Annotated in this window: 53 protein-coding genes (2 of these 53 only partly in view); 26 read left to right on the top strand and 27 right to left on the bottom strand. The window is 67.9% G+C overall.

What is annotated here, in order from left to right; genetic code table 11:
• The 3 genes in view from GBZ48_RS09600 to GBZ48_RS09590 are tightly spaced (at most 34 nt apart) and all read right to left on the bottom strand, a layout consistent with a single transcriptional unit that may run on beyond the window.
• A protein-coding gene (locus tag GBZ48_RS09600) for an ABC transporter ATP-binding protein (protein ID WP_174470834.1) crosses the window boundary here: on the bottom strand, positions 1-521 show its 5' portion. Its footprint begins 244 nt before the window's first position; only the first 521 of its 765 coding nucleotides appear in the window; its start codon is at positions 519-521; its stop codon lies off the left edge, out of view.
• Positions 522-555: 34 nt separating this feature from the next.
• Positions 556-1,533, bottom strand: coding sequence for a YVTN family beta-propeller repeat protein (locus GBZ48_RS09595; protein ID WP_174470833.1), 978 nt, complete (start codon positions 1,531-1,533; stop codon positions 556-558).
• Complete coding sequence (locus GBZ48_RS09590; protein WP_174470832.1) at positions 1,530-2,750, bottom strand: ABC transporter substrate-binding protein; 1,221 nt, start codon at positions 2,748-2,750, stop codon at positions 1,530-1,532. The genes GBZ48_RS09595 and GBZ48_RS09590 overlap by 4 nt, the downstream gene beginning before the upstream one ends.
• A gap of 246 nt (positions 2,751-2,996) precedes the next feature.
• Between GBZ48_RS09590 and GBZ48_RS09585 the strand changes: the two genes are divergently transcribed.
• From GBZ48_RS09585 to GBZ48_RS09560, 6 genes are all read left to right on the top strand, one after another.
• Positions 2,997-3,872 (top strand): transporter substrate-binding domain-containing protein, encoded by an 876-nt coding sequence (locus GBZ48_RS09585; RefSeq protein ID WP_174470831.1) that lies wholly within the window; start codon positions 2,997-2,999, stop codon positions 3,870-3,872.
• Between the two features lie 45 nt (positions 3,873-3,917).
• Positions 3,918-4,772, top strand: a complete 855-nt coding sequence (locus tag GBZ48_RS09580) for a quinoprotein dehydrogenase-associated SoxYZ-like carrier (RefSeq protein ID WP_174470830.1) — start codon at positions 3,918-3,920, stop codon at positions 4,770-4,772.
• Entirely contained in the window at positions 4,769-5,722 is a 954-nt protein-coding gene (locus GBZ48_RS09575; RefSeq protein ID WP_174470829.1) for a quinoprotein relay system zinc metallohydrolase 1, read from the top strand. The genes GBZ48_RS09580 and GBZ48_RS09575 overlap by 4 nt, the downstream gene beginning before the upstream one ends.
• Before the next feature lie 238 nt (positions 5,723-5,960).
• A complete protein-coding gene (locus tag GBZ48_RS09570; protein WP_174470828.1) occupies positions 5,961-7,730 on the top strand; it encodes a methanol/ethanol family PQQ-dependent dehydrogenase in 1,770 nt (589 codons plus the stop codon).
• A gap of 205 nt (positions 7,731-7,935) precedes the next feature.
• Positions 7,936-8,364, top strand: a complete 429-nt coding sequence (gene pedF, locus GBZ48_RS09565; RefSeq protein ID WP_199235244.1) for a cytochrome c-550 PedF — start codon at positions 7,936-7,938, stop codon at positions 8,362-8,364.
• A gap of 57 nt (positions 8,365-8,421) precedes the next feature.
• Complete coding sequence (locus GBZ48_RS09560) at positions 8,422-8,880, top strand: cache domain-containing protein (protein ID WP_174470827.1); 459 nt, start codon at positions 8,422-8,424, stop codon at positions 8,878-8,880.
• A 118-nt stretch (positions 8,881-8,998) separates the two neighbouring features.
• On the opposite strand, the gene GBZ48_RS09555 is transcribed toward GBZ48_RS09560, so the two are convergent.
• Positions 8,999-10,795 (bottom strand): tetratricopeptide repeat protein, encoded by a 1,797-nt coding sequence (locus GBZ48_RS09555; RefSeq protein ID WP_174470826.1) that lies wholly within the window; start codon positions 10,793-10,795, stop codon positions 8,999-9,001.
• A gap of 190 nt (positions 10,796-10,985) precedes the next feature.
• Between GBZ48_RS09555 and GBZ48_RS09550 the strand changes: the two genes are divergently transcribed.
• From GBZ48_RS09550 to GBZ48_RS09535, 4 genes are all read left to right on the top strand, one after another.
• The gene (locus GBZ48_RS09550) at positions 10,986-12,011 is read left to right on the top strand and encodes a L,D-transpeptidase (protein WP_246307096.1); all 1,026 of its coding nucleotides are present in this window, start codon (positions 10,986-10,988) and stop codon (positions 12,009-12,011) included.
• Between the two features lie 103 nt (positions 12,012-12,114).
• On the top strand, positions 12,115-12,984 hold the full coding sequence (locus tag GBZ48_RS09545; protein ID WP_174470824.1) for a branched-chain amino acid ABC transporter permease: 870 nt from the start codon (positions 12,115-12,117) through the stop codon (positions 12,982-12,984).
• Positions 12,981-14,000 carry a branched-chain amino acid ABC transporter permease gene (locus tag GBZ48_RS09540; protein WP_174470823.1) on the top strand — a complete coding sequence of 340 codons (1,020 nt, stop codon included), beginning with the start codon at positions 12,981-12,983 and terminating at the stop codon, positions 13,998-14,000. The genes GBZ48_RS09545 and GBZ48_RS09540 overlap by 4 nt, the downstream gene beginning before the upstream one ends.
• Before the next feature lies 1 nt (position 14,001).
• Positions 14,002-14,730 (top strand): ABC transporter ATP-binding protein, encoded by a 729-nt coding sequence (locus GBZ48_RS09535; protein WP_174470822.1) that lies wholly within the window; start codon positions 14,002-14,004, stop codon positions 14,728-14,730.
• 11 nt (positions 14,731-14,741) lie between these two features.
• Here GBZ48_RS09535 and GBZ48_RS09530 read toward each other — a convergent pair whose 3' ends face one another.
• The 4 genes from GBZ48_RS09530 to GBZ48_RS09515 all read right to left on the bottom strand — a co-directional run bounded on the left by GBZ48_RS09530 (position 14,742) and on the right by GBZ48_RS09515 (position 19,071).
• Positions 14,742-15,527 carry a family 16 glycosylhydrolase gene (locus GBZ48_RS09530; protein ID WP_174470821.1) on the bottom strand — a complete coding sequence of 262 codons (786 nt, stop codon included), beginning with the start codon at positions 15,525-15,527 and terminating at the stop codon, positions 14,742-14,744.
• Between the two features lie 156 nt (positions 15,528-15,683).
• A complete protein-coding gene (gene rodA / locus GBZ48_RS09525) occupies positions 15,684-16,850 on the bottom strand; it encodes a rod shape-determining protein RodA (RefSeq protein ID WP_174470820.1) in 1,167 nt (388 codons plus the stop codon).
• A 200-nt stretch (positions 16,851-17,050) separates the two neighbouring features.
• Positions 17,051-18,244: a GGDEF domain-containing protein gene (locus GBZ48_RS09520; RefSeq protein WP_174470819.1), complete on the bottom strand. Its 1,194-nt coding sequence runs from the start codon at positions 18,242-18,244 to the stop codon at positions 17,051-17,053.
• A 197-nt stretch (positions 18,245-18,441) separates the two neighbouring features.
• Positions 18,442-19,071 carry a TetR/AcrR family transcriptional regulator gene (locus GBZ48_RS09515; RefSeq protein ID WP_246307095.1) on the bottom strand — a complete coding sequence of 210 codons (630 nt, stop codon included), beginning with the start codon at positions 19,069-19,071 and terminating at the stop codon, positions 18,442-18,444.
• Between the two features lie 237 nt (positions 19,072-19,308).
• On the opposite strand from GBZ48_RS09515, the gene GBZ48_RS09510 reads away from it, so the two are divergent.
• The 3 genes from GBZ48_RS09510 to GBZ48_RS09500 all read left to right on the top strand — a co-directional run bounded on the left by GBZ48_RS09510 (position 19,309) and on the right by GBZ48_RS09500 (position 22,751).
• Positions 19,309-20,418, top strand: coding sequence for an HlyD family secretion protein (locus tag GBZ48_RS09510; protein ID WP_174470817.1), 1,110 nt, complete (start codon positions 19,309-19,311; stop codon positions 20,416-20,418).
• Positions 20,419-20,576: 158 nt separating this feature from the next.
• The gene (locus GBZ48_RS09505; RefSeq protein ID WP_174470816.1) at positions 20,577-22,130 is read left to right on the top strand and encodes a DHA2 family efflux MFS transporter permease subunit; all 1,554 of its coding nucleotides are present in this window, start codon (positions 20,577-20,579) and stop codon (positions 22,128-22,130) included.
• Between the two features lie 93 nt (positions 22,131-22,223).
• Positions 22,224-22,751 carry a hypothetical protein gene (locus GBZ48_RS09500; protein ID WP_109048318.1) on the top strand — a complete coding sequence of 176 codons (528 nt, stop codon included), beginning with the start codon at positions 22,224-22,226 and terminating at the stop codon, positions 22,749-22,751.
• A gap of 31 nt (positions 22,752-22,782) precedes the next feature.
• Here GBZ48_RS09500 and GBZ48_RS09495 read toward each other — a convergent pair whose 3' ends face one another.
• On the bottom strand, positions 22,783-23,997 hold the full coding sequence (locus tag GBZ48_RS09495; RefSeq protein ID WP_246307094.1) for an E22 family MetX-like putative esterase: 1,215 nt from the start codon (positions 23,995-23,997) through the stop codon (positions 22,783-22,785).
• A 98-nt stretch (positions 23,998-24,095) separates the two neighbouring features.
• Positions 24,096-24,416 (bottom strand): heavy metal-binding domain-containing protein, encoded by a 321-nt coding sequence (locus tag GBZ48_RS09490; protein WP_174470814.1) that lies wholly within the window; start codon positions 24,414-24,416, stop codon positions 24,096-24,098.
• A 177-nt stretch (positions 24,417-24,593) separates the two neighbouring features.
• On the opposite strand from GBZ48_RS09490, the gene GBZ48_RS09485 reads away from it, so the two are divergent.
• From GBZ48_RS09485 to GBZ48_RS09460, 6 genes are all read left to right on the top strand, one after another.
• Positions 24,594-25,229, top strand: coding sequence for an XRE family transcriptional regulator (locus tag GBZ48_RS09485; protein WP_174470813.1), 636 nt, complete (start codon positions 24,594-24,596; stop codon positions 25,227-25,229).
• Between the two features lie 318 nt (positions 25,230-25,547).
• Positions 25,548-26,534, top strand: coding sequence for a YqaJ viral recombinase family protein (locus GBZ48_RS09480; protein ID WP_174470812.1), 987 nt, complete (start codon positions 25,548-25,550; stop codon positions 26,532-26,534).
• The gene (locus GBZ48_RS09475) at positions 26,522-27,391 is read left to right on the top strand and encodes a hypothetical protein (protein ID WP_246307093.1); all 870 of its coding nucleotides are present in this window, start codon (positions 26,522-26,524) and stop codon (positions 27,389-27,391) included. The genes GBZ48_RS09480 and GBZ48_RS09475 overlap by 13 nt, the downstream gene beginning before the upstream one ends.
• 9 nt (positions 27,392-27,400) lie before the next feature.
• Entirely contained in the window at positions 27,401-27,730 is a 330-nt protein-coding gene (locus GBZ48_RS09470; RefSeq protein ID WP_174470811.1) for a hypothetical protein, read from the top strand.
• A gap of 33 nt (positions 27,731-27,763) precedes the next feature.
• Positions 27,764-28,024, top strand: a complete 261-nt coding sequence (locus GBZ48_RS09465) for a hypothetical protein (protein WP_174470810.1) — start codon at positions 27,764-27,766, stop codon at positions 28,022-28,024.
• Between the two features lie 134 nt (positions 28,025-28,158).
• Positions 28,159-28,794, top strand: coding sequence for a LysE family translocator (locus GBZ48_RS09460; protein ID WP_174470809.1), 636 nt, complete (start codon positions 28,159-28,161; stop codon positions 28,792-28,794).
• A gap of 3 nt (positions 28,795-28,797) precedes the next feature.
• Here GBZ48_RS09460 and GBZ48_RS09455 read toward each other — a convergent pair whose 3' ends face one another.
• The 4 genes from GBZ48_RS09455 to GBZ48_RS09440 all read right to left on the bottom strand — a co-directional run bounded on the left by GBZ48_RS09455 (position 28,798) and on the right by GBZ48_RS09440 (position 32,994).
• On the bottom strand, positions 28,798-31,149 hold the full coding sequence (locus GBZ48_RS09455) for a Tex family protein (protein WP_174470808.1): 2,352 nt from the start codon (positions 31,147-31,149) through the stop codon (positions 28,798-28,800).
• A 404-nt stretch (positions 31,150-31,553) separates the two neighbouring features.
• Positions 31,554-31,997 carry a periplasmic heavy metal sensor gene (locus GBZ48_RS09450; protein ID WP_174470807.1) on the bottom strand — a complete coding sequence of 148 codons (444 nt, stop codon included), beginning with the start codon at positions 31,995-31,997 and terminating at the stop codon, positions 31,554-31,556.
• A complete protein-coding gene (locus tag GBZ48_RS09445) occupies positions 31,994-32,422 on the bottom strand; it encodes a hypothetical protein (protein ID WP_174470806.1) in 429 nt (142 codons plus the stop codon). The genes GBZ48_RS09450 and GBZ48_RS09445 overlap by 4 nt, the downstream gene beginning before the upstream one ends.
• Positions 32,419-32,994, bottom strand: a complete 576-nt coding sequence (locus tag GBZ48_RS09440; protein ID WP_098737657.1) for a sigma-70 family RNA polymerase sigma factor — start codon at positions 32,992-32,994, stop codon at positions 32,419-32,421. The genes GBZ48_RS09445 and GBZ48_RS09440 overlap by 4 nt, the downstream gene beginning before the upstream one ends.
• Positions 32,995-33,297: 303 nt before the next feature.
• On the opposite strand from GBZ48_RS09440, the gene GBZ48_RS37130 reads away from it, so the two are divergent.
• The gene (locus GBZ48_RS37130; RefSeq protein WP_455178851.1) at positions 33,298-33,399 is read left to right on the top strand and encodes a small membrane protein YohP; all 102 of its coding nucleotides are present in this window, start codon (positions 33,298-33,300) and stop codon (positions 33,397-33,399) included.
• A 22-nt stretch (positions 33,400-33,421) separates the two neighbouring features.
• Here GBZ48_RS37130 and GBZ48_RS09435 read toward each other — a convergent pair whose 3' ends face one another.
• On the bottom strand, positions 33,422-34,396 hold the full coding sequence (locus tag GBZ48_RS09435; RefSeq protein WP_174470805.1) for an NAD(P)H-dependent flavin oxidoreductase: 975 nt from the start codon (positions 34,394-34,396) through the stop codon (positions 33,422-33,424).
• 411 nt (positions 34,397-34,807) lie between these two features.
• On the opposite strand from GBZ48_RS09435, the gene GBZ48_RS09430 reads away from it, so the two are divergent.
• The 5 genes from GBZ48_RS09430 (at position 34,808) to kdgT (ending at position 40,727) form a co-directional block, all read left to right on the top strand.
• Positions 34,808-37,027, top strand: a complete 2,220-nt coding sequence (locus GBZ48_RS09430; protein ID WP_174470804.1) for an ATP-binding protein — start codon at positions 34,808-34,810, stop codon at positions 37,025-37,027.
• A gap of 4 nt (positions 37,028-37,031) precedes the next feature.
• Positions 37,032-37,505, top strand: a complete 474-nt coding sequence (locus GBZ48_RS09425; RefSeq protein WP_174470803.1) for a response regulator — start codon at positions 37,032-37,034, stop codon at positions 37,503-37,505.
• Positions 37,505-39,010, top strand: a complete 1,506-nt coding sequence (locus GBZ48_RS09420; RefSeq protein WP_174470802.1) for a sensor histidine kinase — start codon at positions 37,505-37,507, stop codon at positions 39,008-39,010. Before GBZ48_RS09425 ends, GBZ48_RS09420 begins: the two co-directional genes overlap by 1 nt.
• Positions 39,007-39,375 carry a response regulator gene (locus tag GBZ48_RS09415; protein WP_109050424.1) on the top strand — a complete coding sequence of 123 codons (369 nt, stop codon included), beginning with the start codon at positions 39,007-39,009 and terminating at the stop codon, positions 39,373-39,375. The genes GBZ48_RS09420 and GBZ48_RS09415 overlap by 4 nt, the downstream gene beginning before the upstream one ends.
• A gap of 335 nt (positions 39,376-39,710) precedes the next feature.
• On the top strand, positions 39,711-40,727 hold the full coding sequence (gene kdgT / locus GBZ48_RS09410) for a 2-keto-3-deoxygluconate transporter (protein ID WP_174470801.1): 1,017 nt from the start codon (positions 39,711-39,713) through the stop codon (positions 40,725-40,727).
• Between the two features lie 57 nt (positions 40,728-40,784).
• Here the strand turns inward: kdgT and GBZ48_RS09405 are convergent, their stop codons facing one another.
• From GBZ48_RS09405 to GBZ48_RS09370, 8 genes are all read right to left on the bottom strand, one after another.
• On the bottom strand, positions 40,785-41,315 hold the full coding sequence (locus GBZ48_RS09405) for a copper chaperone PCu(A)C (RefSeq protein WP_174470800.1): 531 nt from the start codon (positions 41,313-41,315) through the stop codon (positions 40,785-40,787).
• A gap of 185 nt (positions 41,316-41,500) precedes the next feature.
• Positions 41,501-41,875 carry a DUF2946 family protein gene (locus tag GBZ48_RS09400; protein ID WP_246307092.1) on the bottom strand — a complete coding sequence of 125 codons (375 nt, stop codon included), beginning with the start codon at positions 41,873-41,875 and terminating at the stop codon, positions 41,501-41,503.
• Between the two features lie 181 nt (positions 41,876-42,056).
• Positions 42,057-42,734 carry an ABC transporter ATP-binding protein gene (locus GBZ48_RS09395; protein WP_343049494.1) on the bottom strand — a complete coding sequence of 226 codons (678 nt, stop codon included), beginning with the start codon at positions 42,732-42,734 and terminating at the stop codon, positions 42,057-42,059.
• Between the two features lie 34 nt (positions 42,735-42,768).
• Complete coding sequence (locus GBZ48_RS09390; RefSeq protein ID WP_174470798.1) at positions 42,769-43,509, bottom strand: ABC transporter permease; 741 nt, start codon at positions 43,507-43,509, stop codon at positions 42,769-42,771.
• A gap of 30 nt (positions 43,510-43,539) precedes the next feature.
• Positions 43,540-44,547 carry an ABC transporter substrate-binding protein gene (locus GBZ48_RS09385; RefSeq protein WP_174470797.1) on the bottom strand — a complete coding sequence of 336 codons (1,008 nt, stop codon included), beginning with the start codon at positions 44,545-44,547 and terminating at the stop codon, positions 43,540-43,542.
• A gap of 111 nt (positions 44,548-44,658) precedes the next feature.
• The gene (locus GBZ48_RS09380; RefSeq protein ID WP_174470796.1) at positions 44,659-45,363 is read right to left on the bottom strand and encodes an ABC transporter ATP-binding protein; all 705 of its coding nucleotides are present in this window, start codon (positions 45,361-45,363) and stop codon (positions 44,659-44,661) included.
• A 48-nt stretch (positions 45,364-45,411) separates the two neighbouring features.
• The gene (locus GBZ48_RS09375) at positions 45,412-46,149 is read right to left on the bottom strand and encodes a sulfite exporter TauE/SafE family protein (RefSeq protein ID WP_174470795.1); all 738 of its coding nucleotides are present in this window, start codon (positions 46,147-46,149) and stop codon (positions 45,412-45,414) included.
• Between the two features lie 4 nt (positions 46,150-46,153).
• The gene (locus GBZ48_RS09370) at positions 46,154-47,770 is read right to left on the bottom strand and encodes an acyl-CoA synthetase (RefSeq protein ID WP_174470794.1); all 1,617 of its coding nucleotides are present in this window, start codon (positions 47,768-47,770) and stop codon (positions 46,154-46,156) included.
• A 180-nt stretch (positions 47,771-47,950) separates the two neighbouring features.
• On the opposite strand from GBZ48_RS09370, the gene GBZ48_RS09365 reads away from it, so the two are divergent.
• Positions 47,951-48,460 (top strand): RT0821/Lpp0805 family surface protein, encoded by a 510-nt coding sequence (locus GBZ48_RS09365; RefSeq protein WP_174470793.1) that lies wholly within the window; start codon positions 47,951-47,953, stop codon positions 48,458-48,460.
• Between the two features lie 23 nt (positions 48,461-48,483).
• Here GBZ48_RS09365 and pseG read toward each other — a convergent pair whose 3' ends face one another.
• The 4 genes from pseG to GBZ48_RS09345 form a co-directional block, all read right to left on the bottom strand.
• On the bottom strand, positions 48,484-49,566 hold the full coding sequence (gene pseG / locus GBZ48_RS09360) for a UDP-2,4-diacetamido-2,4,6-trideoxy-beta-L-altropyranose hydrolase (protein WP_174470792.1): 1,083 nt from the start codon (positions 49,564-49,566) through the stop codon (positions 48,484-48,486).
• A 157-nt stretch (positions 49,567-49,723) separates the two neighbouring features.
• Positions 49,724-50,449 carry a sugar phosphate nucleotidyltransferase gene (locus tag GBZ48_RS09355; RefSeq protein ID WP_174470791.1) on the bottom strand — a complete coding sequence of 242 codons (726 nt, stop codon included), beginning with the start codon at positions 50,447-50,449 and terminating at the stop codon, positions 49,724-49,726.
• Between the two features lie 172 nt (positions 50,450-50,621).
• Positions 50,622-54,641 carry a tetratricopeptide repeat protein gene (locus GBZ48_RS09350; RefSeq protein WP_174470790.1) on the bottom strand — a complete coding sequence of 1,340 codons (4,020 nt, stop codon included), beginning with the start codon at positions 54,639-54,641 and terminating at the stop codon, positions 50,622-50,624.
• A protein-coding gene (locus GBZ48_RS09345) for a tetratricopeptide repeat protein (RefSeq protein ID WP_174470789.1) crosses the window boundary here: on the bottom strand, positions 54,638-55,917 show its 3' portion. Its footprint extends 763 nt past the window's final position; the window shows 1,280 of its 2,043 coding nt (coding positions 764-2,043); its start codon lies beyond the right edge, outside the window — the gene reads right to left on this strand; it ends in the stop codon at positions 54,638-54,640. Before GBZ48_RS09345 ends, GBZ48_RS09350 begins: the two co-directional genes overlap by 4 nt.

Here is a 55,917-nt window from a genome sequence, read left to right as displayed (position 1 = left end):
CGGCGGGCGGGGATGTCCAGCCCGACCGTGGGTTCGTCCAGCAGCAGCAGGGTCGGGCGGTGCAGCAGGGCGCGGGCGATCTCCACCCGCCGACGATGGCCGCCGTTCAACGCCCGCACCTTCTCCCCCCGTCGTTCGAACAGCGACAGGCGGATCAGTTCCGTCTCGATCCGCCGGTCGGCCTCGCGGCGGCCGATGCCGTGCAGGGCGGCGAAGTAGCGCAGATTCTGCAGCACCGTCAGATCAAGGTCGAGGGTGGGCTGCTGGAACACCACGCCCAACTCCGCCAGCGCCTTGCCCGGCGCCTGCATGATGTCGTGGCCGTGGATGCGCACTCGCCCGTCGGTCGGTTGCAGAAGTCCGGTGGCGAGCGCGAACAGCGTGCTTTTTCCCGCCCCGTTCGGCCCGAGCAGGCAGGTGAAGGCGCCGGGCATCACGCGGAAGCCGACATCCTCCAGCGCAAGGCGGTTTCCGCCATAGCTGTGGCGCAGCCCCTCGACCTCCAGTGCCGGCACCGTCATTCCGCCATTCCTTTCAATCTGACCTTTCCCTCCGTCAGCCCTTGACCGCCACGCCCCAGGGATAACGGCCGACCTTGACGGTCTTGGTCACCTTCAGGCTATCGACGTCGATCACCGACACGTCGCCGCTGACGCCGTTGGTGGTGTAGAGCATCTTCTGGTCCGGCGTCAGCGCCAGATGCCAGACGCGGCGGCCGACCAGCAGGTAATCCTTCACCTCGAAGGTTTTGGCATCCACCACCGCGACATGGTTGGCAGGGCCGAGCGCCACGAAGGCATAGCGGCCGTCACCGGTCAGCTTGACGCCCACCGGCTGGATGCGGTCCTTGGCGACGCCCTTGATGTGGAAATCGACGACCTTCTTCACCTGACGGGTGGCGGTGTCGATGACGCTGACCGTGCCGCCGATCTCCGAAGACACCCACAGCTGCGAGCCGTCCTTGGTGAACTGGGCGTAGCGCGGGCGGGGGCCGACCAGCGTGTTGTCGACTACCGCGCGCTTTTCCATGTCGATCCAATGGACCATACTGGTCGTCTCGGAGGTGTTGACGCCCCAGCGGCCGTCCGGGCTGACGTCCATCCCCTCCGGCTCCACCCCGACATCGACCTGGAAGGCGACCTTGCGGGTCGGCACGTCGACCACGGTGACGATGTTGCTGTCCTCGTTGGCGATGATCAGGCTCTTGCCGTCGGGGCTGAGGGCGAACTGTTCGGGATCCTCGCCCGACGGCAAATTGTGGACCACCGTCTTGCTGGCAAGGTCGAAGACCTGCACCGTGTGATCGTCGCTGGCGCAGATGAACAGCTGGGTGCCATCCCTGGACAGGGTGATGCCGCGCGGGCGCTTGCCGACCTTGATGGTGTCGGTGACCGCCATGGTCTTGCCGTCGATCACCGACAGCGTGTTGTCCTTCTCGTTCGACACATAGATGGTCTGGGCCGAGGCGGCGGACGCCAGGGTGGCGGCGATCAATGCGGCCAAGGAAATGCCGGTGAAGCGGGCGGCGGTCATGGCGTGGTTTTTCCTCGCGTCTTGCAGAGCGTTTCCGGTTGGTCGTAGCCCAGGCTGTCCAGTTCGGTCCGCGGGTGCAGGAAGCCCTCCTGCGGCGACACCGACACCAGCGAGCGGTCGGCGGCCAGCAGCACGGGCTGGCGCAGCTGCCCGTCCCAGGGCCGCAGGCTGAGCGGCGCGCCGCGAAAGGCGGACATGGTGAAGTCGGGCGACTGGATGAAGGCGATCAGGCGGTCGGGATCGGCGGTGCGGGCACGGGCGGCGGCCTCGCCGACGACGCGGACGGCGGTCCAGTCATTGTGGTCGCGCGCCGTCATCGGGCGCTTCGCCGCCGCCTTGAAGCGGGATTGCAGCTGTGCCGCCCCCCATTGCTCGTGCGTGCGGTGCCACACAGTGGGGACCAGCCCCTGGGTGCCCGCGACCGGACGCGGATCGGTGGTGCGGTAGGACAGATAGTCGCCGAACTCCCCGACCTCGTCGGCGACGACCAGCACGTCATAGGCCTTGGCCTGGGTGAAGACCGGGATCTCGGATTCGGCGGTGCGGTTGACGTCGCTTTCGGCCGTCCACTCCTTCTCCGCGACGATCTGGGCGCCGAAGCGCTTGGCGGTGCGGCGGACGGCATCGGCGTACAGCTTGTCCTCCGGCCGGCGGCCGGTGACCAGGAACCAGCGCGGCCAGCGCTTCTTCACCAGATATTGCCCGAGCGCGTCGGTCAGCATCGCCCGGCTGGGCGCGACATGGACGAGGTTGGCGGCGCAGGCGCTGCTGCGCAGGGCGTCGTCGGGTGCGGTGGCGTTCAGCAGCAGCAGGTTGCGCGCCTCCGGCAGCTTCGACAAAGCCTCCACCGTGGAGCCCGGCGCGTCGACGATGACGAAGCGGTCGCCGCGCCCGGCCAGTTCGCGCAATGCCGCGGCGGCATCGCCGTCCGGCGCAACCTCCACGCTGTCGAGCACGAAGGACTGCTTCAGGAACTTGCCGGTCGTGTTGTTGTCGGCGATGGCGAGCGTTGCCCCGGCCAGACCGTCGTCGGCAGCCGGCTCGTCCGGGTTGGCGACGGAGGGCGGCGGCTCGGGCGTCTGCGACAGGAAGCCGATGCGGATCTCGCCCACGGCGTCGGCGGCTGTGCCGGCACCGGGCGCCCCGGCCAGCAGCAGGGCGCCGAGTGCCGCCAGCGACACGCTGTTGAGGAGGCGGGGCAGGCGGAGCTTGGTCATCTTATCCGTCGGAATGCCAACAGTTTGGAGTGCAGCCTATCGGGCGAAGCACAACTCCGGAATGCGACTATGGAAGCATGGACAGGGGACGGGGTGGGCAGGGCCGACCGGCCGGGGCCCGCCGACCGGGGATTGCCGGGCGGGCCGAAGGGCATCTTGTACGAAAGTCCAATTATTGGCGTAACGGAGCGATGGCTATCCTGCCAGCCCTTATCCCTGATGAACCCACCACTGCCGGGACCTGCCATGGCGATTGTGACACGCCGCCGTTTCCTGTCCGGATTGGCCGCAAGCTGTGCGTCCGCTGGGGCTGCGTCCACGCTTGGCGCCCGGCCCGCTGCCGCCCGGCCGCTGGACGAGGTGATGGAGCGCGGGCGGCTGCGCGTGGCGGTCTATCGCGAGTTTCCGCCCTTTTCCTTCCAGCGCGACGGCACCCTGGTCGGCATCGATGTCGATCTGGCGCGGGCGATTGCCGGGAAGCTGGGCGTCAAGGCCGACATCTACGAGCAGATCCCCGGAGAGACGGTGTCGGACGATCTGCGCGTGGCGGTGTGGCGCGGCAGCCTGTTCGGCGGGGAACTGGCCGACATCATGATGCACATCCCCTATGACAAGCGCTTCGGCCTGATGAACCCGGAAGCCGTCCTGTTCGGCCCCTATCATCAGGAGGTCTTCGCGCTCGCTCGCGATCCGCAGCGGGTGCGATCCGCCGTGCTGGCAACCCTGCCGGACGAGCCGATCGCGGTCGAGATCGACAGCGTTCCCGACTTCTTCCTGCTGGGTTTGCAGGGTGGTCGGCTGCGCAGCCGCATCATCCATTGCCCGACGCCGGAGGCGGCCATCGAAAAGCTGACTGCCGGCGAGGCGGCGGCGGTGCTGGCGCCGCTGAGCCAGGTGCAGGCGGCGCTCGGGGCCAGGATGGAGCAGTTCCCTGTCACCACCGTGACCCTGCCGGGCATGATGACCTCCAGCTGGAACATCGGCATGGCGACCAAGGAGAACTCCCGCGACCTCGCCTACAGCATCGGCGATGCGGTGACGGCGCTGACCGAGGACGGAACGATGGCGAGGATCTTCGCCGCCTACGGCGTCACCCACACGCCGCCGCCGCTGGTGGAGTGAACCGGGGACAAGCGGATGGTTTGCCGTATGGGTCGGGAGGGGTGGATGAGATACGCACTACGCCATATGGGAATTGCCGGTGCGGTGCTCGCTGTCGCCGCACCCGCCCTCGCCGCAAGCTCCCCGTCCGATCCGCTGAAGTCCGTGATGTGGGACATACTGCGTGACCAGTATTTCGACGGCGCTCCGGTCGTGTTCGACACTGCGGTCAAGGTGACCGCTCCGGCGGCGGCGGAGGATACCCGCGCGGTGCCGCTTTCCGTCGATGCCACGGCGCTGGAGCGGGTGGTGGAGATGGTGGCGATTGCCGACCTGAACCCCTTCCCGCTGGTGTTGCGCTACCATCCCGGCAATGCTGCCCCCTACATCGCCACCCGCATCAAGATCCAGCAGGCCACCGCCGTGCGCGGCGCCGCGCGGACCGCCGACGGGGTCTGGCATGTCTCCGGCGTGCTGGTCGACGCGGCGGGCGGCGGGTGCAGCGCGCCGCCGGCATCCTATGCGCAGAAGGACTGGGCCGACCATGTCGGCGAGGTGCAGGCCCGGCTGTGGCCGGCGGGCGAGGACGGGGTGGCGCGGCTGCGGCTGCGCATCCGCCATCCCAACGACACCGGGCTGGTCGACGGCATCCCGGCCTATTTCGTCGAAACTCTGCAGGTGGATGCGCAGACCCCCGGTGGTTCGCCGACGCTGGCGCGGATCGACAGCCTGGAGCCGGTGTCGGAGAATCCGGTCTACTCGCTGGATATCCGCCCGCCGCCGGACGCCACGGCACTGATTCTGCGCGGCCGGGACAATCAGGGCGGCGAGATCCGGGCGACCATCCCGATGCCGCTGCCCGATGCCAAACCGGCGATTTCCCTGAAACCGGTCGGGCAGCCGTGGAGTGTCGGGCAATGAGCATGCCTCTGTTGCGCCGGCTGGTGCTGACCGCCGCTCTGACGGCCGGACTGATGTCGGGTGCGGCACAGGCTGCCGGGACGCTGACCTATGATCTGAAGCCGACGAGGATCGCCTCCGACACTTACGTTTTCGAAGGTTCCACCAAGCATTTCACCCGCGCCAACGGCGGCAACATCCTAAATTCCGGCTTCATCGTCACCGCGGATGGGGTGATCGTCATCCAGACCGGCCCGTCCCGCCGCTATGGCGAGGAGATGCGCGCGGCCATCCGCAAGGTCACCGAGAAGCCGATCCGCAAGGTCTTCATCAGCAACCTGCATCCGGATTACTGGCTGGGAAACCAGGCCTTTGCCGATGTTCCCGTCGCGGCGCTTCCCGGCACCATCGCCGGCATCCAGGAGGAGGGCAACGGCATCGCTGAGAACATGTACCGGCTGGTCGGCGACTGGATGCGCGGGACCGAGGTGACGCTGCCGAACGAGCCGGTCTATGGCTCGACCGTCAAGTTCGGCGACCACCGCTTGCGGCTGATCCCGCTGAGCGGTCACACCGCCGCCGACCTGATGATCCTGGACGAGTCGACGGGCGTGCTGTTCACCGGCGGCGTGGTGTTCTGCGACCGCACCCCGACCACGCCGCACGCCACCGTCGCCGACTGGCTGAAGGAGCTGGATGCGGTCGATGCGCTGGACATCCGGCTGCTGGTGCCCAACCACGGCCACATCCGTCCCGACAAGGCCTGCGTCGCCCAGACCCGCGACTGGTTGACTTGGCTCGACGGCACGCTGCGACAAGCCGTCTCATCCGGCCTCGATATGGCCGAAGCGTTGGAACTGCCGATTCCGGAGCGGTTCCAAGTGCTTGACGTGCTGCGGGAAGAGTATCGCCGCTCCGTCGCCCATCTCTGGCCAAAGATCGAGCAGGAAAGTCTGCCGCGGGTCAATTGACAGGCTAAGGATCCGGAGGAGAACTGACGCTTACGCCTGCTACTATCCGACAATTTACCCGACAGATCATCCGTCTACACTGCCGAATATCGTAGAGCGATGCGGCCCCTCCGGCCGCCAAAAGCTTGAAACAGCCGCCCTGATTCCGTTCGCCACCGCCGGACCCGCCCGTCCGGCGGAAACGGGCGGGTCTTGCCCGGGCGGTGCCGTCATCATCAGTTTTGGGAGGCAACCGCACATGAAGCGCCTGGTTACAAGTCTCGCCCTGGCAGCCTCGCTGACCGCGTTCAGCGCCACCGGCGTCCTCGCCGCCGCCGACGCCGCTGGTGGCCCGTCCAGCGACGATCTGCTGAAGAGCGCCACCAACACCGAAGCGGTCCTGACCTATGGCATGGGGCCGCAGGCCCAGCGCTTCAGCCCGTTGACCGACCTGACTGCCGACACCGTCAAGAAGCTGGTCCCGGTGTGGTCCTTCTCCTTCGGCGGCGAGAAGCAGCGCGGGCAGGAAGCCCAGCCCATCGTCTATGACGGCACCATCTACGTCACCGGGTCCTATTCTCGCCTCTATGCGGTCGATGCCCGCACCGGCCACAAGAAGTGGGAATACAATCACCGCCTGCCCGACGGCATCATGCCCTGCTGCGACGTGGTGAACCGCGGTGCGGCGATCTACAAGGACAAGATCTACTTCGCCACGCTGGACGCCCGCCTCGTCGCACTGAACCGCGAGACCGGCAAGGTGGTGTGGAACAAGAAGCTTCAGGAATACAAGGAAGGCTATTCCAACACCGCCGCCCCGCTGATCATCGACGGCAAGATCATCACCGGCAATTCCGGCGGCGAGTTCGGCGTCATCGGCATGGTCGAAGCCCGCGATGCCGAAACCGGCGAGCTGGTCTGGCAGCGCCCGACCATCGAAGGCAACGTCGGCACGCTGAACGGCAAGGACTCGACCGTCACCGGCAAGACCAACGCCAGCTGGCCCGGCGACATGTACAAGACCGGCGGCGGCGCCACCTGGCTGGGCGGCACCTACGATCCGGAAACCAAGACGTTGTTCTTCGGCACTGGCAACCCGGCGCCCTGGAACTCGCACCTGCGTCCGGGCGACAACCTCTACACCTCCTCGACGCTCGCCATCAATCCGGACAACGGCGAGATCAAGTGGCACTACCAGACCACGCCGCATGACGGCTGGGACTTCGACGGCGTGAACGAGTTCGTGTCCTTCGACCTGAAGAAGGACGGCAAGGTCATCAAGGCCGGCGGCAAGGCCGACCGCAACGGCTTCTTCTACGTCATCGACCGCACCAACGGTAAGTTGATCAACGCCTCGCCCTTCGTCACCAAGATCACCTGGGCCAAGGGCATCGACATCGAGACGGGCCGTCCGATCTATATCGACGACAACCGTCCAGGCGCCCCGGCGACCGCCGATGCGCATGACGCCAAGGGCAAGTCGGTCTTCGCGGCCCCCGCCTTCCTGGGCGCCAAGAACTGGATGCCGATGGCCTACAACCCGCAGACCGAGCTGTTCTATGTCCCGGCCAACGAGTGGGGCATGGACATCTGGAACGAGCCGATCACCTACAAGAAGGGTGCTGCCTATCTCGGCGCCGGCTTCACCATCAAGCCGCTGTACGACGATTACATCGGTGCACTGCGCGCCGTCGATCCGAAGACCGGCAAGATCGTCTGGGAATACAAGAACCCGGCCCCGCTGTGGGGCGGCGTGCTGACCACCGCCGGCAACCTCGTCTTCACCGGCACGCCGGAAGGCTATCTGAAGGCTTTCGACGCCAAGTCCGGCCAGGAGGTCTGGAAGTTCCAGACCGGCTCCGGCGTGGTCGGCAGCCCGGTCACCTGGAAGATGGATGGCGAACAGTATGTCGCCGTCGTCTCCGGCTGGGGCGGTGCGGTGCCGCTGTGGGGCGGCGACGTCGCCAAGCTGGTGAAGGACATCAACCAGGGCGGTTCGCTCTGGGTCTTCAAGCTGCCAAAGGCCTGACCGTCAGCGCGGACAGGCGGGAGGAAGGCGGGCCGGAGCGATCCGGTCCGCCCATTCCCGTGTCTGCGATCTGAAAGTCGTTCTTTGTACAGATTTTACTTTGTCCTACCATAGTCCAATTATTCGTGGGTCCCACTGCTGATAACGTCTGCTCATGCGAAGCAAAGGCCGCAGGGCGGCTAGAAACAGAGGGAACGTCTTTCTCATGAATGCACGGATTGTTCGGCTTGCAGCCGCGATTGGCCTGATCGGCGCCGTCGCCCTTCCCGGTCTGGTTTTTGCCCACGGCGATGTCGTCCCGCAGCCGGTGGACACCACAGGGCTGGAGAAGCTGGGTGAGAAGTGGCGGGACAGCAATCCCTACCGCGGCAACCCGCGCGCCATCGAGATCGGTTCGTCCGCCTTCAACCAGAATTGCGCGCGCTGCCATGGGCTGGGCGCGGTGTCCGGCGGCATCGCCCCCGACCTGCGCTACCTGGAGAAGGGCGATGCCGGCGACGAGTGGTTCAAGGAGCGCGTCACCAATGGCTCGATCCGCAACGGCGTGACCTACATGCCGCAGTTCGGCGAAGCGCTGGGACAGGAGGCGCTGTGGTCGATCCGCTCCTGGCTCGAAACCGTGCACGAGGAGTGACCCCCTGCCGGATCGTTGGCTCCTTCCCTCCCTTCCTCTCTTCCAAGGTGGTCATCCATGATTCGCAGAACCGCATCCCTGGTCGCCGTCGCGGCGGCCCTGCTGACCGCACCGGCCTTCGCCGCCGATCACGCCACGCCGGAACAGGCCAAGTCCCTGGTCTCCGAGGCCGTCGCCTATCTGAAGGCCAAGGGGCCGGACGAGGCGACCAAGGCCTTCCAGGACCCCAAAGGCAGTTTCCGCCGTGGTGAGCTGTATGTGTTCGTCTTCGACACAGACGGCCGCTATGTCGCCTCCGGCGCCAACCCGAAGCTGGCCGGCTCCAACGCCGCCGATCTGAAGGATGCGGAAGGCAAGCCCATCGTTCAGGCGATGATCACCGAGACCAAGGACAAGCCGAACGCCGTTATCGACTATGTCTGGCTGAACCGCCAGACCAACAAGGTCGAGCACAAGCATTCCTACGTCACCCGCGATGGCCGTTACATCGTCGGCGCCGGGACGTACGATCAGTGACGGCCTGACTGCCGCCGTCAGATAGCGTTTGAAACGGTTCCGCCCGCCTCCCGTACGAAGGTCTGCTTCGTACGGGAGGCGGGCGGACGTCTGTCTGGGGCAGGGGAGGGGCCGGGTTTCAGTACAGCTCCTGCGCCTCGCGCGCATAGTCCAGCAGCTTTTCCACCGACCGAGCGCGGTCCGCCGTTTCGGCGAAGCGGGTGCGTGCCGCCTCGGCAGCCTGCGCCCGTGTGGCGGCATCCTGTCCAAGCGTCGTGGCGCGGTTCAGGAAGTCCGTCTCGTCGGCAACGGTCAGGGTGGGACCAACGATCCCGGCGACATCGCCCTGGGCATAGGTCACCACCGGCAGCCCGTCCGCCAGAGCGAAGGCCGCGCTGCCGCCGCCGCCCTGGCGCGGCGGATTCAGATAGGCGGTCGCGACGCCATACAGCCCGCGAATGGCGTCGACATGTCCCAGCGCCTGCATCCGCGCCGCGTTGCGGGTGGCGGCGATCCGGCCCGGCAGGTCGGTCACCGCGCCGGCGAAGGCGATATGTGCGTCGGGCACGCGGTCGAGCAGGCGGTCGAGCGTTCCAAGGAACTCCGGTCCGATCTCCTGATCCAGGCGGTTGCCGACGACGACATACAGCGGCCCATCGGCCGGCAGACCGAAATCGGCGCGGCTGCGCGCCGGACCGGCATCCGGCAGGGTCCAGCCGAAGAAGAAGGGACGGAAGCGCGCCCGCGCCTCCTCCGGCCAGCCGGCTGCGCTGTCCTCCGGGACATAGCCCAGCAGAAGCGTGGCGAGCGAGGGCGGCAGGCCGCTGGAGGTCGGCAGGAACACCACCGGCCGGCTGCGGGCGAACAGATCGGCCACCGTGTTGGAGCCGCCGAAGGCAACGATCACATCGGGATCGAAGCGCTGCACCGCATCGACGATGGCGGTCAGCTTCTCCTCGTCGAAACGCGGCTGCGGGAAGGACAGCATGCGGACCTCGGCGCCGAAGGCGGTCAGGGTCTGTTCGCCGTCATACTCCGCGGTGACGTTGTAGCTGTATTCGGGAACGAAGCCATTCTCGCCTTCCACCGCCATGGCGTTGGGGTTGACGATCAGCACCTGGCAGCCATGGTCGTCCTGGAGTCGGCGGGCATAATCGAAGGCATCGGCGGTCGGCTGGTGCCCCTCGCCCAGCATCTGGTTGGTGATCAGCGCCACCCGCTTCACCGCAGTGCGCGGCGCCACCCGGCGCAGACGGGTGTCAAGGCCGTAGCGGCGTGCCGTCTCATCCACCAGCAGGCGGTAGAACCGGCGGAATTCGCCGGTGGTGAAGGCGCTGACATCGCCCTTGCGCGTGTCGCCCTGGAACAGCCGCATGGCGATGCCCCAATAGGCGTAATGCATCGACGGGATGGAGAAGCGCAGCGGGTCGTCCAGCGCCGTGTTCACCAGGGCGCGGTAATAGGCCACGTCGCCGGTCAGCAGGAAAAGCAGCGATTGGCGCCGCATCACGTCGCCCATGGTGTAGCGGGCATCGACCTCGGCGGCGGCAGCGGCGCGGATGTCGTCGTCATAGCGGCGGATCAGGTTGGCGAGCGCCCCGACATTGCCCCAGCCCTCTCCCTCGTTGGTCAGCAGGGTCAAAGCGCGGGCGAAGCTCATCGCCGCCTCGCGGTGGCGGCCGGACGCGTGCAGGGCGTGACCCAGATTGGCATGGAACAGCGGAGAACCGTCGTCGCCGGCCACGGCCTGGGCGATTCGGTCGACCGCCTCGTCCGCCCGGCCGGATTGCAGCGCGATCACTCCCAGCAGATGCAGGGCGTCCGGATGGCCGGGCGAAGCGTCCAGCACGTCGCGATACAGCCGTTCGGCCTCCGCGGTGCGGCCGGCACGGTGGTGTTCCGTTGCGACGGCCAACGTCTGCTCGATCTGGTCCATGATGCACGTCCTTGCTGTCCGGGGCGGCCCCGTTCCCCGGCGACCGTCGTCCCATGCTGTTTACCCTGTTTTAGGGGACACGCGATCAACTTTCCGCATGCATGGATTTACGACCTTTCGGGGAGACCGCGGCCGCGGCGTCATCCTCCGACCGACAACAGCCGCCACCGCCATCCTGGCACGGTGTCTTTTGTGGACCCTCCTTGCCCTCGCCGGGATCGCCGGCGCGGGTTCGGCCCAAGCGGCCGATCCCGGGCCGGCCGATCCGGGACCGGTCGACCCGAAGCTGGGCGGCCGATCGATTGCCATCAGCCTTGCCGACCGCCGCCTCTACCTGACGGATCCCGACGGCGGAACCCGCAGCTTTCCGGTTGCCATCGGCCGTCCCGGCGTGCCGATTCCCGTCGGCGACAGCAGCATCCGGCGCAAGCGCCGCGACCCGACATGGCGGCCGACCGCCAACCAGCGGCGGGACAACCCCGCCCTGCCGCGGGCGGTTCCGCCCGGACCGAACAACCCGCTGGGCCTGTTCGCGCTCGATCTCGGCTGGCCGGCCATCGCCATCCACGGCACCAACGACCCGGACTCGATCGGCACACGAGCCAGCGGCGGGTGCTTCCGCATGCTGCCCGCGGACATCGAGACCGTCTTCGCGGTGGCTGAGGTCGGCATGCCGGTACGGGTGGTGCGGGAGTCGCTGGGCGCGGACAAGCCGTCGCTGCCGGCTTCCCGGCTGGCCGGGACGGTTGCGGTCGCGGTCAAGACCGCACCGCCGTCCCCACCGCCGTCCTTTGCCGCTCCGGTGCCTGCGGTCGCCATCGCCAAGCCAGCGGAGCCGCCATCGGAGTCGCCGCCAGCGCCGGTCGCCGATCCGCGCTGTGCCACCGTGACGGCGCCGCTGCGGCGGATGATCTGCGACGTCCCGGCGCTCGCATTTCTCGACGGCCGTGCCCGCGGAACGCAGGACCGCTTTCTGGCGGGCATCGCCGATCCGGCGGCCCGCGCCAGCGCGGCCTATGAGTTGATCCAGGACGAGCGGCGCTTCCACGAGCGGATCGCTGCACTTTGCTGGATTCGCAGCGGGACCGAGGGGGACCCGGCGGTGGCCGCGGCGGCGCAGTCCTGCCTGGCGACGGCACTCGACCGCCGGTTGAATGACGTGACGGAGCGTATCGCGAGCCTGCGCGGCAGTACCCGGATCGCCGGGCGGCCATAGCAGGATCGGGACTAATCGCGTTGCCGTCGGTCGTTCTGGCTTGCCTGCATCCCCCTTGGACTGCTACCCCGCAGAACCCAACCGTTCGGACAATCCGCCGCCCATGCCGATCGACTATTATTTGAACATCGCGGCCTCCGGCCTGCTGACCGGCCTGGTCTACGGGCTGGCGGCGCTGGGGCTTTCGGTCATCTTCGGCGTGGTGCGCGTCGTCAACTTCGCCCATGGCGAGATGATGGTGGCGGGCATGTACGGCGCGGTGCTGCTGGGCGGCTGGCTGGGCTTCGACCCGCTGCTGTCGGCCCCGCTCATGGCGGCGCTGCTGTTCGCCTGCGGCTGGCTGTTGCAGCGCGGGCTGGTCAACAAGTTCGTCGAGCGGCCGGAGCACATGCAGTTCATCCTGCTGCTGGGCATCGCCACCATCCTGGTCAACGCCATGCTGATGCTGTTCGGCCCGGACGCCCGCAACGTCCAGGTGCCCTACAGCTTCGACACGGTGGAGATCGGGTCGATGCTGCTGGATGCCGTGCGGCTGCGTGCCGGGGCGGCGGCCATCGTGGTGGCGGCGGCGCTGTTCGCCTTCTTCCGCTTCAGCCGCACCGGCAAGGCGATCCGCGCCTGCGCCGACAATCCGCTAGGCGCCCGCGTGGTCGGGCTGAACATCGACGGGCTCTATGCCCTGACCTTCGGCATCGGTGCCGCGGTGGTCGGGGTGGCGGGTGCGCTGATGACGCTTCTGGTCGATGCCCGGCCGCAACTGGCGCCGGAATACACGCTGCTCAGCTTCATCATCGTCATCGTCGGCGGGCTGGGCAGCCTGCCCGGCGCACTGCTGGGCGGCGTGCTGATCGGCATGTCGGAGGCGCTGGCCGGCTTCCTGCTGACGCCGTCCATGAAATCCCTGTTCAGCTACGGGGTGCTGATCGTGGTTCTGCTGCTGCGCCCGCAAGGGCTGTTGGGGAAACGGTCATGAGCGGGCTTTCGGGCGTGATGTTTTCCGGGATTACCGGACGCGGGATGGTGCTGCTGGTTCTGGCGGCGCTTGGGCTCGCGGTGGCGCCCTTCGTCGCCGACCGTTATCTGGTGTCGGTGCTGACCACCGTGCTGTGGTTCGCCTATGTCGGGCAGGCCTGGAACGTGATGATGGGCTTTTCCGGTCTGCTGTCGCTGGGCCATGCGCTGTATGTCGGCCTCGGCGCCTACGTCAGCGCGGCGCTGTTCGTCCATTTCGGCATCGGCCCCTGGGCCGGCATGGTCCTGGCGATGCTGGTCGCGGTGGTGGCCGGCTGCGTCATCGGCTTCCTGGGCTTCCGCTTCGGGGTGAAGGGCGTGCATTTCGCCCTGCTGACCATCGCCTTCGCCGAGGTGGCGCGCATCGGCTTCGACCACATCACCTGGGTCGGCGGCTCCGGCGGCTTCTTCCTGCCGGTGGAGGCGGGGGCGAGCGATCCGCTGAACCTGCGCGGCTCGCCGGTGCTGTTCTATTACGTGGCGCTGGCGCTGGTCGTCGGCGCGCTGTTCCTGTCGCGCGCCCTGCTGCACAGCCGGCTCGGCTACCAATGGCTGGCGGTGCGCGAGGAACCGGACGCGGCGGAGGCCTCGGGCGTCGATCTGTTCCGTGCCCGCATGACGGCGGTGGCGGTGTCGTCCGCCCTGACCGCGCTGGGCGGCGTGTTCCAGGCCTTCTATTTCAACAACCTGTTCCCGGAGCAGGTCTTTTCCATGGGCCGGTCCATCGAGATCATCCTGCCGGCCATCGTCGGCGGCATCGGCACGCTGGTCGGCCCGATCCTCGGCGCCTTCATCCTGACGCCGCTGGGCGAGGCGCTGACCTTCCTGATCGAGGCTGGCGGGCTGGACCTGCCCGGCCTGAAGCAACTGTTTTATGGTGCTGCGCTGGTGGTGATCGTGGTGTTCCGGCCGGAGGGCGTCTGGCCCTGGCTGGCCCGCCGCCTGCGTCTTGTCCGTCAGCCGGGGGAGGGCGCCTGAGATGACCGCCTTGCTTGAGGTCGAGCGCCTGTCCAAGCGGTTCCGCGGGCTGAAGGCGGTGTCGGAGGTCAGCTTCACCGTGCCGGAGGGGCGCATGCTGGCGCTGATCGGCCCGAACGGCGCCGGCAAGACCACCACCTTCAACCTGATCGCCGGCGTCTTTCCGCCGGATGAGGGGCGGGTGACGCTGAAGGGCCGCAACCTGACCGGCCTGAAGCCCAACCAGGTCTGCGCCGCCGGGATTGGCCGCACCTTCCAGATCGTCAAGCCCTTCGGTCAACTGACGGTCGAGGAGAATGTCGTGGTCGGCGCGCTGGCCCGCGAGCGGTCGGTGGAGACCGCGAGGCGGCAGGCCCGTGCCGTGCTGGAACGGCTGGAACTGGCCGATCAGGCCAACCGCCCGGCGCGCAGCCTGACCCTGCCCGACCGCAAGCGGCTGGAGGTCGCCCGCGCGCTGGCCACCCGTCCGACCCTGCTGCTGCTGGATGAGGTGCTGGCGGGGCTTCGCCCGACCGAAGTCGACCGGATGGTCGAGGTCCTGCGCGACCTGAACCGGCGCGAAGGCCTGACCATCCTGATGATCGAGCATGTCATGCGCGCGGTGATGGCGCTGTCCGACCGCGTGGTGGTGCTGGACCATGGCGAGAAGATCGCCGACGGCGCCCCGGCGGAGGTCGTCGCCGACCCCCGCGTCGTCGAATCCTACCTGGGTGCCGAAGCGCTGGACTGACCGGGCGGTCCTCAGTTGCTGAGGTTCGCCGGGTCCTCGCGGTAGGTGACGGAGGCGACCTCGGCGGCCAGGGGATGGCCGGGATAGGTGAAGCGGCGCAGCCATTCGGTGTCGCCGGACGCGCTCCAGAAGCGGAGCATCAGCCGGCCGGGCATGCGCGGCAGATCCTCCGGCTTGCCCGACACCTGATGGACCGGCTTGCCGTCGACGGTCCAGACGATGCCGGTGGGCTTCCAGTCGAAGCCGTAGCTGTGGACGCCCTTGGCGGCGTCGAAGCCGAGATCGACCACCGTGTTGCGGTGTCCGGCGCCGTTGACCACATAGCTGATCTCCAGCTTGGTGGTGTCCTTGCCGGCGATCCCCATGGTGATCTCGTCCCATGGATCGCCGAAGGGCGGGCCGGTGTAGTGGGAGACCGATGTCATCACCCCATCGGCCTTGACCGCCTTCAGCGACACCGCGTAGGCGCCGTAGCCGTAAAAGCGGTGTGTCGAATATTCGCCGCAGGAATAACGGTCGCTGCCGGAGGTGCGGTCGCTGACCGACAGGGCGAGGTGGCCTTTTTCGGCGGTGACGTTGGCGCGGCTCCAGGTGCAGTTCATGTGCCCGCCGGACTTCCAGCCATCCGACCGCTGCCAGCGCGAGGTCTCGAACGACCCGCCATTTTCGCTGAAGCTGCCGCCGATATGGCTGAACAGCGATTCCGCCAGCGCCGGCGCGCTGCCGAGCAGGAGGGCGGCGAGGCCCGCCCCGATCGCCGTCGTCCGTCCGCTTTGTCCTAAGGCATCTCTCCGCATGGCTATTTCCTCCCGCTGATACCGGGCCTATCCGCAAGATCGGTCGGCCTGCACCCCGATATCGCGAGGGCAGAGCAAAGCGGCAACTGCGCGGCCGGGGTGCGACAAACGCTTGCCCGGCGTACCTCAGCCGATAACCGAAGCGAATGGGGGAGGTCAAACGTCGGTGACGCCGCTCTTGGGGATGCGCACGTCGCGGTGGACCGACATGCTCAGCAGCAGGCCGACGCCGATCATCAGCGTCATCATCGCCGATCCGCCATAGGACACCAGCGGCAGCGGGATGCCGACGACGGGGATCAGGCCCATCACCATCGCCACATTGACGAAGACGTAGAGGAAGAACTGCGCCGTCATGCCGACCGCGACCAGCCGGCCGAACTGGCTGCGGCTGTTCAGCGCGATCACCCAGCCATAGATGAACAGCAGGACGTAGAGCGCCAGCAGCGTGGCGGCGCCGACCATGCCGAACTCCTCCGCCAGGACGACGAAAATGAAGTCGGTGTGCTTTTCCGGCAGGAACATCAGCTGGCTTTGCGAGCCGGACATGAAGCCCTTGCCGAACAGACCGCCGGAGCCGAGCGCGATCTTCGACTGCAGGATGTTGTAGCCGGCGCCGAGCGGATCGGTCTCCGGATCGAGGAAGGTGTAGACGCGCTGCTTCTGGTAGTCGTGCAGGAATTCCCAGGCGATGGGGATGGCGCTGAGGCCGCCGCCGATCACCAGCAGGAACTTCCACACCCGGACGCCGGCGGCGAAGAAGATGGCGCCGCTGCCCATGATCAGCAGCAGCGAGGTGCCGAGGTTGGGCTGCATCAGGACGAAGGCGACGGGCGTGAAGACCAGCAGCAGCGGGGGGATCAGCAGAAGCGGCCGGCCGATCTGGTCCAGCGTCACCCCGTGGAAATAGCGGGCGAGCGCCAGCGTCAGCGCCGGCTTCATCAACTCCGACGGCTGGAGCTGGAAGAAGCCGAGGTCGATCCAGCGCTGGGCGCCCATGCCGATGCGGCCCATCAGCTCCACCGCGATCAGCAGGCAGAGCACCATGAAGAAGATGACGTAGGCCGACTTCATCAGGTGGCGGATGTCGACCAGCGCGATTCCCAGCATCAGGACGAGGCCGGGAATGGCGCGGACCAGCTGCGGCTGCGCCCACGGCTTCCAATGGCCGCCGGCGGCGGAATAGAGCAGCCCGACGCCGACCCCGGTGATCGTGCAGATCAGCAGGACCAGCCCCCAGTTGATGAGCCTGAATTTTGTGCCGAGCGTCAGCTGCGACCGCTGCGGCTCCAGGCCGCCGGAGCCGAGATGGGAAAGAACCACGACCTTGCGCCGATGTTGCCGGAAGGGACGGAGCCGGATCGGACCCGGCAAGCCGGCCCCGGACTATCGACCGGAGTAAGCCGGCCGGCGGGGACCGGCGCGGATAATGCGGCAAGCGGCCCCGCGGGTAAAGGCGGCCGTGCGTCATTGCCCGCAGGGCCGTTTTTTCTAACCGGTCCCGTCCGGCATTTTCCTGTCTGTCACGCGTGCAACGCAGGGGTCAGCGCCATCGTGGGATAGAAACGCACCTGATTGCGCCCCGCATGCTTGGCGTCATAGAGCGCGCTGTCCGATTGGGCCATCAGGTCGGAAAACTCGCTGTGCTCCCGCGTCAGGCTGACGCCGCCGATGCTGCAGGTCACCGTCACGCCGCCTTCGGCGCCAAGCTGGGCCAGCTGCCGCTCGATGGCGCTGCGCAGCCGTTCGGCCAGCAGCCGGCCGGCCTCCGCACCCGTTTCCGGCAGCAGGATGGCGAATTCCTCCCCGCCGATCCTGCCCACCGAATCCTCCCGCCGGATCTGCGCGGCACAGCAGTCGGCCACCGCCTGGATGACCCGGTCGCCGAATGGATGGCCGGCCCGGTCGTTGACCGCCTTGAAGCGGTCGATGTCGAGCACCAGCACCGTCAGGTCGCGGCCGTGGCGGCGGGCGCGGCGGAACTCGACCTCGCCCAGCTCGAACAGGCGGCGGCGGTTCAGGCTGCCGGTCAGCCCGTCGGTGTGGGCGAGCTTCGTCAGTTCGCGGTTGAACTCGTCACTGGCCATCAGGACGTAATTGATGGCACCCATGACGGTGCCCAGCATCGAGAGCTGGAAGGTGACCCGCTCCACACGGTCGTCCACCATCTGATCGACCGGCATTTCCCCCTGAACCATGCCCGCACCCATGCGGACCAGATACACCATGGCCAACGTGGCCGATAGCAGCCCGGTTACATAATGGGGAATGCCGCGATCCTCGTAACGCACCAGAACTTCGAAGGCGATGACAAGCAATACGGCAGAGGTCGCGAAGCTGGTCAGGATGCGGACATAGGAGATGCCGCCGCCGGCGAGCAGCAGCAGAAAGCAGGCCAGGGCCACTGCCAGCCCGACTGCCGCCGGCATCAGAAGCCCGACCGGTCGGTTCTGGAGATGGCGGACGCTGGTGTAGTTCATCGCCAGCCCGGCGATCCCCAACCCGTTGGCAAGCGGCACAAGCAGGCCCGGCGCCGCGCTGCCGCGCAAGCCCGCGATCAGGAAGGCGAAACCAAGCAGCAATTTCCCATAGGCATAGGCGCGCAGGGAGTTGCGGATATGGCGCGGGTAGCGGCCGGAGGCGACGGCAATGGACAGGCCGACCGCAAAGCCGATAACAGTGATGACCTGCGCGATGAAGGTCGTCTCGAAATCCATCCGCAAACCCGCCACGCACCGTTACGCCGGTATGTCATGGGCACGCTATACGAAGCCTTGGCCGGTGACAAGCCGAAGGGGGCGAGGTTTGCGGCTGGGTTTATGACTATTGGATCTGGATTGTCGCTGGTACCAACTGAGGGTTTGTGAGGGCTGCGGCTCAACTCTTATTGGGCGTATTTCAGGCGCGCCGCCCCTCAGCGCGCCTCGGGCGCATAGCCTTTGACGAACAGATCGACGGCGGCATCGACGAATCGTTCCAGATCCGCGTCGCCCGGCCGTTCGCTCAGGCAAAGCAGCAGCTTCATGTGCATATTGGCCTTCAGCAGACCGAAGAACTGGTGGGTGGCGAGGTCGCAATCGGTGATCGCCAGCTCCCCCCGCTCCACCATATGGGTCATGAACTGTTGCGCGCGCTGGAAGGTTTCGGCAGGACCGCTGTCATAGAAGGCCTGGGCAAGCTGGGGCTGGCGCAGCACCTCGCCCAGCACCATCCGGTACAGGCCCAGCGCCTTGGGCGAAGCGATGAAGCGGACGAAGGTCCTGCCGATCAGGCGCAGCCCGTCGGCCGCCGGCAGGCGCATCGCATCGTCCCAGATGCCGGCCATGACGGAGTTCGCGCATTCGCAGGCGACCATCGCCCGGAACAGTTCCTCCTTGCTGCCGAAATGGGCGTACAGCGTCGCCTTGGACACGTTCGCCTTCTTGGCGACCGCGTCCATGCTGACGGCACTGTAGCCATGTTCCAGGAACAGGGTGCCGGCCGCGTCCATGATCTGGGCCGGCTTCGATCCTGCTTCGGGAGTGGGGGCAACCAACGTGGTCATGCGCGCCTCGCCTGAGTCCATGTGCTTGGCCCCTACCGCGTTCCGCATCGCCCGACAAGCCCCCTGACACCCGTTGACAAAAACTAAACCGTTCAGTTCGGTCTTGACAACAGATAGGCCGTCCGCCATCTTCCGGCAAGACTAAACTGAACGGTTCAGTTTCTTTTCCGTGACGGCGCCGGCAAGAGCGCCCCGGCGGAAGCCTGACCGGACCGCGGTGGATTGGGGATAGAGACAATGGCGAATGGCGTGCGGAAGATCGTGCTGTCGGGCGTTGCGCTGGCCGTGCTGGCAGGTGGCGCCGTCGCCGGCGAACATTGGTGGACGGAAGGCCGGTTCATGGAATCGACCGATAATGCGTATGTGCAGAGCGACATCACCGTCGTCAGCCCGAAGATCTCCGCCTATGTCCGCGATGTGAAGGTCGCCGAAAACCAGCTGGTTCGGACGGGCGACGTGCTGGCGATCCTCGACGACCAGGATTTCCGCGCCAAGGTGGCGGAGTCCGAGGCGGCGGTGACCGCGCAGAAAGCGGCGCTCGGCACGCTGGACAGCAAGCTGGAGCTTCAACGCACGGTGATCGACCAGGCCGCCGCCACGCTGGCGAGCGCCGAGGCCGAACAGCGCCGCGCCCAGCAGGACTTTGAGCGCAACCGCTCGCTGGCCAGCGACAGCTGGACCAGCCGCCAGAAGCTGGAAACCGCCGACGCCGACCTGCGCAAGGCGGTGGCCCAGGTGGCGAAGGCGCGGGCGGCGCTGGCCTCGGAGAACGAGCAGATCAACGTCCTGCGCGCCACCCGGACCGAGACGGAGGCCCATCTGGCCCAGTCGCAGGCGACCCTGCAGACGGCGCGCAACGATCTGGACAACACCGTGATCCGCGCGCCGGTCGACGGCGTGATCGGCAACCGCGGCGTCCAGGTCGGCCAGTATGCCCGGCCCGGCGTGCAGATGCTGTCGCTGGTGCCGCTGCCCGACGTCTATGTGGTGGCCAACTTCAAGGAGACCCAGCTGTCGCGCATGCGCCCCGGCCAGCATGTCAGCATCTCCGTCGACGCCTTCCCGGACCGCCATCTGATCGGCACGGTGGAAAGCTTCGCCCCGGCCTCGGGGTCCAAGTTCTCGCTGCTGCCGCCGGAGAATGCGACCGGCAACTTCACCAAGATCGTCCAGCGCGTTCCCGTCCGCATCGCCCTGCCGCGCGACAACGCGCTGGCCGGCCTGCTGCGCCCCGGCCTGTCCGTGGTGGCGGAGGTCGACACCCGCGGTGCCGACAGCCAGCCGCATCTGGCCAGCGGCGGCGTCTTCGGCGCGCTGACCGACAAGCAGGCGGTGGCCGCCAGGTAAGCGGCCACGGCTCCGGCGGGGACGCCGCTCCTCCTCCCCCTTCGGGGCGGCGTCCCTGTCCGTCATTCAAAACAATCAGGCAGCTTATCGGCCGGAGCCATCCCTGGGGCCACTCCCGGGGCGGCAGTCGTTCGGCCGCGACGGAAGGCAGCGGTTCCATGGCGACACCGGCCCAGGGCATGCGCCCCCTCACCTCCCGCGACATCGCCGGCTTCTTCGCGATGGTCGTCGGCATGTTCATGGCGATCCTGGACATCCAGATCGTCTCCAGCTCGCTGTCGGAAATCCAGGCCGGTCTCGCCGCCAGCGCCGACGAGATTTCGTGGGTGCAGACCTCCTACCTGATCGCGGAGGTCGTGATGATCCCGCTGTCTGGCATCCTGTCGCGCATCCTGTCGACCCGCGTGCTGTTCACCCTGGCGGCGGCCGGCTTCACCCTGACCAGCGTCGCCTGCGCGTTTGCCGGCGGCATCGAATCCATGATCGTCTGGCGGGCTTTGCAGGGCTTCATCGGCGGCGCGATGATCCCGACGGTGTTCGCCACCAGCTTCATGATCTTCCCGCCGGAAAAGCGGGCGGGCGTGTCGGTGATGATGGGGCTGGTCGCCACCATGGCGCCGACCATCGGCCCGACGCTGGGCGGCTATCTGACCCAGCACCTGTCCTGGCACTGGCTGTTCCTGGCCAACGTCATCCCCGGCATCCTGGTGACCTCGCTGGTCTGGTTCCTGGTCGATGTCGACCGGCCGAATCCGGAACTGCGCAAGGGCTTCGACTTCCTCGGTCTTGCGCTGATGGCCGCCTTCCTGGGCAGCCTGGAGTATGTGGTGGAAGAGGGGCCGCGCAACGACTGGTTCGACGACGAGGCGATCTTCGCGCTGGCGGTGGTGGCCGCCGTCTCCGCCGCCGGCTTCTTCTGGCGGGTGCTGGCCTACCGCAATCCCATCGTGGAACTGCGCGCCTTCGCCGACCGCAACTTCGCCATCGGATCGCTCTACAGCTTCATCCTCGGCATCGGTCTCTACGGGTCGGTCTATCTGCAACCGCTGTTCCTGGCCCGCGTGCGCGGATTCAACAGCCTGCAGATCGGCGAGATCATGTTCGTGACCGGCATCTTCCAGTTCATGTCGGCACCCATCGCCGGCGCCCTGTCGAAGCGGATGGACCTGCGCGCCATGCTGGCGCTCGGGCTGATCCTGTTCGGCACCGGCGTCTGGCTGAACAGCCACTTCACCGCCGACACCGGCTTCTGGGAGCTGTTCCTGCCGCAGGCGGTGCGCGGCATGTCGCTGATGCTGTGCTTCATCCCGATCAACAGCGTGGCGTTGGGCACCCTGCCGCCGGACAAGCTGAAGAACGCCTCGGGCCTGTACAACCTGATGCGCAACCTGGGCGGCGCCATCGGGCTGGCTGCGATCAACACGGTGCTGACCGACCGCAACGCCCTGCACCTGAACCGGCTCGGCGACAATGTGAACCTTGCCCGCCCGGAGGTGCAGCAGATGGTCGACAGCCTCAGCCAGCGCTTCGACGGGCTGGTGGCCGATCCGACCGCCGCCGCGATGTCCAGGCTGGTCGGGCTGGTCCAGCGCGAGGCGCTGATCCTGACCTTCAACGACGCCATGCTGCTGATGTCGGCGGTGTTCTTCGGCGCGCTGCTGTTCATGCCGCTGGTGCGCCGTCCGGGGGCGCCGGTGAAGGCGGACCACTGAGCATGGGATAGGTTGCCGCCCGTGGGTTGTGCTATAGCTTGACGGAACGACAGACCGCCAGTCCGAACACCTGCACAAACCCGGCCGAGTCCCATGAGCAAGCGCCAATACACCCGAACCGAGGTCAAGGAACTGCTGGGCGCGCTGGAGCGCCAGTGCCGTGAGGCATCGAAGCTGGCCCAGCTGGCCGAGCATGAGGCCAGCAAGCACAGCTTCGGCGCCTACCGCGATTTCCGCGACAAGGTGGGCGAGTTCCAGGCGCTGGTCATCCTGATCGAGCAGCGCCTGCGCAATCTGGTCGACGCGCGTTCCGACGATCTGCGCGACCAGTTCGAGAAGCTGGACATGGTGATGCTGGCCCTTCTGGTGCGGGCCAGCATGCGTTTCTTCTTCGTGCTGTCGGCCAACCCGATCCTGCCGATGGGCGCCCGCGAGATCTTCGTCGCCGAGCTGCGCAGCCTGCACGACGCCGCGGAAAAGCTGAAGCGGCCCAACTATGTCGGCAAGCTCGGTCCGGAACTGGACCGCGACCTGGAGACGGCGTCGCTGATCCTGGAAGAGATCATCGACAAGGCGCCTAGCCTGCTGAACTTCCGCGGAGCGCCGGTCAGCGGGGAGTAGGGGGGCTCCGGCGTCCAAAGCCCCCCCCACCTCACTTCGCCAGGAACTGCGCGATCGTCTCGCCCGCCTTGCCGATGTTCACCACGCCGTCGAGATGGCCGAGCGTCGAGGTGATCGACTCGGTGTACTCCACCGCGTTCCCCTGCTTCTCCAGCCGGTCCTTCAGCGGGCGCATGTTGCGGTCCGGTGGGAAGACGAGGTCGTCGGCCGACGGGATCAGCAGGACCGGAGCCTTGATCTTCGCCAGACCGTCCTCCAGCGAGGCGCCGTTGCCGGTGACGAAGGTCTGGTTGGCCTTCACCAGATAGAGGAAGTGGTTGGCGTCGCTGACGGCGGCACGGCCGGAAGCCGCCTTTTCCAGCCAGGCTTCGATGGCGTACTGGTTGCCCATCGCGGCCTTCGGGTCCTTGCCGTCCTCCGCCCATTTGCGGCCGAAAGCGGCGTCGGCCCATTTCCAGTGGCGGGCGTGCAGGGTAACCAGCTTCAGCGCCTCGGTCAGGCCGGCCTTCGGCTCCGCCTTGCCGTAATAGTCGCCGTTGTTCCAGTTGGGGTCGAGTTTGATCGGGGCCGCCCACAGGTTCAGCCAGCCGATCAGGAAGGGGTCGGCCTCCGGCCCGCCGATGGTGGCGATGACGCGCTTGACCATCTCCGGATGGTCGGCCCCCCATTCGAAGGCCTGGAGCGAGCCCATCGAGCCGCCCATCACCGCTTGCAGGGTCTTGATGCCCAGGCTGTCGACCAGTGCCTTCTGGACATTGACGAAGTCCTGGATGGTGACGATGGGGAAGCTCATGCCATAGGGCTTGCCGGTGTCCGGATTGATGCTGGCCGGGCCGGTGGTGACGACGTTGGGATCCTTGGGCGACAGGTTCACCAGCGTGTCGGAGGCGATGATGAAGTATTTGTCGGTGTCCAGCGGCTTGCCGGGACCGATGATGCTGTCCCAATAGCCGGGAGCGGCATCATCGGCCTTGTATTTCCCGGCGGCATGGCTGTTGCCGCTGAAGAAATGGGTGATGAGGATGACGTTGTCCTTGGCGTCGTTCAGCTTGCCGTAGCTTTCCCAGCCGATGCGGACATTCTTGATCGTCCCGCCACCGGTGGTGGTGTAGGACGGCATCTCGAAGACCTTCTTCTCGACGATGGCGTCGAGCGCCAGAGCGGGCAGGGCGCCGAACAGGCACGCCGCCATGGCGAGGCCGCCGATGCAGCTTGACCGGATGGAACCGCGGACAACCCCACGCATGTGCATCCCCCCTCAGATTGTTAGCTGGAGGGGGAGTCTACGCATAAGGTCGGACCTGTCCAGACGCCATCGCTGACGCTTACGGTCAGGGGCTGCCTTTAACGAAGGCGCACGGCGGTGCCGTTGACCGACACCATCAGCATGCCGTTCTCCTTGCCCAGCACCTCGTAATCGACGTCCACGCCGACTACGGCATCGGCGCCCAGGGCGCGGGCCGACTCCTGCAGGTCGGCGAAGGCCGCCTCGCGCGCCTCGCGCAGGGCTGCCTGATAGCCGCCGGCCCGTCCGCCGACGATGTCGCGCACGGAGGAGAACAGGTCGCGGAACACGTTGACGCCCATGATCGCCTCGCCGGCGACGATGCCGAGATACTCGGCGATCTGGCGGCCTTCGATGGAATCGGTGCTGGTGACGATCATGGTCGCAACTCCTTGTGTTGGTTTCGATGTGCCGGCTTCGATGCCGCACAGATGGGGCCGCCACGGCGGAGTCCAAGGCGGCACTGCGAAATCGCAGCGGCCTTGAGTCCATCGCGTCTTCCCCCATCCGGTCGCGACCGTGTAGGACAGGGTGGGGGACTGCCGAGGGGGAGAGCGATGGACGACACGCGGCGAGCCATCCTGCGCTGGATGACCGGCGTCATGGAGGCGAAGGACTGGAGCGCCGGCGGTTGGGCGCGGCTGGCCGGAGTCACCGCCACCAACCTGACTCGCTTCCTGCGCGATCCGGCGATGGGCAGCGTGCCCAGCGCCGACACGCTGGCCCGTCTGGCCCGCGTCGCCGGGTCGGAGCCGCGCTTCCTCGATGAGCATGCCTATGCGCCGGTCACGCGTGTTCCGGTGCTGACGCTGGAGCAGGCGCACATCTTCCTCGACCTCGGCCGCCGGGCAGGGGAGGCGTTCCTGGCCGGGGCGCTGAAGGAGGGAGCCGCGTCGGTCGCCATGGACGGACACACCTCCCGCCGGGCCTTCGCGCTGCGCATCCTGTCGAAGAGCCTGGACGCCGCCGGCGTGCTGCCCCGCGACTGCGTGGTGCTGGAACCGCTGGACGTGCTGACGCCGCAGGCGGGCGATGTGGTGGTGACGGTGGGCGAGGGCACCATCTGCGGATACCGCTTCTTTCCACCCCATCTGATGCCGGTTTCGACCGATCCCGATTGCCACCCCACCGCCTTCGACCGCGCCCATGTCGCCGGAGTCGCCGTTCACGTGGTGCGAGCGCTTCGCATGTAAAACTCCGTGGTGGACAGAGTCGCGGCGCGCGTTCCCATCCGCCGCGACTCGCAAAAATGGCCAGCTCTACTCCGTCCGTTTTGACTTGTGACGACTCTTGTCAGAACACACCAAATATAGCGTGTTTTCAGGTCTTTGACCTGGTCTACGGCCAAGCCATAGGTTCACGTTTTGTTCTTGAAAGCTGCGTGTTCGCATCCCATATTCGGAGTCCGGTGAGGCGCCCTGAAAGACATGCTGCGAAGTCGCAGCAAAGGCCACGCTTCGAAGCCGGAAAGACGGCCCGAAAGGGCTTGGAACCGGAAAAAGCGGAACAGCATGGCGATCACTCAGGCACAGCGGGATTTGCGGGCGGGGCGGATCGGGTCGTCAGATGCGACGCGCGTGATGGCCGGCGACTGGCTGTCGCTGTGGCGCGAGAAGACCGGCCGGATCCAGCCTGAGAATCTGGATTTCGTCGCCGCCGTACAGATTGGAATCGCGACCGAACACCTGCACCCGCGCTTCGTCGCCCATGCCACCGGCCGCGCCTGCGTTGCGGCACCCGATACCTACCGCCATGCCGAGCATGACTGGATGGTCGCCCATCCCGACTTCCTGACCGGCAGCGTGGCCGATGGCGCTCTCGACACCATCGTGGAGGCGAAGTTCAACAGCGGCTTCCAGAGCGATGCCGATCTCGCCCGCCGCTATCACTGGCAGGTCCAGCACCAGCTGGAGGTGGTCGGTCTGGACCGTGCGCTTCTGTCGATCCTGCGCCCCACCGGTCACAGCCTGGTGACGGTGGACCGGCGGCCGGACGACGTCGAGCGGCTGGTGGAGACGCTGGAAGCCTTCTGGTGGCACGTCGTCAACGACGTCGAGCCGTCGGACCCGCTGCCGATGGATGGTCCGTCCTATGAGAACGGCCGCGTCTTCGACATGGGCCGGCACAACCGCTTCCGCGCGCTGGCCGACCGGCTGGTCGCCAACCGTGCGGCGGCGCTGGAGGTGAAGGAGGCCGAGGCCGCCCTCAAGGCGCTGATGCCCGACAATGCCCGCATCGCTTTTGTTGCCACCGGTCAGGCCGACGGCCAAGCCAATGACCGGGCCGGTGGCCTCTATCTCGCGCGCGACCGCGAGGGCCGGCTCAGCCTGCGCTATGGCGCACCGCCGCGCCGGGCTCTGGCGGACGCGCAATCCTGGGTGCCCTCCGCTGACCCGAACGGGGTGGAATTCAGCCTGGAAGCAGCGCTGACCGCCGGCTGGGGTGAGGGGAGAGCCGAAACGTTTGGACAAGAAGGACCCAAATCATGGGACGCATGAGCAAGACCGACCACGTCGTTGCCGATACCGAGACCCCTGAGTCGAGCGTTACCGAATCCAACGTGACGGAGACTGCGCCGGTCGACGCGAAGTCCGGCGGCGGCCGCGGCTCGCAAGGGTCCAAAGGGTCCGCCGGTGGCAGCCGGGTGGAGGAGCCGCAGCGCATCGACACCATGTTCCTGTGGAACCGGCTGAAGCGCACCGACCCGAAGGCGACCAAGCCCTTCACCCGTGCCGGCGGCTTCCGCGGCACGCAGATCGACCCGACCTGGCGCTTCCAGATGATGACGGAGGTGTTCGGTCCGATCGGCAAGGGCTGGGGTTACGAACAGGTCGACTGGACCATCGCGGAACGGATGATCTTCATCTGCGCCCGCGTCTGGTACGTCGACCCGGAGACGAAGGAGAAGTGCTTCACCGGTCCGCAATGGGGCGGGACCGAGATGGTCCGCCGCCGCAACGGCATGGAGATGCCGGACGACGAGTGCTTCAAGATGTCGATGACCGACGCGGTCGGCAAATGCCTGCTGCAGATCGGTCTGGCCGCCGACGTCTATATGGGCCAGTTCGACGACAGCAAGTACCGGGAGGAATCGGAGGCCTTCTATGCCGCCAAGTCCAACCCGGACCTGCAACCCGCCGCCGTCGAAGCCTTCGAGGCGGAGGTGAAGCGCCGGCTGGGGGCCTGCCTGGACCTGGATGACCTGGAAGAGGTCTGGCGGTCGGGCGTCGGCACCCGCCTGCGCGAGATCGGCGCCGTGGACCGCGCCGCCCAGCACCGCATCACCGGCCTGTTCGCCCAGAAGAAGGCCGAGATTCTGAAGCGCGAGGAAGAGGACGGGCGGGAAGCCGCCTGACGGAACGCCATGACCCAGACGACTCACAGCACCGGCGACCGGTCGCCCAGCGGTCTTTTCCGCATGAGCGCCTGGGAGGGCGAGTTCGAACGTGCCAATGCGCAGCTGCCGCGCTGGTACTGGAATCGTGACCAGCGCCGCCGCCATTACGCCCGCTGGGTGGAGGCGGAGGCCGAAACGCTGGCGATGCGGCTGTCGGGACTGCTGCGGTCCGACACGCCGGCGGAAACCGCGGGTGCGGCCCGCGTCCTCGTCGAGTCTCTGTCGCGTGACATCGACTGGGCTCGACGGTTGGAAGACTCGGAATCGGAAGACGGCAAGTTCGCTCACGCCGCCTGACCGCAGGCGGCATCAAGGGAAGGATATCATCCCATGACGATAGAAGAGGTCCAGGCGCGTCTGCGCGCCGCTCAAGCCCATCTCGGGCGTGAGGGCCGCTTCGCCCTCACCCTCAGCCTGGATGGGCGCGAGGAATGCTACATCACCCATTGGTTCCGCCCCGAACCGCATGCCTTCGAGGACTGCCGTGCGGTCGGTTCCGGAACCCTCAGCGAATGCCTGGACGCGCTCGACCGCTATGTGGCGGTGAACCGGGTGCGTGACGTGGCCCCGATGCTGATGGCAGCCGAATGACATCCCCGTAACGGCCAAGCCATCGGCCTTTGTCCCCTCGTTCCCCCCGCGGACGAGGGGACTTTTTTACCCACCCCTTCCGCGCCTTCCCGGTTGTGCTATCGTCTCCCCCATCAAGCGGAAGGGGAGCGACTATGGATCCCGTACTTGCCTTCGTCAGCATCGCCGGAGCCATAGCGATCGGGGCCGCCAGTCCGGGGCCGAGCTTCGTGCTGGTCGCCCGCACCTCCATCGCCGTATCCCGCCGGGCCGGTCTGGCCACCGCGCTCGGCATGGGCATCGGCGGCGTGTTCTTCGCGTCCCTGGCGCTGCTTGGGCTGCATGCGCTGCTGTCGCAGGTCGGCTGGCTCTATGCGGTGCTGAAGCTGGTGGGCGGTGCCTATCTGCTCTACCTCGCCGTCCGCATCTGGCGCGGGGCGGCGGAGCCTCTTGTGATGGCAGAGAAGGGGCAGACGGCACCCGCCGGGCTGATGCGGCCGCTGCTGTTCGGGCTGCTGACGCAATTGAGCAACCCGAAGACGGCGCTGGTCTATGGCAGCATCTTCGCCGCGCTGATGCCGGCGGAACCGCCGGTCTGGCTGTTCGTCCTGCTGCCGCCGGCAATCTTCCTGATCGAAGCCGGCTGGTACGCCATCGTCGCCGCAGTGTTCTCCGCCGGCCGGCCGCGCGCTGCCTACCTGCGGTCCAAGCGTTGGGTCGACCGGATTGCCGCGGCCGCCATCGGCGGACTGGGCGTCCGCCTGATGGCGGACGCCTTGCCCCCTCCCTGACCTTTACTTCTTCTTGCCCGACTGCGCCCGGGCGAACGCCTCGGCGAAGGCGCTGTTGACCGGCTCCGGCGCCTTGGCCGGCTTCGGCGCAGCCTTGGCCGCAGGTGCCGCCGGGCGGCGATCCTGCTGCTGCGGCTGACGCGCCGGTCCCCGCTCGTCGCGGCGCTCCTCCCGGCGGGCCGGGCGCGGCGCCTCCTCGCCCATGCGCATGGTCAGGGCGATGCGCTTGCGGGGGATATCGACCTCCAGAACCTTCACCTTCACGACGTCGCCGGCCTTCACCACCGTGTGAGGGTCCTTCACGAAGCTGTTGGCAAGCTGGGAGATGTGCACCAGCCCGTCCTGGTGGACGCCGATGTCGACGAAGGCGCCGAAGGCGGTGACGTTGGTGACGACGCCCTCCAGCATCATGCCGGGCTGGAGATGCTTCAGCTCCTCGACGCCTTCCTTGAAGGTGGCGGTCTTGAACTCCGGACGGGGATCGCGGCCGGGCTTCTCCAGCTCCTTGATGATGTCCTCGACGGTGGGGACGCCGAAGCGCTCGTCGGTGAACTCATCGGCGTTCAGGCCGCGCAGGAAGCGGGCGTCGCCGATGACGCTGCCGAGATCGCGGCCGGTCGTCTTCACGATGCGCTGGACCACCGGATAGGCTTCCGGATGGACGGCGGAACCGTCGAGCGGATTCTCGCCGTCGCGGATGCGCAGGAAGCCGGCGGCCTGCTCGAAGGTCTTCGGCCCCAGCCGGGCCACGTCCAGCAGCTGCTTGCGCGAACGGAAGGCGCCGTTGCGGTCGCGATGCTCGACGATGTTGCGGGCGATGGTCTCGTTCAGGCCCGACACGCGCGTCAGCAGCGGAATCGAGGCGGTGTTCAGATCGACGCCGACGGCGTTCACGCAATCCTCGACAACCGCGTCCAGCGACCGGGCCAGCTTGCCGCCGGCCACGTCATGCTGGTACTGGCCGACGCCGATGGATTTCGGCTCGATCTTCACCAGCTCGGCCAGCGGATCCTGCAGGCGACGGGCGATGGACACCGCACCGCGCAGGCTGACGTCCAGGGTGGGAAACTCGTGCGCCGCCGTTTCGGAGGCGGAATAGACCGAGGCGCCGGCCTCGCTGACCACCAGCTTGGTCAGGGACAGTTCGGGATGGCGCTTCATCAGGTCGGCGGCCAGCTTGTCGGTCTCGCGCGACGCGGTGCCGTTGCCGATCGAGATCAGTTCCGCCTTGTGCCGGGCCGCCAGCGCCGCCAGCACCGCCAGCGAGCCGTCCCAGTCGTTGCGCGGCGGGTGCGGATAGATTGTTGTCGTTTCCACCAGCTTGCCGGTGGCATCGACCACCGCCACCTTGACGCCGGTGCGGATGCCGGGGTCGAGCCCGATGGTGACGCGCTGACCGGCCGGGGCGGCCAGCAGCAGGTCGTGCAGGTTGCGGGCGAAGACGCGGATCGCCTCGTCCTCGGCGCGCTCGCGCAAGGATCCCATCAGGTCGGTCTCGATGTGCGGGCCGATCTTCAGCTTCCAGGTCCAGCGCACCACGTCGGACAGCCACTTGTCGGCCGGGCGGCCCTGGTCGCGGATGCCGGTGTGGGCGGCGATGGTGCCCTCCGCCGGATGGGGCTGCCCGTCCTCGACGGCCAAGTCCAGGCGGATGTCGAGCACGCCCTGCGCCCGGCCGCGGAACAGCGCCAGGGCGCGGTGCGACGGCAGCTTCGACCAGTTCTCCGAGAAGTCGAAATAGTCGGAGAATTTGGCGCCCTCCGCCTTCTTCTCCTCGATCACCTTGGAGGTGACGACGCCCTTGTCGGCCATGGCCGTGCGCAGGCGGCCGACCAGCTCGGCATCCTCGCCGAAACGTTCGACCAGGATATGGCGGGCGCCGTCCAGCGCCGCCTTGACGTCGGCGACACCCTTGTCGGCGTTGACGAAGGCGGCGGCCTCAGAATCCGGCTGCTTCTTCGGATCGGCCAGCAGCGCGTCGGCCAGCGGCTCCAGCCCGGCCTCGCGGGCGATCTGGGCCTTGGTGCGGCGCTTCTGCTTGTAGGGGAGGTAGAGGTCCTCAAGCCGGGTCTTGGTGTCGGCCTGTTTGATCTGGCGCTCCAGCTCCGGCGTCAGCTTGCCCTGTTCCTGAATGGTGGACAGGATGCTGGCGCGGCGGTCCTCCAGTTCCCGCAGGTAGCCCAGGCGCTCCTCCAGGGTGCGGAGCTGGGTGTCGTCCAGGCCGCCGGTCGCCTCCTTGCGGTAGCGCGCGATGAAGGGGACGGTCGATCCCTCGTCGAGCATGGCGATGGCGGAAGCGACCTGGGACTCGCGGACCGACAGTTCGTCGGCGATGCGCTGGCTGATGGACAGCATGAGGCAGGGACCTGCGGACTGGTGACGAAACAACGGGCGTCTGTCATAGCGCGTCGGGGCCGGGTGACGCCACCCCGGCCTTTCGTCAGATGGGCAGAGCGGAGAGGCAGGGCGGTTTAACCGTCAGCGTGACCATGCAGCGATGTTCTTCGCAAATAAGTGGTAGGGGGCGATTTCTCCCCTCCATTCATCAGCCGTTAACCATATCGGCCTATATCTTTCCGTGCAACTTGGTTGCGTTTCCTCCCGAACCAACTTAAGGGCGGCCTGGCGGCGATACCGTCTGGCCGCCTTTTCTTTTTCGCTTGCTCAGCCTGTTTCCGAATAAAGGAAAAGAGGCCGGGACGGACATGCCGCCCCGGCCTGACCCCGGATGTGTCTGCCGCCGGTCGAAACCGAAAGGATCAGGGAAGGCGGCTTTCAGCCAAACGCAGGCGGCCTTCGGGGGAGAGACGGGAAAGGGTATCGACGACGCGCGCCTCGATCTCGCTTCGCAAGGCGGCGTCGGTGGCGTGGACGCTGTCGAACATGGCCTTGACGCCGGCCGCATCGAAGGGCTGGGCCATCAGGGCGGTGCGCAGACGGGGGGTGAACTCCTCCCGGCTGACATGCATGCGGACGAACAGCGGGCGGGCGTCGTCCAGCGCCTTGCGCAGGACCGCGGCATCGGTCGGCGACAGGCGTTGCGACACGTCCTCGACGAAGCGTTCCAGCATCCGGTCCGGCCCGCCGGGCGGCGGGGGCGGGCGGAAGCTGTGGGCGACGACGAAGCCGCCGGCCAGCATGTTGAGCGCAAGGGACCCGACCAGGAGGAACCAGGGCCAGCGGCGCCGGATCGACGGCGTCATCGCGTGTCTCCCAGATAGCTGACGATCATCACGCCGGACAGGCCAGGCGTGCTCGTCTTTTCGAAGGAAATCAGGCCCTGGCTGTAGCTGAGGAAGCCGACCAGCGCCATGCCGGCCAGGAACCCGGCCAGCGGGGCAGGGCGGAAGGGCGGCCGCGACAGGAACCACGGCACGAATTCGGGCACGATCCGCTGCGCCAGACAGTCGGCAATGCGGTCGAAAACCTCGGCCTCGCGCCGGGATGAGACCAGCGGGGTCGAAGCGGCGTCGAGCAGCGCGTCGGTGACGGCGGCATCGGCCAGCAGGTCGCGGGCTTCGGCACTGTCGTCCAGAAGGGCCAGGGCATCGACCCGGGCCGAACGCGGCCAGCGGTCCAGATCGGCGCCATAGGCCTCGGCGTAGCGTTTGAACTCTTTGAGCGTCATGACCGAGCACCGTCCTTCTGACGGATCAGGGGTTGAAGCCGGGCCCGCACAACGCGGCGCGCCCGGACCAGCAGACTTTCCATAGCCGAAACAGACACCTGCAGTATTTCCGATGCTTCAGCGCACGTCATCTCCTCATGGTAGCAAAGGCTGAGCGCCGCCCGCTGCCGCTCGGGAAGGGCGGCGATCGCGGCATCCACCGCAGCGCCGATCCGGATGCCGTCGATCACCGTTTCGGCGCTCCAGGCCGGGTCGGCGATCTCGTCGGCGGCATCCAGGGGGGCGAAGCTGCGCCGCCGCTTATAGTCGATGGCACGGTTCACCACGATCCTGTACAGCCAGGTCGTGAAGCGGGTTCCGTCGCCGCGCCAGCGGTCGGCGTTGGCCCAGATCTGCAGGAAGGCATCCTGCGCGACCTCTTCGGCGTCGGCGGCGTTCCCGACAACCCGTTGGGCCAAGGCGATGCTGCGGCGCAGATGCCGGCGCGTGAGCGTTCCAAACGCTTTCCGGTCACCGGCCGCAGCGTCCGCCATCAACGCCTCGTCCGTCGCCGTCTCCTCGGTAGGCTTCACGCCGTCTTCCGCCCGCTCCCGGTTGCTGTCAGGCTTTTATACGCGGCCGGGGCCGGAAGTCCTGCGCGGCGACAGGCAATTTTCCCATAGGGGATTTCCCTGAGAATTGGCCCTCCTGCAGCAATTAATTTCCATAAGAATGATTATGCGTTTCTTGCGCACCGGCCGGACCGGGCTCTCCCAGCGCGGTACATGGCCTGCTGCGTCTTTGCCCGCCCGGCGGGAACCCCTGTACGGCCTTGCGGGTTGTTCCAAGCATGACCGTGGCGTCACCGGATGCCGGTGGCGCTGCCAACGAGGCGATTGAAGGACCACACCATGCTCAAGATTCTCGGCTGGGCCATCCTGATCATCTTCATCATCGGCCTGCTGGTCGTCACCGGCATCCTGAAGCTGATCTTCTGAGTCCCTGCCCTGCCCCGCCCGTCTATTCCTCCGCCAGAGCCAGTGCGCGGCGCAGATGGGCGCGGCAGTCGGCGACCATCCGGCGGATCAGATCGTCGCAACTCGGGATGTCGTCGATCAGGCCGATCGCCATGCCGGCGGACACGATCCCGTCCTGGATGTCGCCGGACTGCAAGGCCGCCCGGCCGCGCTGGCCAGCGACAAGCGGCCGGACCTCGTCGAACTGGGCGCCGCCGGGGCGCTTCTCCAAAGCCACGACCTCGTCGGATACCGCATTCCTGAAGACGCGGGCGGTGTTGCGCATGCTGCGCAGGATCAGGTTGGTGTCGCGCTCCCCGGCGGCGACCAGCGCCTGCTTGATGCTGTCATGCACCGGCGCCTCGCGCGTGCAGAGGAAACGGGTGCCCATGTTGACGCCCTGGGCTCCCAGGGCCAGGGCTGCGGCCATGCCGCGCCCGTCGGCGATCCCGCCCGACGCGATAACCGGAATCCGCAAGGCCCGCACCGCCGCCGGGATCAGGATCAGGCCCGGGATGTCGTCCTCTCCCGGATGGCCGGCGCATTCGAACCCGTCGATGCTGATGATATCGACCCCGGCCCGTTCGGCGCTCAGCGCATGGCGGACGCTGGTGCATTTGTGCAGGATGAGGATGCCATGGGCCTTCATCCGCTCCACGAAGGCGCGCGGGCTGTTGCCGGCGGTCTCGACGATGGTGATGCCGCTGTCGATGATGACGTCGAGATAGCGTTCGTAGGGCGGCGGCTTGACCGCGGGCAGCATGGTCAGGTTCACACCGAATGGCCGTTCCGTCATAGCGCGGCACCGCTCGATCTCACGCGCCAGTTCCTTCGGCGTCGGCTGGGTCAGTGCGGTCAGGATGCCCAGGCCGCCGGCATTCGATACGGCCGCCGCCAGTTCCGCCAGCCCGACCCACTGCATCCCGCCCTGCACAATCGGGTAATCGATGCCGAGCAGGCGCGTTACCTCGGTTTTCATGGCGTCCCCTTTCCCATATCTGACCATTTGTCGCAGACAGTCATGGAACCACTGCGGCATACTTCCTTATAAGCGATCCCAGACGCCGATTCGGGATATGATCTTCGGCGTATGATGAAAGAGCGAAACGCTGGGAAATCCAAGAACGATCATACAACGTATCCTATGATAATGAAGTATAGGGTCTGACAGGTTATCCTGTCGCTTCGTTCACCTCGACGCGGTGCGCGCGGCGAAAACAGGGTTTTTAAGTCGCTGATTATGCTGAATACCGGCAAAAGCCAGCAGATCATATCAGCGGTCCCGATTTGAAGACGGGTCCGGCTCAGGAACGGAACGTCGAACTGTGACCGAGACGAGCAAAGGACGATTGTGACGCCTGCAACCGGACCGGAACCGTGGCCCCAGACCATGGCGGGCACGTTCGACCTCGACGCCTGCGCGCGCGAACCGATTCATCTTCCCGGCAGCATCCAGCCGCATGGCCATCTGCTGGCGGTGGAGGCGGACAGCCTGCGTCTGGTCTGCGCGAGTGCCGAGGCCGGAGCGGTGCTGAACCGCCCGCCAGCCGAAGCCTTCGGTCTGCCGGTCGACCGGCTGATCGACTGCGCGTCGACGGCGTCGCTGATCCGTGGACTGCGCAACGCTCCGACGGAGCCGGTGCAGCTCGAAATCCTCAAGCTGCGCAGCGTTGCCGACCATCAGGCCATCGCCCACCGCTCGGGTGCCCTGGTGATCCTGGAGCTGGAGGAACTGCCCGCCACCGGTGCCGGCACGCTGGAGGCGCTGTACCCGCAGATGCGCGAAGGCATCCGCCGCATGCAGGCCGCCCATGATTTCGACGCCCTGCTGGCCAGCACGGCCGCGGAGGTGCGGGCGCTGACCGGGTTCGACCGCGTGCTGGTCTACCGCTTCGATGAGCAATGGAACGGCACCGTCATCGCGGAGGACGGGAACGACCGCCTGCCCTCCTACCGCGGCCTGCGCTTTCCGGCGTCCGACATCCCGCAGCAGGCCCGGCGGCTCTATGCGCTGAACCGCCTGCGGCTGATCGCCGACGCCCGCTACCAACCGGTCCCGATCCTGTCCGGCAGATGGGATGCGCCGCCGCTGGACCTCAGCTTTTCCGTGCTGCGCAGCGTCTCGCCGGTGCATCTCGAATATATGCGGAACATGGGCACACCGGCCTCAATGTCGATCTCCGTGATGGATGGCGACAGGCTGTGGGGCCTGATCTCCTGCCATCATGCGGAGCCGCGGCAGGTTTCCTTCGCGGTGCGCACCGCCTGCGACCTGCTCGGGCAGGTGCTGTCCAGCCAGATGATCGCGCTGGAACGGGCGCTGGATGCCGACCATCGCATCCGCTCCAAGAGCACGCAGGCCCGCCTGCTCGCCCATATGGCGGCGGCGGAGAGCTTCATCGACGGGCTGAGCGAGGACCGCGAGGATCTGCTGGGACTGGTCAACGCCGATGGCGCCGCGATCCTGTTCGACGGCGACTGCCGGCTGATCGGCCGCACCCCGCCGCAGGAGGTGGTCGAGGCCATCGCCGCCGAACTGGCCGGACAGGGCATCAAGGATCTGTTCGTCAGCCACCAGCTTCCGGCCGAGATGCCGGCCGCCGCCGGGATGGAGCGGACCGCCAGCGGCCTGCTGGCGATCTCCATCTCGCAGCTTCACCCCAGCTATCTTCTGTGGTTCCGGCCGGAGATCGTGCAGTCGATCGACTGGGCCGGCGATCCCAAGAAGCCGCTGGACTCCAGCGGCGGGCTATCGCCCCGCAGTTCCTTCGAAGCCTGGAAGGAGACGGTGCGCGGCCAGTCCCTGCCCTGGCGCCATGGCGAGATCGAGGCGGCCGGCGATTTCCGCAACGCCATCGTCAGCATCGTTCTGCGCAAGGCCGAAGAAATGGCCGCGCTGAACGAGGAGCTGCGCCGCAGCAACGGCGAGCTTGCCGCCTTTTCCTATTCGGTCTCGCACGACCTGCGGGCTCCGTTCCGGCACGTCACCAGCTATGCCGAACTGCTGCGGTCCCGCGCGGGCGACAAGCTGAGCGAGCGGGAACGCCATTATCTGGACAGCATCATCGAGGCGGCGAGTTCGGCCGGGCGGCTGGTCGACGGGTTGCTGCATTTCTCGCAGCTGGGCCGCGCCACGCTGGCGCGGGTGGAGGTCGATGTCGGTCAGCTGGTGGACGAGGTGCGGCATCTGCTGGAGCCGGACCTGCAAGGCCGCAACCTGCGCTGGACGGTGCATCCGCTGCCCGGCGTGACCGGTGACCCGACCATGCTGCGGCTGGTGGTGCAGAATCTGCTGTCCAACGCCATCAAATACACCCGCGACCGCACCGATCCGGAGATCGAGGTCGGGTGCCGTTCCAATGCCGACGCGCATGAGTTCTTCGTCCGCGACAATGGCCGTGGATTCGATATGGCCTATGCCGGCAAGCTCTTCGGCGTATTCCAGCGCCTGCACCGCGAGGAAGAGTTCGAAGGCATCGGCATCGGGCTTGCCAATGTCCGCCGCATCGTGGAGCGCCACGGCGGGCGTGTCTGGGCGGAAGGCAAGCTGGATCATGGCGCCACCTTCCATTTCTCCCTGCCGCGGTCCGTCGCCGCCGAATCGAGGTAGCCCCATGGCCACGCTGAAACCGATCCTGCTGGTCGAGGACAACCCGAAGGACCTGGAGCTGACGCTGGAGGCGTTCGCCGAGGCGCAACTCGCCAACGACATCGTCGTCGCCCGCGATGGGGCGGAGGCGCTGTCCTACCTGTTCCGCGAGGATGGGGAGGCGGTGTCGAAGCCGACCGACCCGAAATATCCGGCCGTCATCATCCTCGACATCAAGTTGCCGAAGGTGGACGGGATCGAGGTATTGCAGCGGATCAAGGCGAACGAGAACACCCGCGCCATCCCCGTCGTCATGCTGACCTCCTCCAAGGAGGAGCAGGATCTCGTCCGCAGCTACCGGTTGGGGGTGAACGCCTTCGTGGTCAAGCCGGTCGGCTTCAAGGAGTTCTTCGACGCGATCCGCGACATCGGCAGTTTCTGGGCGATTCTGAACGAGCCGCCGCCCGGCTGCCATCCCCGCCGGCCGCGCGGCACCTGATGGCTGACGTGATCGACACCGCCGCCGGTGATACCGCGGGTCTGGACCCGCCGACGCCCTGCCGTGTCCTCCTGCTGGAGGACAGCGGCATCGACGCCGATCTGGTGCGCGAACATCTTCTGATGATCGACGACCATGCGTTCGACGTCCATCGCGTCGAGACGCGGCAGGCCTTCATCGAGGCGGTCACCGGCGGCGGCCCCTTCGACCTGATCCTGTCCGACTTCGACCTGCCCGATTTCGACGGCATGTCGGCGCTGGCCATCGCGCGCGACCGCCTGCCGCGGGTGCCCTTCATCTTCGTGTCCGGCATGCTGGGCGAGGAGAACGCCATCGAGGCGCTGAAGAAGGGCGCCACCGACTATGTCGTGAAGCTGCGGATGGAGCGGCTGCAGGTGGTGGTCCGTCGCGCCCTGATCGAGGCGCGCGACCGCAACGAGCTGACCGACAAGCGCGCCGCGCTGGCTGAGAGCGAGGCGCGGCTGCGCTTCGCGCTGGAGGCCGGGCGGCTGGGATCCTGGGAACTGACGCTGGCGACCAACCGGCTGCGCGTCTCGTCGATCTGCGCCGCAAACCTCGGCTTGGCCGATCCGGCGGAGATCCCGACCTACGAACGGCTGCTGGAGCATGTCCATCCCGACGACCGCGAGCATCAGAAGGCGATGGTCCGGCAGGCGGTGGGCAGCGGCTCGCCGCTTGACATGGAATACCGCACGATCTGGCCTGACGGCAGCGTCCATTGGGTGCAGGTGCGCGGCCGTGCCGTCTATGACAAGGACGGCACGGCGACCGGGCTGGCCGGCGTTTCGCTGAATATCACCGACCGCAAGAAGGCCGAGGAGCGGCAGCTGTTGCTGCTGGAGGAGCTGAACCACCGGGTCAAGAACACGCTGGCGATGGTGCAGTCCATCGCCAAGCAGACCCTGCGCGCCGCCCCGTCGGTGGAGGCCTTTCCCGATGCCTTCCAGTCCCGCCTGCGCGCTCTGGCCCAGGCCCACGATCTGCTGACCCGCCGCCATTGGCAGGGCGCCTCGCTGAGCGAGATCGCCGCGCTGACGCTGGAGCCCCATGTCCATGCCGGGCGCGTGAAGGTTGGCGGTCCGCCGGTCAATCTGACCACCGGTGTGGCGGTGTCGCTGCACCTTGCCTTTCACGAGCTTGCCACCAACGCCGCGAAATATGGCGCGCTGTCGGCGGAAAACGGCCGTGTCGACCTGGATTGGGAAATCGTCAGACCGGGGCAAACATTGGTGCGCGACGGCATGAGCCAAATCGGTTCCGGTCAAATCGGGGGCCGATCCGACCGGGGCGGTGCGCTGGTGCTGCGCTGGCGCGAGAGCGGGGGGCCGCCGGTGGTGCCGCCGACCCGCCGCGGCTTCGGTTCCCGCCTGATCGAGCGTGGTCTGGCGCATGAGTTGGAGGGCGATGTCGCCCTTGCTTTCGAAACCGCCGGCGTGCGATGCCGGCTTGTCATTCCTCTGTCGTCGCGAGTGAGCCCGCAGTGACCGACGCTAATCTGTCGAACCTGACCGTCCTGATCGTCGAAGACGAACCGCTGATCGCCATGAGCCTGGAGGATGCCCTGATCGACCAGGGAGTCGCCTGTCTCGGCCCGGCGGGTTCGGTGTCCGCGGCGTTGGAAATGATCGAAGCGGGCGGATTCGACATCGCGCTGCTCGACGTCAATCTGCGTGGCGAGCGGGTGGACGCGGTGGCCGACCGGCTGGCCGGCGCCGGCATCCCCTTCATCTTCACCACCGGCCATGGGGCCGAGGGCCTGCCCGATGCCCACCGCACCCGGCCGGTGATCGGCAAGCCGTTCCGCGACATCGACATCACCGACGCCCTCGCCCGCCACCGGCCGCGCTGAGCGTCTGTCCCGCCGGTTCCGCCACCTGCATCGGCGGGCCCGCACCCGTAACCCGCATCGACATTGGGCCGACCCCGGTCCGGCCGCAGCCCTGCGCGCTGCTTCCGGCATGCTGCCTCGCCGGCCTCCCCGTCCCGCTCCTCCGCTTCCCGCCCGGCGCGACAACCTGTCGCGGCTGACAATCAGCCGCTTTGACAATGACCGGCTAACTTGTATACTAGTATGCACAAAGCGACGCTCCGGCTGTCGCTTCAACGAAATTGACTGCCGCTGAAACATGCCCGATGGCGAAGGGGCGCGGCGGCGACGGGATGAAATTCGCAGGAGTGTCTTCCATGAACATCAAATCCCGGATCGACCGCATCCCCGGCGGGATGATGATCGTCCCCCTGTTCCTTGGCGCCTGCCTGAACACGCTGGCTCCCAATACGGGCAAGTTCTTCGGCTCCTTCACCAACGGCCTGATCACCGGCACGTTGCCGATTCTGTCGGTGTGGTTCTTCTGCATCGGCGCCAGCATCAGCCTGAAGGCCACCCCGCTGGTCCTGCGCAAGAGCGGCGTGCTGGTTTCGGTCAAGATCCTCACCGCGGCGCTGGCGGGCGTCATCGCCTCCTGGTTCATCCCGGCGGAGGGCATCACCTCGGGCTTCTTCTCCGGCCTGTCGGTGCTGGCGATCATCGCGGTGATGAACGACACCAACGGCGGCATGTACATGGCGCTGATGCAGCAGTACGGCACCAAGGAGGAAGCCGGCGCCTTCTGCCTGATGTGCCTGGAATCCGGGCCCTTCATGACCATGGTCACGCTGGGCATCGCCGGTCTGGCCGCCTTCCCCTGGCAGACGATGGTCGGCGCGCTGCTGCCCTTCCTGATCGGCTTCGCGCTGGGCAACCTCGACAAGGACCTGCGGGCCTTCTTCACCCAGGGCGTTTCGGTGATGGTTCCCTTCTTCGCCTTCGCGCTGGGCAACAACCTGAACTTCTCGACCATCCTCAACACCGGCCTGCTGGGCATCGTGCTGGGTCTGGGCGTCATCGCCGTCACCGGCTTCATGCTGGTGCTGGCCGACATCCTGCTGGCGAAGGGCAACGGCACGGCCGGCATCGGTGCCGCCTCCACCGCCGGGGCCGCGGTGACGGTGCCGCCGATCATCGCCTCGATCGAGCCGACCTTCGCCCCGGTCGCTCCGTCCGCCACGGCGCTGATCGCCACCAGCGTCGTCGTCACCGCCCTGCTGACGCCGCCGCTGACCGCATGGTGGGCGCGCCGGTTCGGCGTGCTGTCGCCCCGCTATCGGGCGGCCGAGGCGGCGAGGCTGTCCCAGCCGGTGGGGATCGCCCCGGCCGAATAAGGACGTGGGTTGTAAAAAAGGCCGCCGGCGGGTTCCCCCTCCCGGCGGCCTTTTTTGTTACTGCTTCTGGGCCGGTGCGGCGTTGTGGGTGTGGCCGGCGTCGGCAGCCCCCATATTGTGGCCTTCGGCCGGGGGCGCGGCCTGCCCGGCCGCCTCGACGGCGATCTCGACCTCGACGGTGCCGGCCTTCTCGAAGCGCAGGGTCATCGGGATGTGGGCGCCCTTCACCAGCGGCTGCTTGAGGCCGAGCAGCATGATGTGCAGCCCGCCCGGCGCCAGTTTCACCGCCTCGCCCGCCGGGACCGGGATGCCGCCGGCGACTTCGCGCATCTTCATCACGCCGTTCTCGTTCAGATGGGTGTGCAGTTCGGCCTTCTCCGCCGCGGGGGTGGAGGCGCCGACCAGACGGTCTTCCGTCGTTCCGGTGTTCGTCAGCGACAGATAGGCGCCGCCATTCGGCGCGGACGGCGCAGTGGCACGGGCCCAGGGGTGGCCGATCTCGATTGCACCGGCCTTGAAGCCGTGGGCCAGGGCGGTGCCGGCACCGAACAGGGCGATGGCTGCGGCGATGCCGAGAATGCGCTTCATGGACTCTTCTCCTGGAATGCGGATGCGAAGAACAGGGGATGGCCGCCACGGCGAACGACGCCGCAGGGCTCGTGGGTAGGGGGCGTGCACCGGGCACGCTGTGCTGCGGCGGTCGGGACGCGGCAATCCGCACAGGGATCGGGTGTGGCGACCGGCAGCGGCGATGATTCAAAGCCGGAGGAAAATCAGGCGAGCGGTGGGGGAGCCCGCGCTTGGAGGGTCGACAGGAACCAGCCGCTGGCGACATGCTCGGCCGGCAGCAGGTGGGTGTCGCGGTTCATGGCAAGAGCGGGGCCGACCGCCAGCGGCGGTGGCGGCAAGGCCAACCCGGTCACCAGTGGGCAGAGCGGGCAATGGCCGGTTCCGGACGGTGCTTGGTCCGGCGACTTCCCATGATCGCCGTCATGGGGGATCGCGAAATCGGCCGCAGCAGCCTGGATGGTGGTCAGGCCGCCGGAGGAGCAGATCGCCAGGGACACGGTCTCCCCGGCCTGGGCGATCCCGCCGCTCATCAGGGGCATCCAGCCCCAGGCGATGACCTGCAGCAAAAGGGCAGCCATCCCGGCCACAAGGCCGAGCCGCCGCACCCGCCGCATTGTCATCCGACCGAAAGCCATCCGGCTTCGACACCCTCTGCAAACGCCGGGCGTTCCCGGCAAGGATGCGGCCACGATAGCGCAGCGTTCGTGAACGGACGAGCGGCAAATGGACCCACAGGCCGCGCAGGGTCGGCCCGTTGTCTCAGGCCAGCAGGCGGAAGGCCGGCTCCGGCCGGGACAGCAGGTCGCGGCGCAGCGCCTCGATGGTGGCGTCGTCGCGGGCGGCGCGGGGAACGGCCACCGGCACCTCCGCCACCACCCGGCCGGGCGAAGGCGCCAGCAGGAGAATCCGGTCGGCCAGAGCCAACGCCTCGCGCAGATTGTGGGTGACCAGCAGGACGGTGGTCGGCCGCCGGTCCAGCAAGTCCGACAGCAGCCCGCGCAGCCGCAGCGCCGTCGGCTCGTCCAGCGACACGAACGGCTCGTCCATCAGCAGCAGGTCCGGCTCCACCACGAAGGCGCGGGCGAGCGCCACCCGCCGCGCCATGCCCAGCGACAGCTGGGTCGGGAAGCGGTCGGCGAAGGGCGACAGCTCCAGCGCCTCCAGCATGGCGTCGACCGCCGGTCCGCGCCGCTGCGCCCACGGCAAAACCAGCGCCAGATTCTGTCGCACTGTGCGCCAGGGCAGCAGGCGCGGCTCCTGGAAGACATAGCCTATGCGGGCCGGCCCGCCGTCCGGCCGCGGTCCGACCTCCACCCTGCCGTCGAAGGCGCGGTCCAGCCCGGCGACGATGCCGAGCGCCGTCGTCTTGCCGCAGCCGCTGGGGCCGACCAGCGCCACGACCTCTCCCGCCGCGGCCGACAGGGTCAGGCCACGCACCGCCTCTACCGCGCCGAAGCGCCTGGAGCGGATCTCAAGCGTCAGCGGGCATCCGCCGCCAACGCTGGCAATGCCGCTCGGCCGGCTGGAGGACGCCGTATTCCAGAAGCTGGACCACGGCCACGAACGCGATGGTGTAAGCCAGGATTCCTGCGACATCGAAGGTCTGAAAAAGGAGGTTGATCTGGAATCCGACACCGTCGCTGCGGCCCAGCAGTTCGACCACCAGCACGATCTTCCAGATCAGCGCCAGGCCGGACCGCGCAGCCGCGGCGATGGTGGGGGTGAGTTGCGGCAGCAGCACATGGCGAAGCCGGTCCGCGGGCGACAGGCGGTAGACGCGGGCCATGTCGACCAGCCCCTCGTCGATGGCGCGGGCGCCGGCCCGCACCAGCACCACCGTGTTGGGAATCTTGTTGATGGCGACGGCGCCGATGGCCGCCGCCTCGGTCAGGCCGAACCAGACATAGGCCAGCACGATGACCACCAGCGCCGGCAGGTTCAGGAAGAAGACCAGCCAGGGGCCGAACAGCCGGTCGATGAAGGGCGAGCGCCCCATCGGCAGGCCGATGCCGACGCCGATGGACATGGCGAGCGCGAAGGCCGCCAGAACCCGCAGCAGCGTGACGCCCATATGACGGAACAGCGCCCCGCTCTCCGCCTCGCGCAGCAGGGCCTGCGCCACCACCGGCGGTCCCGGCAGCAGGCGCCCGCCGACGATCAAGGCCGCGGCCTGCCACAGCGCCAGCAGCAGCAGGATCGATACAACCGGCATCAGGGCAGGCATCGGGGCGCGGCGCACCGGCTATGCCCCGCCGGTCCAGAAAGTGCCGGGCGCGATGGCGGGTGCGTCGCCGACCAGTTCCCGTCCGCCCAGCCTTGCCATCAGCGCGTAAAGTTTCGCGGCCCCTGCCCGCTCCTCCTCCGTCCAGCGGCGCGGGATGCCGTCGCGGTAGCGGTCGCGCAGCGTGCGGAAGGTGGCGTCATCCTCCGCCTGCATCAGCGGGGCGAGCCGCTGCCATGCCGCGTCGGACTGCGCCAGCAGAGCTTTCGCCTGACCGGTGGCGGCCTGGAAGCCGGCAAGGGCGGCCGGGTTGGCGCGCGCCCACTCCTCGCGGAAGACATAGCCGATGGACGGCACCGTCGCCGGCTGGCCCAACGCTTCCAGCATGTCGGCCACGGTCATCGACACCCGCATGCCCTTCGCCTCCAGCCGGGCGGCGAAGGGCCAATAGGTCAGCACGGCATCCAGATCGCCGTCGGCGACCTTGCTGTTCAGCAGGGGCGGAGCGGCGAAGAAGGGCTGCGCATCGCGGTCGAGCGACAGCCCGTGCCGGTCGGCCGCCAACGCCTTCAGCAGAAGCCAGCTTTTGTCGAGCGGACTGCCGGCGACACCGATGCGCTTGCCCCGCAGATCGCCGACTCCGGCGATCTTCGAGCCGGCGGGAACCACCAGCGCGCCCACGGCGGTCGAATAGGGGATGAAGCACAGCGCTTCCCCTTTGCTGCGCATCCGCGACACCCACAGCCAGTCGGAAACGATGATCTCCACAGCACCGGCCTGGAGCGCCACCTGAGTGGCGGGGTTGCCAGCCAGCTCGACCAGTTGCAGGTCGATCCCGGCCTGCCTGTCGAAGCCGTTGGCGCGGACGGTGTCGAGTTCCCAACTGACCGTGCCGAATTTCAGCACCCCGGCGCGGACGGCCGGACGGCTGGCGGCGGAATCGGAAGCCGCGGCGGTCCGGACCAGTCCCGACGCCAGAAGCGCGCCGGCCGCCAGCAAGGTCGTCCGTCTGCTACAGCCTGCCGCCATGTTCCCCGTCCGCTCATCTTTTGGACTGCCAGCTTAAGGGGATCTTAGATGGTTCGTATATTCAACGATAGGAGGATAAGGGGGGTAGCGCCGGCTGGAGGGTCGGTGGTGTCACAGCCCCAGATAGGCCTGTTTCACCGCCGGGTCGGCCAGCAGCGCCTCGCCCGTTCCCGACAGGACGACGCGGCCATTCTCCAGCACGTAAGCGGACTGGGCGATGCGCAGGGAGGCCGCGACATTCTGTTCGACCAGAATGATCGTCATGCCCTCGGCGGCCAGCGAGCGGATGATGCGGAACAGCTCCTGCACCAGGGCGGGCGACAGGCCGAGCGAGGGCTCGTCGAACATGATGAGGTCCGGCTTGCCCATCAGGCAACGGCCGATGGCCAGCATCTGCTGCTCGCCGCCGGACAGGGTGCCGGCCGCCTGATCCAGCCTTTCGCGCAGGCGCGGGAACAGGTCCAGCACGCGGTCGTAGGTCTGGCGTGCGCCGGCGCGGGCGCGCGGGATGACGGCGCCCATCTCCAGATTCTCGCGGACGCTCAGCGTCGGGAAGATCTGCCGTCCCTCCGCCACCTGCCCGACGCCGAGGTCGCAGACGACATGGCTGGGCAGGCCGGCGATCTCGCGGTCCTTGAAGCGGATGCTGCCGCGCGCCGGCTTCAGGATTCCGGCGATGGCCCGGATCAGCGAGGTCTTGCCTGCCCCGTTGGCGCCGACGATGGCGGTGGTCTGCCCCGCCGCCACCTGCAACGTGACGCCGTCGAGCGCCTGGGCGTCACCATAGTACAGGTCGAGATCGGATACGGTCAGCATGGCGGCAGGGGTCCAGACAGGCGCGGAGTTGCGCCCTCTATAGCGCGATCATTTCAGGAAGAATACCGCGCTCATCACCAGCCCGACGGCGATGATGCCGGCGCGCAGCACGGGCTTCGGAATCCGGCGGCCCAGACGGGCGCCGACATAGCCGCCAGCGACCGCCGCGACCGTCATCAGCAGCGCCTTCGGCCATTCGACCGCTCCGCCGGCGGCGTACGCCACCACGGCGATGGCGGTCAGCACGGCCGAGAACAGGTTCTTCAGCCCGTTCATGGCGTTCAGGTCGGTCATGCCGAACAGGCTCAGCTGCGCCAGCAGGAGGATGCCGAGCCCGCCGTTGAAATAGCCGCCATAGACCGAGACGGCGAACAGCGTGCCCAGCATCGCCCCGTTGCCGTGCAGTCCCAGGCTGCGCAGACGCTGCGCCAGCATGGTGCCGAAGGCGAACAGACCGGTCGCCAGCAGCAGCAGCCATGGCACGATGCCGCGGAACACCGAATCCGGCGTCACCAGCAGCAGCCCGGCCCCGGCCAGACCGCCGACCAGACTGACCGCCGACAGCAGCGGCAGGCTGAGCGTGCCGACCGGCGTCAGATCCTGACGATAGCCGTAGACCCCGCTGGCATAGCCGGGCAGCAGGGCGACCGTGCCGGTGGCGTTGGCGGCGACCGGCGGCACCCCGGCATAGATCAGGGCCGGCAGGGTCAGGAAACTTCCCCCGCCGGCAACGGCATTCATCGCCCCGGCGAAAAATGCCGCAGCCAATAAAATAAATTCGATCATGATATTACGAGCGGTTCCTCAACTCCCGGCGAATGATCTTGCCGGTGGTGGTCATGGGAAGGCTTTCCATGAATTCGATGGCGCGCGGATATTCGTGGGCGGCCAGCCGGGTCTTAACATGCTCCTGGATGGAGGCGACCAGCGCATCGTCCGGCGTCACACCCTCCTGCAGGACGACGAAGGCCTTGACGATTTCCGTGCGCAGCGGATCGGGCACGCCAACCACGGCCGCCATGCGGACGGCGGGGTGGCCGATCAGGCAATCCTCGATCTCGCCGGGGCCGATGCGGTAGCCGGCCGAGGTGATGACATCGTCGTCGCGCCCGACGAAGCGGATGTAGCCGTCCTCGTCCAACTCGCCCTGGTCGCCGGTGACCAGCCAGTCGCCGATGAATTTGGCGGCGGTGGCGGCGGGGTTGTTCCAATAGCCGAGGAACATCACCGGATCCGGCCGGTGTACCGCGATCAGGCCGAGTTGCCCCGGCGCCATGCGGTTGCCCTCGCCGTCGATCACCGCCACGTCATGGCCGGGGACCGGGCGGCCCATGATTCCGGGCTTCGGCGCCATCAGCGTGGCGGCCGAGGAGACGATCATGTTGCACTCGGTCTGGCCATAGAACTCGTTGATCGTCACGCCGAAGGTCTCGCGCCCCCAGTCGAGCAGCCCGGCGCCCAGGGTCTCGCCGCCGCTGGCGACCGATCTCATGTCGATGGCATGGCGCGCCCGCGGGTTCTTCACCGCCCGCATCATCTTCAGCGCGGTCGGTGGCAGGAAGGCGTTGCGCACCTTGAACTCGGCCAGCAGGGCGAAGGCGGCCTCGGCGTCGAATTTTTCGAAGCGGTGGGACACCACCGTCACGCCATGGTGCCAGGCCGGCAGCAGCACGTCGAGCAGACCGCCGATCCACGCCCAGTCGGCCGGTGTCCAGATGCGGTCGTCCGGCTGCGGGAACAGGTCGTGCGACATCTCCACGCCCGGCAGATGGCCCAGCAGCACCCGGTGGGCATGCAGCGCCCCCTTGGGCTGGCCGGTGGTGCCGGAGGTGTAGATGATCAACGCCGGGTCGTCCGGGCCGGTGTCGGCCGGGGTGAAGCTATCGGATGCCGCATCGCACAGCCCGTGCCAGTCGAGGCAGCCCGGCCCCGACCCGTCGATGCGGTAGACGGCGCGGAGTTCCGGCAGGCGGTCGCGGATCTGGGCGATCTTGGCGGCGCCCACCGCATCGGTGACCACGGCGCGGGCGCCGCAATTGGCCAGCCGGTATTCCAGTGCCTCCACCCCGAACAGCGAGAACAGCGGAACGGCGATGCCGCCCAGCTTGTAGACCGCCACGTGGCTGATTGCGGTTTCCGGCGCCTGGGGCAGCAGGATGCCGACCCGGTCGCCGCGCACCACGCCCTGCGCCGTCAATGCGTTGGCAAAGCGGTTGGACAGGGCGCGGATGTCGGAGAACCGGTATTCCTCGACCCCGCCGTCGCGCCGCTTGTTGATCAGGGCGATGCGGTCCGGCTCCGCCTCCGCCCAGCGGTCGCAGACGTCGACGCCAATGTTGTAGCGGTCGGGCACGCGCCAGGCGAAGGCGCGGGACACCCCTTCCCAGCTGTCCGCGTTGGGCAGCATGTTCGTTCCCTCCCAAGGGTTTGTCGTCGATTCCTTTGTGGAACCGTTGGGTCGATCATAGGAGCAACCGAGGCACCGCGTCACGCATCGGGAATAAGATGCGGGTCAGCCATGTTGATGGCGTCAGGAACGAACGGTTTCGTGTCGATCCCAACAGGACCCAACAGGACGAGAGCCACCATGAAAGCCAGCCCCTTCCTCGCCGCCGCGCTGTCCGCCAGCCTGCTCGCGGCCCCGCTCGCCGGCTGCGCCCAGCCCGGCTACAGCGACTCCTATGGCGGCGTCAGCGCCAACAAGCAGACGGCCGGCACCGTGCTGGGCGGCGTGGTCGGCGGTTTGGCAGGCTCGCGCTTCGGCGGCGGCAGCGGCAAGCTGGTGGCGGTGGGCGTCGGCACGCTGCTGGGTGCGGCGCTGGGCAATGCAGCCGGCGCCTCGCTCGACCGTGCCGACCAGAATTATGCCCAGCAGGCAGCGGTCAACGCCTACAGCGCGCCGACCGGCAGCACCGTGCGCTGGAACAACCCGGAGACCGGCAATTACGGCACCTACACCCCCGTGCGCGAGGGGACCGGGCCGCAGGGCCAGCTCTGCCGCGAATACCAGACGACCATCGTCGTCCAGGGCCGCACCCAGCAGGGCTTCGGCACTGCCTGTCAGCAGGCGGACGGCACTTGGCGGGTGGTCAGCTGACGCAAGCGGCCGGCGGTAAAACCTCAGGCGAGCGCCGTCCGACGCCGGGCGGCGCTGCCCGATTTGGGGGCGGGGCCGGTGAGGGCGCAAGCGATGCGCACCGCTCCCTCTCCATCCAGCGCCAATTTCGCGGCGGCATCCTGCATCCGCTGCCGCTGTTCCGCATCGGCCCATAGAGCGAGCGCTCGCTCGGCTATGATCCCAGCCGCTTCGGTCGGTTGGCGGCCACGGGCATCCACGGCACTGCTCCAGCCGAGTTCCGCGGCATCGCTGCTCGCCGTCGCCTGATTGTCGGCGGTGACCACCAGCAGGGTCGGCACCGCCAGGACCGCCAGTTCGCCCATGGTGCCGCCGCCGGCCGACACCGCCAGCCCGCTTTCCGCCATCAGCGCGCCCATTCGCGGACAATCGATCTCCACGGCAAGCCCATCGCCGGCAAGCCCTGCCACCTCCGCCGCGCGCGGATTGCTGCCGCCGACGATGGCGACGATCCGGCAGCCGTCGGGCCGCCGCTTTGCCAACGCTTCCAGGACCGGGCCGGTCAACCCCAGCGGGTCGGAACCGCCGAAGGTCACCAGCAGCACCGGGCGTTCGGCGATGCCGAGCCGTTGCGCCTGTGCCGCCAGCCGCACCTCCCGCCGCAGCGGGGCATAGCCGGGGCCGAGCAGCAGGACGGCGCCGGGCGCCATCGCGTCATAGGGAAGGGCGGCGGCCTGCGGTGCCGCATTGACGACGAGGTCGGCGTGCAGCGGCGTGCCGTCGCCCAGGTCGTCCCAGGCCAGCACCCGTGCGCCCGCCGCCTGAAGCCCTGCGCGGTAGGCCTCGCCGAAGCGGTAGCCGTCGAGCATCACCGCGCTGCCATGTTCCCGCCGCAGCAGCGAGCGGGTGGCGGCCAGATCCGCCGCCTCTCCCACCGGGCCGGCGATGGAGACATGGCGGAAGCCGTCGGAGGTCAGGCGGCGGTCGATGGCGGGCGTGGATTCCACGGCGGCGAACAGCGCCTCGTGCCCCTGGTCGCGCAGCGCTTCCGCCACGGCGAGACAGCGCATGACATGGCCGGTGCCGATGGTCGGCGAGGCGTCGGCACGGATGAGGATGACGGCCATGGCGCGGGTCCGTAAGAGACGGCGTGGCTGTCCTACCACGGCACGCGGGATCGGGGTGGCCAGCATCTTGGCCCGGCACTTTGCACCTGTCCAGCGACAGACCGGGGGCGTGCGGGGGTAAATTGCGGCCCCCGGGACGGCACGTCGGGAGTCCCCCTCAGGACTCCCGGCCGGCAATGACGCTGGCGGCGGTGGCGAGGCTTTCCGGCGTGCCGATGTCGAGGAAGCGGGCCTTGGCGACATGGGCGTTCAGCGTGCCGGCCGGCAGCTTTTCCAGCACGTCGCGTTCCAGCGACACCGCACCCGACGCGACAAAGCGGTCGAGGAAGGCGGCGGAAAACAGATAGACCCCGGCATTGATGGTGCCCGCTCCCGGCGCCTTGTCCAGAAAGCGGCGGACGCGGCTGTCGGGACCGATCTCCACCCGTACGAAGCGGGATGCGTCCTCCACCGTCACGCAGAGCACCGACGCCTCCGCCCCCGACAGCCGGTGCGAGGCGATGAAGGCGCGCAGGTCTGCGTCCAGGAAGGTGTCGCCGTTCACCACAAGGATGGTGCTGCTTCGCAACTCCTTGCGGACATAGCCGAGCGCGCCTGCGGTGCCGAGCGGGCGCGGTTCGATCTGGCAGACCACGTCGATGGTGCCGGCCGAATCCCCGCGGGCGAGCCAGGCCGTCACCCGGTCGGCCAGATGGCCCAGGCACAGCACCACGCGGCGCGACCCGTAGGTGGACAGATAATCGAGCAGGTGACCGAGGAAGGCGCGGCCCGCAATCGGTGCCAGGACCTTCGGCGTGTCACCCAAAACGCCCCGGATGCGCGTGCCGAGCCCGCCGGCGAGCACCGCGACGTCTATGTTGGCAAGAGCGTCCTCAGACCGCACCGACCGTCCTTTCGCTGAAGTCCCGCTGTCGTCATTCGGCTTGCCGAAGCAGCTTACGACGGAGCGGGCGCCGGGTCATCCACCCTGCGCGGGACCCGGCGGCCATAGTCGATAATGGGCGCGCTCGGGAATCGCAATGCGGAATTGCGCCGAATCATTCACTCTCCGAGGATCACCCCGACTGGGAGCAGCCGTCAGCCAGTCGGCGCAGGCGCTGCGCGACTGTAGCAAGGGCGGCGTCATGGTCGCCGGACCGGCCGATCAGCGACATCGTCGGGAACCAGGGCCGCACCGCCGTTCCCAGGACCGACCAGTCCCCGGCCCCGGCGATCCGCCAGACCGGCACGCCGAGCGCCGCGGCCAGTTCCCCCACTGCGGTCGGTGCGGATATGACCAGATCCAGGCCGGACATGAGCGCCGCCACCCCGTCCAGATCGTTGCGTTGGTCCAGATCGGGCCAGTGATGCAGGGCGGTGCCGAAGCGGTGCAGGGCCTCCTCCCGCTCCGCGTCGTGTCCGTCATATTGCAGGCTGACGAAGGCGATGCCGGGGACGCTGAAGACCGGTGACCATTGTGTGATCCGGCTGTAGGCGCCGGCCCGGTCCGCCGTCATCCGGCTGCTGCGCCAGCAGATGCCGACCCGCAAGCCAGGGCCGAGCGTCGCCAGCCTCCCGCGCCAACCCGCCGCCAGCCCGGGATCGGCGGTGAGCAGCGGGCTGTCCGCGCGGAACCGCCGCAAATCCGGCCGCAGCCGTGCCGCGACGCTGCCCAGCGGCGCGTGGCAATCGGCATCCCGCGGATCCGCGCTGGGCGCCCGGACCTCTGCCGCCGGCAGGGCGCGGGCGAAGAGCCCGGCAAGGCGCGGGTCGCATTCGACGATGACCCTTCCCGCCTGACCGAGCAGATCGGGCAGCGCCGTGCCGAACAGGATCTCGTCGCCCAACCCCTGCTCTCCCCAAACCAGGATGCGGCGGCCGGCCAGCGGCTCTCCCTGCCATTCGGGGAGATCGAGGCGGCGGGACACGGCGTCGCCGGTGGCGAAGCGGTGGGCATAGTCGGCCCAGCCGCCGCCGAGATCACCGTCGGCCAGCCGCAGCAGGGCCCGGTTCATCAATGCCTCGGCCCGGCCTGGGGCCAGCCTCAGCGTGCGGTCGGCCAACAGGGCGGCGAGCCGGCGCTCCCCCCGCATCAGCAGCGTGTGGCCGTGGTTGACCAGCACATCCGGCAGATCGGGGGCGAGCGCCATCGCATGGCGGTGGGCGTACAGCGCGTCGTCCCAGCGCCCGAGCCCGGCCAACGCCATGCCCAGGTTCGACCAGCCCTTGGGCGATGCCGGGACGAGGCGCAGCGACCGGCGGGAGTGGCGGGCGGCCTCGGCGAAGCGCCCCAGTCCTTTCGCAGCCGCACCGGCCGTGGTCAGCACCCCGGCAAGGGCCGGTGCCAGGGCCGCCGCACGGGTGCAGGCGTTTGCCGCCTCGGCGAAGCGGCGGGCGGCGAGCAGCGCTGCGGCGAGGTTGCCCCAGCTTTCCGCCTGCGCTGGGCGCAGCCGGACGGTGCGGCGGTGCAGCGTGGCGGCCTCGGGCGCCGCGGCATCGGCCTGGAGCGCCACGCCGAGATTGCCCAGCGCTTCGGCAAAGGCCGGGTTCAGCGCCACCGCAAGCCGGTGCCAGCGGATGGCGGCCTTGACTTGGCCGAGCCGAAGCAGGGTCAGGCCGCCGTTGGTCCAGGCTGCCGGCTGGGTCGGAGCCATGGCGACGGCCTGCCGGTGCAGCATTTCGGCCTTTGCAAACTGGCCTTGCCGGTGCAGAGCGACCGCCTGCGCCGCCAGCCTCTCGCCATCCGGGATAGTTCCTCTCCCCCAGCCCTCTCCCCGGGGGGGAGGCGGTATCCGTTGGGGGGAAAGGGATCGCAGCGCACGCGCCATGTCGGCCATCGTCGCCGACAGTGGTTTGCCGGGGCTGGGCTGGAACAGCCGCATCGACGGATACCAGGGGCGCACGCCGGCTCCCAGCTGCGTCCAGTCGCGGGTGCCGAAGCGCCAGACCGGGGTGCCCAGCGCTCCAGCCAGTTCGCCGATCGACATGGCGGGCGAGATGACGAGGTCCAGACCGGCGATCAGGGCGGCGACGCCGTCGAAATCGTCCTTGCGGTCTAGCTCGTCCCAACGGTGCAGGCGGATGCCGAAGCGCCTCTCGGCCTGCCGCACCTCCTCCTCCACCTCCCCATACTGCAACAAAACCCATTGGATGCCGGACAGTGCGAACAGCGGCGCCCAGGCGTCCAGCGGCAGATAGGCGGCGCTGCGTTCGGACGTCATCATCTGGCTGCGCCAGCCGATGCCGATGCGCAGCCCCGGACCGAGGGCCGCCAGCCGTCCGCGCCACCGCTCCACCAGCCCGGCATCGGGCACCAGCCAGGATGGCCGCGGCGGGAAATCAGCCAGCCGGCGGCGGAGGACGCGGGGCAAGGACCCCATCGGCACGTGGCGGTCATAGTCCGGAATCGTCATCGCCTCCTGCCCCTGCCCGTCCATCGCCTCCGCCCGCACCCTCAGGCTGGGGAAGGAACGGGCGAACAGCGGGACAAGACGGCGGTCGATCTCCAGAATGGTGGAGACGGCCCGTCCGGCCAGCTCCGGGCAGAGGGCGGAGAACAGGATGGTGTCGCCCACACCCTGCTCCCCCCAGATCATCAGGCGTCGGCCGGTCAGATCCTCGCCACGCCATGCCGGGGCACGGGGCCGGCGCCCCTGTCCGACCTGACCCGATCCGAAACGCCAGGCATAGCCGTGCCAGCCCCGGTCGAGATCGCCGCCCTCCAGCCGCAGCAGGCCCTTGTTGAAGTGGGACAGCGAGAGGTCCGGCCGCAGGATCAGCGCCCGGTCGTAGCAGCGCTCCGCCTCCCCGCTGTCGCCCAGCCGCTGGCAGGCCAGCCCCAGATTGCTCCACGCCTCGCCATAAGCAGGGTCGAGCGCCAGGGCGCTGCGGTAACAGTTCGCCGCGCCGGCATAGTCGTGCCGGCCCTGGCGCAGATGGCCCAGATTGTTGCGGGACGGCGCCTCCAGCGGGGCAAGGCGGATGGCGCGGCGCTGCGACCGTTCGGCTTCGGCGAAACGCTCGGCGCTGCGAAGGGCGTTGCCCAGGTTCGTGTGGGTCTCCGCCAGCACCGGGTCCAGCGCCAAGGCCGTATGCCATGCCCTCCAGGCGTCGGCGGTGCGGCCGGCGGCGTGGCGGGCATTGCCCAGATTGTTCCAGGCGCCGGCGAAGTCCGGCCGGTGATGGACTGCCTGCCGGTGCAGGGCCTCCGCCTCGGCTGGGCGGCCTTGGGCGGTGCGGACGCTGCCGAGATTGTCCAGCGCGTCGACATGGTCAAGCTGAATGGCCGTGACCGCGTCGAAGCAGGTCGCGGCGTCTTCCAGCTGACCGAGAGCTTTAAGACACAGCCCCAAGCCATTGAGGCAGAACGGATCGCGCGGGTCGAGCCGCAGGGCATCGGCGTAGCGTTCCGCCGCGGCCTCCATCCGCCCGGCGGCGTGGAGTGCGGCCGCCAGAGCGGACAAGGCCGAGGCATCGGTGGCCCCTCCGCCCAATGTCGAGGCCATCCGCAAGGCCTCGGCGGCCTCGTCCAACCGGCCGAGCTGGCGCAGGCTGACGGCCCGGTTGGTCCAGGGACGGGGATCGCCCGGCAGCAGATCCGCGGCTCGTGTGTGGGACGCCAACGCTTCGTCCGCCCGCCCAAGACCTTGCAGGGCAGCGCCGAGATTAAGGTGCGCGTCGGCCAGATCGGGTGACAGCCGGGCGGCCTCCGCATAATGGTCCGCCGCCTCCGCCAAACGCCCTTGCGCCGCCAGCACAAGGCCGAGATTGAAATGGGCGCCGACATGGCTGTGATCGCGCTCCAACGCCCGTCGCTGCGCTGCTTCGGCTTCTGCGAGCTTGTCCAGACGTTGCAGAGCGATCCCGAGATTGGCGTGATAGTCCGCCACTTCGGGAGCCAGATCGACAGCTTTGGAAATCAGATCAACGGCTTGAAGGTTTTCGTTGCGCTGGTGGTTGAGAACGCCGAGCAGATGCAGGGCGTCTGCATGGAGCGGCTCAGCCTGCAATACCCGTCGATACAGAGGCTCCGCAGCGTCCAGCGCTCCATGCTGGTGATGGCGCAGCGCCTCGGCAAACCAGTCGGCAGTGTTCATAGATCACCTGCGGAAAGTCTGTTAAGCAGGTGAATCGCCTTTTGTATCGCGTCTTTAATGCTATCGCCGGCATCCGGCTGGATGCAGCGCATGGAGGGAAACCAGGGTCGGACGTCGGTGCCGAGTTGGGTCCAGTCACGGCGGCCCAGACGCCAAACCGGAGTGCCGAGCGCAGCCGCCATCTCCCCAGCGGACGATGCCACCGTGACCACAAGGTCGAGGTTCGCCATGAGGGCGGCGGTACCCTCCAGATCGGCGATCTGGTCAAGGTCGGGCCAGCGGTGGACGCACACGCCCAGGCGCTCCTCGATGGCCGCGATCTCCGCTTCCCGCCCGTCATATTGCAGGCTGACCGCATGCAGGCCGGGCAGGCGCAGCAGGGGCGCCCAATCCTCCAACTCCGTATAGGACTGGCGACGTTCGGTGGTGAGTCGCTGGCTGGTCCAGGCAATGCCGATTTTCAAACCGGGACCGAATGCCTCCAGACGCGACCGCCATGCTGCGACCTGCAGCGGGTCGGGCTTCAGCCAGCCGGCGGGCGGCGGCGGCACGGGGGCGGTCCGCCAGAGCAGGCGTGGCAAGGAGCCGAAGCCCAGATGGCAGTCTGCATCGGCTGGCCTTCGCGTCGGCCCCCGCACCGTGGTGCCGGGGAAGGAGCGCTGGAACAGCGGGACCAGCCGCGGCTCGCATTCGACGATGGTGCCGGGAAAGCGGGCCAGGGCCTCCGGCAGCAGTGCGCCGAACATCAGCTCGTCGCCCAGCCCCTGTTCGGCCCACAGCAACAGACGGCGCCCGGCGAGGTCGCCACCGTCCCATTCCGGGATATTGAAGGGATGCTTCGGTTTCAGGCGGCCGGACTCGAAGCGGACGGCGTAGTCTTCCCACCCCTCCGCAAGCCGGCCCTGCCGCAGGCGCAGGATGGCCCGGTTGAAGCGGGCAAGCGCCTGCGCCGGATCGGCCTCCAGGGCTTGGGTGAATTCCTGCTCGGCAGCCGCATCGTCGCCGAGATCTTGAAGGGCGAGCGCCAGATTGGTTTGGGCGGCGGCATAGCCCGGCCGCAGATCCAGCGCCCGGCTTTGCAGGTCGGCGGACTCCACGATCCGTCCTTGCAGGCGACGGACGGTGCCGAGATTGGTCATCGCTTCCGCCATCGTCGGGGCGAGCCGCAGGGCACGGGCGAAGGCCTCGCCGGCCGGGGCGATCCGGTCGGCGGATTGGAGAGCAAGGCCATGGGCGTTCCAGCCCTCGGCATCCGCCGGCTCCAGCATCAGATGGC

Origin of the sequence: Azospirillum melinis (assembly GCF_013340935.1) — a bacterium.
Classification (GTDB): domain Bacteria; phylum Pseudomonadota; class Alphaproteobacteria; order Azospirillales; family Azospirillaceae; genus Azospirillum; species Azospirillum melinis.
The sequence above is the reverse complement of the archived record's forward strand: the minus strand, read 5'-3'. Positions and strand labels throughout refer to the sequence as shown.

Coding starts and splice junctions, on each gene's coding strand:
- GBZ48_RS09595 (WP_174470833.1), bottom strand. CDS start 1,533: ATGACCGCCGCCCGCTTCACCGGCATTTCCTTGGCCGCATTGATCGCC.
- GBZ48_RS09590 (WP_174470832.1), bottom strand. CDS start 2,750: ATGACCAAGCTCCGCCTGCCCCGCCTCCTCAACAGCGTGTCGCTGGCG.
- GBZ48_RS09585 (WP_174470831.1), top strand. CDS start 2,997: ATGGCGATTGTGACACGCCGCCGTTTCCTGTCCGGATTGGCCGCAAGC.
- GBZ48_RS09580 (WP_174470830.1), top strand. CDS start 3,918: ATGAGATACGCACTACGCCATATGGGAATTGCCGGTGCGGTGCTCGCT.
- GBZ48_RS09575 (WP_174470829.1), top strand. CDS start 4,769: ATGAGCATGCCTCTGTTGCGCCGGCTGGTGCTGACCGCCGCTCTGACG.
- GBZ48_RS09570 (WP_174470828.1), top strand. CDS start 5,961: ATGAAGCGCCTGGTTACAAGTCTCGCCCTGGCAGCCTCGCTGACCGCG.
- pedF (WP_199235244.1), top strand. CDS start 7,936: ATGAATGCACGGATTGTTCGGCTTGCAGCCGCGATTGGCCTGATCGGC.
- GBZ48_RS09560 (WP_174470827.1), top strand. CDS start 8,422: ATGATTCGCAGAACCGCATCCCTGGTCGCCGTCGCGGCGGCCCTGCTG.
- GBZ48_RS09555 (WP_174470826.1), bottom strand. CDS start 10,795: ATGGACCAGATCGAGCAGACGTTGGCCGTCGCAACGGAACACCACCGT.
- GBZ48_RS09545 (WP_174470824.1), top strand. CDS start 12,115: ATGCCGATCGACTATTATTTGAACATCGCGGCCTCCGGCCTGCTGACC.
- GBZ48_RS09540 (WP_174470823.1), top strand. CDS start 12,981: ATGAGCGGGCTTTCGGGCGTGATGTTTTCCGGGATTACCGGACGCGGG.
- GBZ48_RS09535 (WP_174470822.1), top strand. CDS start 14,002: ATGACCGCCTTGCTTGAGGTCGAGCGCCTGTCCAAGCGGTTCCGCGGG.
- GBZ48_RS09530 (WP_174470821.1), bottom strand. CDS start 15,527: ATGCGGAGAGATGCCTTAGGACAAAGCGGACGGACGACGGCGATCGGG.
- GBZ48_RS09520 (WP_174470819.1), bottom strand. CDS start 18,244: ATGGATTTCGAGACGACCTTCATCGCGCAGGTCATCACTGTTATCGGC.
- GBZ48_RS09515 (WP_246307095.1), bottom strand. CDS start 19,071: ATGACCACGTTGGTTGCCCCCACTCCCGAAGCAGGATCGAAGCCGGCC.
- GBZ48_RS09510 (WP_174470817.1), top strand. CDS start 19,309: ATGGCGAATGGCGTGCGGAAGATCGTGCTGTCGGGCGTTGCGCTGGCC.
- GBZ48_RS09505 (WP_174470816.1), top strand. CDS start 20,577: ATGGCGACACCGGCCCAGGGCATGCGCCCCCTCACCTCCCGCGACATC.
- GBZ48_RS09500 (WP_109048318.1), top strand. CDS start 22,224: ATGAGCAAGCGCCAATACACCCGAACCGAGGTCAAGGAACTGCTGGGC.
- GBZ48_RS09495 (WP_246307094.1), bottom strand. CDS start 23,997: ATGCGTGGGGTTGTCCGCGGTTCCATCCGGTCAAGCTGCATCGGCGGC.
- GBZ48_RS09490 (WP_174470814.1), bottom strand. CDS start 24,416: ATGATCGTCACCAGCACCGATTCCATCGAAGGCCGCCAGATCGCCGAG.
- GBZ48_RS09485 (WP_174470813.1), top strand. CDS start 24,594: ATGGACGACACGCGGCGAGCCATCCTGCGCTGGATGACCGGCGTCATG.
- GBZ48_RS09480 (WP_174470812.1), top strand. CDS start 25,548: ATGGCGATCACTCAGGCACAGCGGGATTTGCGGGCGGGGCGGATCGGG.
- GBZ48_RS09475 (WP_246307093.1), top strand. CDS start 26,522: ATGGGACGCATGAGCAAGACCGACCACGTCGTTGCCGATACCGAGACC.
- GBZ48_RS09470 (WP_174470811.1), top strand. CDS start 27,401: ATGACCCAGACGACTCACAGCACCGGCGACCGGTCGCCCAGCGGTCTT.
- GBZ48_RS09465 (WP_174470810.1), top strand. CDS start 27,764: ATGACGATAGAAGAGGTCCAGGCGCGTCTGCGCGCCGCTCAAGCCCAT.
- GBZ48_RS09460 (WP_174470809.1), top strand. CDS start 28,159: ATGGATCCCGTACTTGCCTTCGTCAGCATCGCCGGAGCCATAGCGATC.
- GBZ48_RS09455 (WP_174470808.1), bottom strand. CDS start 31,149: ATGCTGTCCATCAGCCAGCGCATCGCCGACGAACTGTCGGTCCGCGAG.
- GBZ48_RS09450 (WP_174470807.1), bottom strand. CDS start 31,997: ATGACGCCGTCGATCCGGCGCCGCTGGCCCTGGTTCCTCCTGGTCGGG.
- GBZ48_RS09445 (WP_174470806.1), bottom strand. CDS start 32,422: ATGACGCTCAAAGAGTTCAAACGCTACGCCGAGGCCTATGGCGCCGAT.
- GBZ48_RS09435 (WP_174470805.1), bottom strand. CDS start 34,396: ATGAAAACCGAGGTAACGCGCCTGCTCGGCATCGATTACCCGATTGTG.
- GBZ48_RS09430 (WP_174470804.1), top strand. CDS start 34,808: ATGGCGGGCACGTTCGACCTCGACGCCTGCGCGCGCGAACCGATTCAT.
- GBZ48_RS09425 (WP_174470803.1), top strand. CDS start 37,032: ATGGCCACGCTGAAACCGATCCTGCTGGTCGAGGACAACCCGAAGGAC.
- GBZ48_RS09420 (WP_174470802.1), top strand. CDS start 37,505: ATGGCTGACGTGATCGACACCGCCGCCGGTGATACCGCGGGTCTGGAC.
- kdgT (WP_174470801.1), top strand. CDS start 39,711: ATGAACATCAAATCCCGGATCGACCGCATCCCCGGCGGGATGATGATC.
- GBZ48_RS09405 (WP_174470800.1), bottom strand. CDS start 41,315: ATGAAGCGCATTCTCGGCATCGCCGCAGCCATCGCCCTGTTCGGTGCC.
- GBZ48_RS09400 (WP_246307092.1), bottom strand. CDS start 41,875: ATGGCTGCCCTTTTGCTGCAGGTCATCGCCTGGGGCTGGATGCCCCTG.
- GBZ48_RS09390 (WP_174470798.1), bottom strand. CDS start 43,509: ATGCCGGTTGTATCGATCCTGCTGCTGCTGGCGCTGTGGCAGGCCGCG.
- GBZ48_RS09385 (WP_174470797.1), bottom strand. CDS start 44,547: ATGGCGGCAGGCTGTAGCAGACGGACGACCTTGCTGGCGGCCGGCGCG.
- GBZ48_RS09380 (WP_174470796.1), bottom strand. CDS start 45,363: ATGCTGACCGTATCCGATCTCGACCTGTACTATGGTGACGCCCAGGCG.
- GBZ48_RS09375 (WP_174470795.1), bottom strand. CDS start 46,149: ATGATCGAATTTATTTTATTGGCTGCGGCATTTTTCGCCGGGGCGATG.
- GBZ48_RS09370 (WP_174470794.1), bottom strand. CDS start 47,770: ATGCTGCCCAACGCGGACAGCTGGGAAGGGGTGTCCCGCGCCTTCGCC.
- GBZ48_RS09365 (WP_174470793.1), top strand. CDS start 47,951: ATGAAAGCCAGCCCCTTCCTCGCCGCCGCGCTGTCCGCCAGCCTGCTC.
- pseG (WP_174470792.1), bottom strand. CDS start 49,566: ATGGCCGTCATCCTCATCCGTGCCGACGCCTCGCCGACCATCGGCACC.
- GBZ48_RS09350 (WP_174470790.1), bottom strand. CDS start 54,641: ATGAACACTGCCGACTGGTTTGCCGAGGCGCTGCGCCATCACCAGCAT.